Raw genomic sequence first — 57,671 nt, forward strand, 5'->3', positions numbered from 1 at the left:
GAAATTTCAATCTGCTCACGGTTTTCGAAAACCTCCTCCAGATTATCAGTGTAAGAGGCAAATTCCTGCAATTTTTTATTAAGCTCTTCCTTCATTTCAACCCCAATCTGATTAGCTCTCTTGCCAATAATCATGACGGTTTCATAAATATTACCAGTTTGGGAAGACATATCCTGTGTATCCCAGGTAACCGTACTCAGTGGGGCATTCGACTTCTTATAATCCATTGCAATGCTAGTTTTAATTGTATTTATTTAACATCGATGTTACATCTTCAAAAATCTCATTGGCATTCTTCATGTATGAGCTTTCCGGAAACTCATTAATGAATGCATAATACTCGTCCAGAGTCATTCTTAGTCGATCCTCTTCTTTTTCTTCAACACTGTTTACAGCCTGAATATACAATGAATCAAGGATCAAAAAAGACAATTCTTCTCTGTATTTAGTATCAGGAAACTCATCCAAACTATTTCGGGCTGTAATTACAGCGGACTTGTAATTATTTCCCATATAGGTACCAAGATGGTAATATAACTTGGCACTCAAATATGACTTATAAACCAACTTCTCACGAAGCTCATCCATCATGTCCAGGGCTTCATCAACTTTAGGACTGTTGGGATACAAACTTGTAAACAACTGAAAAGCTTCTATCCCGTTATTTGTATCGGTTTGATCAAGCCTGGCTTTCGGTGAAAGCTCGAAATATGAAGCCCCAATCATAAACTGGGCATCTTCAGCATAATCACTATTGGGATACTTATCAACAAATTCCCGAAAAAAATGCACCGAACTAATGTAATCACGCATATTGAAAAGAGAGTTGGCATACTTAATGTGTGCTTCCTCGGCGCGATCGGTCCCCATAAAAACAGAAATTAACTCCTGAAGTAATGTTGAAGCTCGCATATAATCGCCTTCTTCATAATACTCAAGAGCCTTTTCGTATTTCAGATCGTAATCGGTACTTTTTAAAATTTTTTGATATTCGCTACAGGAGGCCAGTAAAACTACTGCCAACAAAACAAGCAATTTCCTCATGATCAATATGCGCTTTTGTGCGTTCGCAAGATTTGCCCACTGTTACAAAACTAACCAAGGCAAAATTCCGTGCAAAGATACGTTTTTACTTTTGAATTATTCATTTTACAGGAGCGTATTTTTATATTGTGTGAAAAATCACCCCAATTTTTTCATCACCGAGAATAATCAAAAACCAGGCCACATCGCCAATAAAACAAGGATATTCTCAACAAGAATTTGAATTACTCTGTATGAACAGTTAAAATAAACAAAAAACATTACCTTTGCCCCTAAAATTTAAAAGCTATAGTAAAGTGGATATTTTTGATAGAATAAGCGAGAACATGGGGCCACTGGGCCAATACGGCAAGGATGCCCACGGTTATTTTTCCTTTCCAAAACTAGAAGGTGAAATTGCTCCCCGCATGAAATTTCGCGGCAAAGAAGTTCTTAACTGGAGCTTGAACAACTACCTGGGACTTGCCAATCACCCTGAAGTGCGAAAAACGGATGCAGAAGCTGCCAAAGAATGGGGCCTTGGTTATCCAATGGGTGCCCGCATGATGTCCGGACATACCAGTAAACACGAAGAGCTTGAATCAGCTTTGGCCGATTTTGTGGGTAAAGAAGATTCCTACCTGCTTAACTTCGGTTACCAGGGAATGGTTTCTATCATTGACACTCTGGCTCACCGAAATGATGTCATTGTTTACGATTCCGAATGCCATGCCTGCATTATGGATGGTATTTTCCTTCACAAAGCCAAAGGCGGTAAGAGTTTTGTATTTCCACATAACGATATCGAGAAATGCGAAAAGATGCTTTCCATGGCTACAAAACGCACCAACGAATCGGGAGGTGGTATTCTGGTAATTACCGAGGGTGTTTTTGGTATGGCAGGTGACTTGGGGCATCTGGATAAAATTTCCGCTCTTAAAGATAAATTTGATTTTCGATTACTGGTCGATGATGCTCATGGTTTTGGAACCATGGGAACCACCGGAGCAGGTGCTGCCGAGCATTACGGTGTAACGGACAAAGTGGATGTAATATTTGGCACATTTGCTAAGTCCATGGCAGGAATCGGCGCTTTTGTGGCAAGTCGCGAACACGTGATTCATCATTTGCGTTACAATCTGCGTTCACAGATTTTTGCCAAATCATTGCCCATGCCAATGGTTATTGGTGCTTTAAAAAGACTAGAACTGCTCAAGTCTCATCCCGAGTTAAAAGATAAACTCTGGACGGTTGTTAAGGCCTTGCAAAAAGGATTGCGCGCCCAGGGATTCAACCTCGGTGTTACCGAATCGCCTGTAACTCCGGTATTTTTGAACGGTACGATTCCCGAAGCAACCAACCTTATTATGGATTTGCGTGAAAACTACAACCTGTTTTGCTCAATCGTGGTTTACCCGGTTATTCCAAAAGGACAAATAATGTTGCGTCTCATACCTACAGCAGTGCATTCTCTCGAAGACGTTGAGTTTACGGTGAAAGCTTTCTCTGAAATTAAAGAGAAACTTGCAGCCGGTAAATATCAGGGAGATAAAATTGCCAGTCTGTCGTAAAGCATACCACAAAATACTTGAAAAGGGCACGCAAGTGCCTTTTTTTTGTGCAAAACTTTAGACCGTCACTCCCTACTTAGTTTTTGTCTATAAAGTCCAACTTCTGCGTTGTTGTTCAAAATCTAAATTCTCATCCCGATTGTGCTTTTTGTTGGTTTTTTGTTCAAAAAACCTTACAAAAGCTACTTCGGGACTGCGGTTTAGATTTTTCACACGCCTTGAATTTGAACTTTCTATCTCAAACACGTGAAAAATATATGTGTGTATTCAGAAAGTTTTATTTACAAAGCCTGCCCCGATTTTTCTTCGGGGGTGTGCGAAGCCCGAAAATACGCAGTCCCGATCCTTCGGGATGAGTAATTTTTGGGAAGGCGCAACCCAGTAAATGGGATTTTATGGACACGCACTACTTAACCTCCTTTTCATCCAAGACTAATGAAATAAACCTTAATTCGTCGAACTATAATTTTTGATGATATTTTTGTTTTTTCAATTCAAGCTTTACAGCCTTAGTGGACTTCGGCAAAAAAACTTAACGCAGAAAAAGTAAAACAGGACAAAAATCAGGTTGGGAAATCACTGGTCTTTGCACAAGGCTTTAGAACATTTTAGAGATTGAGAATTTACATAGTCTTTGCAAGCAAACACCAACTACTTCGTTATTGTCGTTTTTGAAACAGTCATTTACGAAAATTAAACTCCTTGATTTCAGGAACTTCGAAAGCCTCACATTTGACGCCTTCTTATCAAAGACCGGAAAAACCTTAGTTTTCTTGCTGGTACTATATACAACAGTCCGTTAAAGTTGGCTCTAGTTTATATTTGCGATGATAAAAACAATTAGGTTTTTCTTTTAAATACCTACATGATGCATAAAAGGCTAATCTATAAAGTCCCTGAAAAGGGGCAAACTTAGATAACCCCGGGCAGATAAGCCCGGGGGAGATGTCGGAGCTGCAGGGTCCCTGACGGGGGGGCAACTATTCCGTGTATTTTAATGATTTATGGAATGTTGGCCTCTTTCAGAGACCGATTATATCCTTATTTTGAACCCCGGGCAGGTGTACCCGGGGTTATTCAAATTTGCCCCCCGTTCGGGGACTTTGGAAAAATTGTTATTTTTAACTACAGCCTTAAAGTTTTATAATCGTCTGATTGTTAGCTACTTGCAAGCAATGCAATAATTACTCTAACAGTCATATTATCAGTGCCATGGGGTTTATCCTAAATCTTTTATCTAACCTGCCTGCCGGCAGGCAGGAAATCTAACGATCTATTGATATAAATACCCTGCAAGAGCCTTTCATTCTGCCATGGTCATCAGATAAACAAATAGCTCCAAAACAGGTTATAAAACTAAAAGAAACAAAACTAAGGTATCATGAGAGCAAATCATTTACTACCGTTTAAGTTAGTGACCGCGGTGCTTTTTTTAATAACCGGAATCACACATGCCCAGGAAGTTAAGAAAGATCAGTTTGAAACCTCTTCGGGAGCACTGAACATTTATCATGTGGGCCATGCATCCCTGTATTTTGAAATTGACAGTAAAGTAATCCACGTTGATCCCTTTGGAAAAATGGGGGATTATTCTTCCATGCCCAAAGCCGATTTAATTCTTATCACTCATGCCCATGGAGACCATCTTGATCCTGAAGCCATCAAGTTGATATCTAAAGAAAACACCAAAATATTTCTAAACCAGGCTTCTTACAACTCTTTGGAAAAGGGAAAAGTATTGGCAAATGGAGATAATACAGAATTTGCAGGCTTTCCGATAAAAGCAGTTCCGGCCTACAACATTGAACACACACGCGACAGTGGAGAACCGTTCCATCCCAAAGGTCGTGACAATGGTTATGTGATTGATTTTGGTGACACAAGCGTTTATGTGGCAGGTGACACAGAAAACATCCCGGAAATGAAAAACCTATACGATATAGACATTGCTTTTCTTCCTATGAACTTACCCTACACCATGGATGCAGAGATGTGCAAAAAAGCAGCCCTAATAGTACAACCAAAGGTTCTGTTTCCATATCACTACAAAATGGGTGAATCTGATCCTGAAAAACTGGCTCAACTTATGGAAAATGTTTCGGAAATTGAGTTGAGATTCAGGCAATAACCCTGTGATATAAAGCAGAAATTGGCAGAGAGTTTCTCCTAGTGTGACAATTACAAAATTCACTCACTAATTTCAAGCGCTTATTCCCTTTCTGCTTCGTTGGGGTTTTTAACCATAGCTAAGGCTATGCTTAGCAAACCCCGCCTTGCATAAAGAAAAAAATCACATAAAATTCAAGTAAACCAATTTAATAAATGTCACACTGGCACCATCTTCCATGCTCTCTGCTTCTTTTCTCTTGCCCTGGCCCCCAAAAAACTTATCTTTGCCAACATGATTCACATATATACAGGTAACGGTAAAGGCAAGACCACAGCAGCCATAGGATTGGCGGTCAGAGCTGCCGGTTCAGGCATGAATGTCTTTTTTGGGCAATTTGTAAAAGGAATGGCCTACAACGAAGTTAGCGTTTTTACCGAGCAAATGCCGCTAATAGACCATGAGCTTTTTGGTCGTAAATGCTTTATCAATCGAGACCCTGAACATGAAGATTATGAGGCCGCAAAGGCAGGTCTCAAAAAAGCAAATAACATTATCCACTCGGGAAAATACTCCCTGATTGTTTTGGATGAACTCAATATTGCTTTGTACTACAAACTGATAGCACTTCAAGATGTACTCAAACTAATAGATGAGCTCCCGGGACACATAGAGCTGGTAATTACCGGTCGCTATGCACCACAGGAACTCATTGACAAAGCTGATCTCGTCACTGAAATGAAAGAGGTCAAGCATTATTACAAGCAGGACATCAAGGCCCGGAAAGGCATTGAATTTTAAGACTCCGTCAAAACATTATCCTCTCCTTATTTATCCAGTACAATATAACTGGCAAAGTGATCGCTGTACCCACCGTGATACCAGCTCCCTACAAAGGTTCTGAACGGATAGCCGCTATAATCACCTTCCTGCTGTCTCAGGTACTGTTTGTCGTATATTTCCGTCTTAACAATGTGATATTTACCGGGTGATTTTTTTATCAGGTTAGGAGTCACAACTATCTGATCAAATAAATTCCAGAAGTCTCGGTAACAAAGGGTTCCACGCCCCTCAAAAAACAAAGGAGCAGTTGCATTAAACAGACTGTCACCACCCCCTGCCTGAGGCGTTACACCAGCCATCAAATACTTCTTTACGCTTTCATCGACAGGATCATCATTCAAGTCACCCATCACCACGATTTTTGCATCATCATTTTCTGCCCTGATAGAGTCAACCAGTGAACGCGTTAACTTTCCGGCGGCATTACGCAAGGGAATACTTCGCTCCTTCCCTCCATATCTTGAAGGCCAGTGGTTAACAATAAAATGGAGTCTTTCGCCATTCAATTCACCCGAAACAATCAATTGATCTCTGGTGTAAATCCGATTGCCTTCTTCATCACTGATAAGGAGCGGCACTGCCCGGTAATCGTCCGGTGTAAAAGATTCAGGGTGATAAATCAATGCCACATCAATGCCTCGTTTGTCGGGCGAATCTTCATGTATAATCTTATAATTGTAAGATTTCAGACGATCTGTAGCCACCAAATCTTCCAAAACTTTAATATTTTCCATCTCACATAATCCCATTACTGCCGGAGCGCCGACGTCCTCCACAGAGCCAATTCCTGCAATAACAGAGGCCATATTCTGCAATTTTCGTTGATAGCGGTTGGCATCCCATTGCTTTTCACTCCGAGGTGTAAACTCTTCATCTCTGACATCAGGTGCATCGATGGTATCAAACAAATTTTCAAGGTTATAAAAACCAACAACTTTTTTTTCTACAGGCGATTGACAAGATGGTGTGGCCAAAAGCGCCAAAACCAAGATAGTTATCAACCAAAAAGATAATTTGTTCATTATTTTTACGGTTTAAATTCTCTTCAAAAATATAAAATTGCTATATTAAATCTCGAATGCAGCCAACAGATTAAAAAAATTCATTTCTTTGCTGCATTAATAAAAATGGTATTTTCGAACCAAAACGCAAACAAAAAAATGGGTAAAGTTTTAATTATTGGCGCCGGGGGTGTCGGCACTGTAGTGGCCCACAAGATGGCCTCAATACCTGAAGTTTTTTCGGAAATTATGCTGGCTAGTCGCACAAAAAGTAAATGCGATGCCATTGCAGAAAAAATTGGTGGCAATCGCATAAAAACTGCACAGGTGGATGCCGACAATGTTCCTGAACTGGTTGATCTGATCAATGATTTTAAACCGGATTTGGTAGTAAACGTTGCTCTGCCTTATCAGGATCTAACTATTATGGATGCTTGTTTGGAAACAAGCGTTTCGTATCTTGACACGGCCAATTACGAACCCAAAGACGAAGCTAAATTCGAATACAAATGGCAATGGGCCTATAAAGAAAAATTCGAAGAAGCTGGAATCACAGCTATCCTTGGATGCGGATTTGACCCTGGTGTAACATCCATCTTCACAGCTTATGCTGCCAAGCATCATTTCGACGAGTTACAGTATCTTGATATTGTGGATTGTAACGCCGGAGATCATGGTAAACCCTTTGCCACCAACTTCAACCCCGAAATCAACATCCGGGAAGTTTCTCAAAAAGGTAAATACTGGGAAAACGGTGAATGGGTAACTACAGAGCCTCATGAAATTCATAAGCCTCTCAATTATCCTGAAATTGGTCCCAAAGAATCTTATGTCATCTATCACGAAGAACTGGAATCGCTGGTAAAAAATTACCCTACCATAAAAAGGGCCAGATTCTGGATGACATTCGGACAGGAATACCTGACACACCTTCGAGTTATTCAAAACATTGGAATGGCAGGCATCGAACCAGTTAAATTCAATGGGATGGACATTGTTCCGATTGAGTTTCTAAAAGCTGTATTGCCAAATCCCGGTGATTTGGGAGAAAACTACAAAGGACAAACCTCCATTGGTTGCCGTATCCGTGGATTGAAAGATGGAAAAGAGAAGACTTATTACATCTACAACAACTGCGACCATGAAAATGCTTACAAAGAAACCGGCACTCAGGCTGTAAGTTACACCACAGGTGTTCCGGCAACAATCGGAGCTATGATGTACCTCAAAGACCTCTGGAAAAAACCAGGTGTCTTTAACGTGGAAGAATTTGACCCCGATCCATTTTTGGAGGAACTCAATAAACGTGGACTTCCCTGGAACGAAAAGCACGATGTGGATCTTGAGTTATAGAAATTTCTCTAATAATACAGCGAGGGGCTGTCCATTGAATTGGACAGCCCCTCGCTTTTTAATATCCGGTCCGTAAAATTAGATTTTTATTTTATGCATATCCGGTTAATGGTATAATTCAACTTCTCAGCGCCTTTACCAGCCAGATGAATCTTTGAATCGGTGAAATAAAGATAGCCATCATAAATACTAAAAGTATCTGCCCATCCGACCTGGTCTCCCTGAGCCATGGTTTGGGTTTTACCGTTAGGCTTTAACACAATCACGGCGGTATTTTCAAGATCTGCCATGTAAAGGTTTCCCCGTTGGTCGAAAATCATACCATCGGGGGCAGGTGTTTTTGCCTCTCTTATGACAGATTGCTCTATCTCAGTTTTTGTACCATCACGCAATGCCTCTGCCGAAACAGAATACAACGTATAGCCGGTTAGGGCGTGATAATACAGACGATCATTATTGAGATGAAAAGCAATGCCATCAGAATGCACCTTATTACCACCCCATTTCCTGCCATTTATGGTTAATGAATTGAACTCTCCTCGTGTTGAGTAGTGATTATCCAGAGCCCGGCGGCTGGTTTTCTTTTCAAGGTCATAGACGATCAATCCCGGTTCATTGGAGTCGGTAATGTAGATAAATCCATTCTTCGTATCTATCCGCAAATCATTGGTATAGGTATTGGGTTTAAATGAATCATCCGACAGAATCAGAACATCTGACAACTCATCGGTTTTAAGATCAAAAACAAAAATGCGGGGATTATTGATCACCCCTTTCCAAAGGGGATTACAGGTATCCAATACATACAATTTGTCATTTACAGCCACTACCGATTGAACAGCTACAAACATGGAGTCAGGCACTGGCTTTCCTGTCTTCCAATTATTCCACTCCTTATTTGGGTAAGGTTGAGAGCTTCCATCTTCCCTCACCTCTAAAACTGAGTTTTCAACTGACTTGCGCCATCGGGGAAAGTTTACAAAGATTCTTCCTTCTTGTGTAACCGTTACACCGGTAACTTGTTGACCTTTAAAGGAGGCTATTTGCTCCAATTTTTCCGGTCCTGCAAACATGGCAAGGTTTCCAAAGGTAAACGCGAGAATAAGAAATACAACCTGTTTCATAACTTCTGTATCTTAGGTTTTATCTTTTTACATAATACTTTGTTAAACTTTTGCAAGGTGAAAATTCATCCGTTCGCAATCAAACACACATCTGAAATAAAGCTCAGGTCATCAGCATTTCATGAATCCTCATTTATCTAACATCTAAGAGTCTAACTATGTATTGCTAACACGAAGGTCTTTTAATTGTTCGACCTTAAAATGCGAAAAGGAAGTCAATTTTAAGAAGGTCGTCCCCATTTGCCAACAAACATTTCTAAGTTATATTTGTCCATTACAAAAAAAGACAAATATGAGCATTGATATAAATAAGGTTCCAACGCCAACCTATGTGATGGACGAATCTCTTTTGAGAAGAAATCTGGAAATTATAAAAAGTATCCGTGACAGAGCCGGTATAGAAATCATACTGGCTTTCAAGGCCTTTTCCTTGTGGCCTGCCTTTCCCATCGTGCGGGATTACATACCGGGTGCTACAGCCAGCTCCATTCACGAAGCCCGTCTGGCTTTTGAAGAGATGGGGAGTCCGGCACATACTTACAGTCCGGCTTATACCGAGAAGGATTTCCCGGGCATTATGAAATACAGCAGTCACATTACTTTTAATTCCATCTCACAGTATGAAAGATTCAGGCCAATGCTTGAAGCACAAGAAAAGCATATTTCTCCCGGCCTCCGCATCAACCCTGAATACTCTGAGGTTTCCACAGACCTTTACAACCCCTGTTCTCCCGGATCGCGTTTGGGAATTATTGCTGATCAAATGCCGGGGACTTTGCCTGAAGGTATTGAAGGACTCCATTTTCATGCCCTTTGTGAATCCTCAAGCACCGAACTAGAGAAGATATTACAAAATGTAGAAGAGAAATTTGGCAACCAGCTCAGACAGATAAAATGGCTCAATATGGGTGGCGGTCACTTAATAACCCGAAAAGATTATGATGTTGAACACCTTATAACTTTACTGAAAAACTTTAAAGAAAAGTGGGGACTTCACCTCATTCTGGAACCCGGAAGTGCCTTTGCCTGGGAAACAGGCCCCCTGGTTTCTGAAGTGGTTGATATTGTGGAAAATCATGGCATTAAAACCGCCATCCTTAATGTCAGTTTCACAGCTCATATGCCCGATTGTCTGGAGATGCCTTACAAACCACGAATCAGAGGTGCTCATCAAGAGCCGGTAAACGGTTTACCTACCTATCGCATGGGTGGCAACAGCTGTCTGGCCGGAGATTACATGGGCTACTGGTCGTTCGATAAGCCACTAAAGCCCGGTGACAGAATTGTTTTTGAAGATATGATTCATTATACCATTGTTAAAACCACCATGTTTAATGGTGTTCCGCATCCCTCTATTGCATTTTGGAGTGATAAAGAGGGATTGAAAAAGATTCGGCAATTTGAATATGAGGATTACAAATCGAGAATGGGGTAAGTCGAGGTTAGGTGTTAGAGGATAGAAGTTAGAAGAAATTTGAAACTTCTAACTTCCAGCTTCTAACATCTATGTCCTCTGAAGCCTATTTCGCTTTGGCCATTTCAGCCCCAATCTCGCGGAGTTTATATTTCTGAATCTTTCCACTGGCAGTTTTGGGAAAGTCATCCACAAAAAATACATGCTTGGGAATTTTGTAACGTGATATCTTACCACGGCAGAAATCCTGAACAGCCTCTTCAGTGAGCGAACAGCCTTCTTTCAACTTAACAAAGGCGCCCACAATTTCACCATATTTTTCATCGGCCAGACCAACCACTTCCACCATCTCCACTTCCGGCATGCGGTAGATGTAATTCTCAATTTCGCGTGGATAAATATTCTCGCCTCCGCGAATGATCATATCTTTGATTCGCCCGGTAATCTTGTAAAATCCATCAGACGTTTTCACAGCCAGGTCGCCGGAGTGCAGCCAGCCATCACTATCAATGGCTTTGTCAGTGGCCCCAGGGTTATTGTAATAACCTTTCATGATGTTGTATCCTCGACAGCAGATCTCTCCCTGTTGATCAGGTCCCAGCTCCACTCCTGTTTCAGGATCGACAATTTTCACTTCAACACCAGGCAGCTCTTTTCCAACAGTAGTGGCCCTTATTTCTGCCTCATCAAAGGTACGGGTTGAAGTCATACCCGGAGACGATTCTGTCAGCCCGTAAACAATGATGATGTCATCACAGTGCATTTTAGTCATAACCTGCTTCATGGTATCAATGGGACAGAGTGAACCTGCCATGATACCTGTTCTCAGAGAACTCAGATCGAACATATCAAACATGGGATGGTTCAACTCTGCGATAAACATGGTTGGAACCCCGTAAATTGACGTGCATTTTTCTTTTTGTACCGCGGCCAGCACTTTTAATGGGTCAAAGTCCTCGGTAACAACCATACTCACCCCATGTGTAATGACGGCACAAACACCCAAAACACAACCAAAGCAGTGGAATAATGGCACACAAAGCAACAAACGATCATCAGAGGTATATTTCATATTGCCCCCAATGGTGAGGCCATTATTGACAATATTGTAATGCGTCAGCATCACTCCCTTTGGAAAGCCAGTTGTACCTGAGGTATATTGCATATTAACCACATCGTAACAGCTCACCTGGCTTTTGCGCTCATTCAGCACCTCATCATCTACCTGGGCACCCAGCAACAGGAGTTCGGGAGTATTAAACATACCACGGTGCTTTTGAGGCCCGAGAAACATTACATTTCTAAGTTCAGGAAACTTTTCACTCTGGAGATGCCCCCTCTGTGAAGTTTTAAGTTCGGGCACAAGCTGAAAAACCATATCTACATAGTCGCTGTCGCGATAGCCGTCAATCAGACAAAGCGTATTTAGATCAGCATTTTTGATGAGATACTCCAGTTCAGCCAGTTTGTAGTTTGTATTAATGGTTACCAGAACAGCACCTATCTTGGCAGTGGCAAACATCATGGTCGTCCAGTCGGGCACATTATTGGCCCAGATGCCCACCTTATCGCCGGGTTTGATTCCAATGGCAATAAGCCCTTTGGCCATCTTGTCTACCCTTTGGTTGAATTCGTTGTAAGAAAACCGGAGGCCACGATCGGGATAGACCATGAAGTCATGGTCGGGCAATTCACCCGCCCACTTCTCAAGCAGGCTTCCCAGAGTTTCTTCTGTTAATTGAAAAGACATATTCGTATTTTTCAGGTAAGACTAAAATAGATTGTGAGATTTATAGATTACAGATTTAAGAATTTCCTATTAATCTCCACCTCTGCTTTAAGGCTATATGTCTGTAAGACGTCAAATGTTTTCAAACATTCCCGGATATTCGTCAATGTAAATCACAATGAACAATTATTCCCGAAGAAATATAAACTAAGCGTCATTCCATCTCTGCGTTAAAGCATTTACAACAAAACTGCATTAAACCGGCAAGTAAACAACAGCCAGCACAAGTGCTTTTTGGCCTTTGGTCACTTTAATATTGTGGTCAACAATAGAATCATAATAGATACTGTCACCGGCATTCAATTGATGGGTTTCTTTCCCGTAGGTCACTTCAACAGTGCCTTCCAATATATAGATGAATTCCTCTCCTTCATGGGCTGAGTATTTGGAAGCCGTTTCCTTTCCAGCTACTACTTCAATCAAAAAGGGATCCATATGGCGGTCGCTTTTCTGACGTGCCAAAGAAGCAAATACCAGATTTTCCTTCACTTGCGAACCTGCCACATTGATATTTTCGCTGTGCAGGTTATCTTCCTTACGACAAACAACCGCCCCTTTTTCTTTCTGGTCGTCGAGAAAAGTCCCAAGCCGTACTCCAAAGACCCGGGCCAGTTTAATGAGCGTGCCCAATGAAGGAGCTGCCTCATCTGATTCAATTTTTTGTAATAGCTCTTCACTGATCAGTGTTCTTTGGGCCACCTCGCCCAAACTCAGCTTTTTTTCTTCTCTTTGAAGTTTGATTTTTTCTCCGGGTTTCATAATTTATTAGATCATTAGATATTTAGATAATAAATAAAAGATGCTTTGGGATGGTTTGATAAATCACTTTGATACATTTGCCACATCAATAAAAAAACATACCAGAAACAAATTGACATCAAAAGAAGGATATTTTGAAAAAAAATACAAGATTTTTATGTTTTTTGTATTTAAAACAAACAAATACCAAAGCCCCATATAACAATATGTAACATGGAGGAATTTTTGGGTGTCTTGTATTTGAACCACGTGGCCACAGAAGGTAACATAAGGTTTTAGAACCATATCCGAAATATCAGACCATTTCAGGTTGTCAGAAAAATTGCAGTGTAAAAAGGTGCGGCAGATTCTTTTGCAGACAACCTTATAAGAAGGTTTCAAAGGGTGGGTTTAACCTCCCTTTGGTATGGTAGATTCCGGTCTGCAATTTTATAACGGCGGATCGGAATCCGCCGCACCTAATTGACCAAAATACTGAAGGTCAGCTAAGCAGAACTCAAGACCAGTGTCCTACTGCCCAAGGTATGGTGGATTTAATCCACCATTATATAGGACGGATGAAATTCGTCGTTCCCGGGAGCCACTATTGCTCACCACCGATTAAGAAAACCATCTCTCCCCAATAGCCCATGGTCCCTGTCCCAATCTTGGATTAGATCTATAGATCGTTAGATTTTTAGATAAAAGTAACCCAGCCGCCGAAGCGGCATATCCAAAAATCTAACGGGGGAACGGGTCTCGTCCTTTGGAAATTTATCTTTGTAAAAAAAGGTAATGTTCAGACCTTACTAGTCAATGGTGCTTTTGAGCCCAAATAAAAGTATAGGCCTATATGCTTTTAAATATCCAATTGGTGACTTCCGATCCCTCATAAAAGAATATTTAATTTTTATGCATATTGAACATTACCATAAAAAATATTTTTATGGCAAAGATAATTAATCCAAATGCAGCAGGCATAGATATTGCCTCAAATGTTCATTATGTAGCAGTGTCAGAAGATAAGTGTGAAAATCCTGTTCGAAGCTTTAAGGGCTTTACAAGAGATTTACACATTCTTTCAAAATGGTTGGTAGATCTTGGAATCAAAACTGTTGCTATGGAATCAACAGGAGCATATTGGTTTCAACTATACACCATCTTACTAGATTATGGGATGGAGGTATTTCTGGTAAATGCTGCTCATGTGAAAAATGTGCCAGGTAGAAAATCGGATGTCATTGATGCACAATGGCTACAGGAGCTGCATGAGAATGGTTATCTGACAGCATGTTTTCAACCTGATAATTTGACCAGAGAACTTAGAACTTATGTGCGTCTAAGAAAGCAGATTATAAAAGAGATGGCAACAGAGACACAGCGTATGCAAAAAGCCATGGTAAATATGAATATCAAATTACACGATGTAATCAGTGATATTAATGGACGTACCGGAAGAGCTATTGTTGATGCGATTATTGATGGAGAACGAGATCCTAAGCGTTTAGCATCATTTCGTAATAGGAGAATTAAATGTTCAGAAGAAAATTTGCTCAAATCACTAGAGGGAAATTGGAGGGATGAGCAAGTTTTTTGTTTGAAAATGGCACGTGACAAGTATGTCGAACTAGAACGTCATTTGCAAAAAACAGATCAGGAAAGTGAAAGAATTATCAAGCTTTTTACCAATACTGATATAGAAGAAAAGAAAGTGAAATCAAGGCCCCGGCAAAATAAACAGCCTAATTTTAATGTAGGCCAATATTTATACAATGTACACGGAGTCGATGTATTGGAAATTTTTGGTTTTAAGCAAACAGGTGCGCTTACGGTTTTATCGGAGACAGGCCCTAATTTAAAAGAAAACTTTCCATCGTTAAAACAATTTCATTCTTGGTTAAACTTGGTGCCTAATAATGAAATATCTGGCGGAAAAATATTGAAATCGAAAGTAAGAAAGAGGAAAAACCATGCCGGACAGGCTTTTAGAGAAGCGGCCAATGGCTTGTGGAATTCCCATAATCCTTTTGGGGACTATCTCAGGACAAAAAAGGCTAAATCAGGAGCAGGTCCTGCAGTCATTGCCACAGCAAAAAAAATCGCAACAATTTATTACAAGATGGTAACAGAGAAAGTTGAATTTGACCCGTACATTATTGATGGAAACAGGCAAGTTTATTTACAGAAAAGAGCCAAATCATTATCAAAAACACTCGAAAGCATAAACAAACAACTATCTGAAATTGAAAAACTTGCATCATGAGTTAGATAAAAGTAGCCCAGCCGCGCGGAAGCCGGAAGCTGGAGGCTGGAAGTTAGAAGTTAGAAGCTGGAAACTTTCGAAGTTAAGAAATTTTGATTCTTTTTGCGGCATATTTAAAAAACTAAGAAAATTATAAAAAACACGTTTTAAATGGTTTATGACTTTACTTAGATAAAAGGATAATACTTGATTTTTTTACTTCCCTCCAGGCTCTGACCCTACTATTTCTCCATTCCACCTTTCTCCCCTCTACCATCTCACCCTCTCCTCCTCCTTTAACATCTCTTAAACCAGCAACACCCCTCTCGCCGAAAAGGATTAACTATCTTTGCTGAGTATAAAGAAAAGGATTATGCAAAAAATTGAAATACAACCCGGCGTAAAAGGACTTATTTTTGATTTAGATGGAACCATTGCGGACACCATGCCTGCTCATTATATTGCATGGCGTAACACATTAAAAAATCATGGAATTGATTTTACCATTGATTTATTCCTGCAATTGGCGGGGATTCCACTTGAAGGGACCATTAAGCAGTTAAATGAAATTTTTGGTACCAGCATGGATCCTCTAAACACAGGGCTAGAAAAAGAGAATGCTTTTCTGGCTACCATTCACAAAACCAAGGTGGTGGAGCCGGTCGCTGAGATCATTCGTGAGTATCATGGCAAAATGCCTATGTCGGTGGGTACAGGCGGGCAAAGAAGCGTAGCCACGGAAACCCTCAAGGCCACGGGAATGGATAAGTATTTTGACATTGTTGTTACTTCTGATGATATCACCCACCCCAAGCCACATCCGGAAACCTTCCTGAAATGCGCAGAGCAAATGGGCATTGCACCTGAAGACTGCCAGGTATTTGAAGATGGCGTTTTGGGCAAAAATGCCGCAAAAGAAGCTGGTATGAAACTCGTTGATGTTACAGATTACTATGAAGTCACTATTGGGCACGAAGAGTAGTGGACATTAAAGAGCAACCCAATTTTATTACCCGGACGCAGCTCCGCAGCTTGGTTTTTCCCTTGTTCATCTATTTTCTCTACTACCACTCGAGCGCCGCTCTGCGGGTTTTGTGCTATAAATTCAAAATAGACAGCCGCAGAGCAACGGAAGAGAGTTAACAAAAGCCAACTTAGCATACCCCTCCACCCTCTGCAAAACCTATTAAACAGCGTCATTGGCAGCAAAGTGAAGCAATCATTTCTCAAAGGATAAATTTTCCGGGACACCCGTTGTTTTAAATTAATCAGTAATTCCAATAAGCGTAAGACCTTCTTCTGTCATCTATGATCTTATATTCCTTAAATAGTTCAAACATCCCGAAAACCGTGATAAAAATCAACCTGTAACGCCCGCTTTCCGTGACCTTACTCATCTTTTTTCCACTAATGGTTTGCTATGTTTATTCTTGAAAAATGAACTAATCAGCAACATCCAATTGCATTGGAAAAAATCTCAAAATCATGGAAAAACATTACGATTACAGTCCCAATCCGCTTGTCAAGTATATAAAAAAGGAGCCTTCACAATTCACACGGGAGGACATCATTTCTTTTATGACCGGCAATCAGATCCGGTTGCTTAATTTTCGCTACCCGGGAGAAGATGGCCGGTTGAAAACGCTTAACTTTGCCATTCACAGTCAGGATCACCTCAAAAGCATTCTTACGCACGGGGAGCGGGTTGATGGGTCCAGTCTGTTTTCGTTTATGGAAACCGGGAGCAGCGATCTATATGTGGTTCCCAGGTATCAGACAGCTTTTCTGAATCCTTTTTCTGAAATCCCGTCAATGGAAATTCTTTGTTCGTTCTTTAATCACAATGGGGAGTTACTGGATTTAGCCCCCGAGAATATCTTACGGAAAGCCGCCAACCAGTTCCGCCAATGTACAGGAATGGATATGCTGATGCTCGGAGAGCTGGAATATTATGTAAACAGTCCCACACAAAGCTTATTCCCGGCAACAGATCAAAGAGGCTACCATGAATCCCAACCATTTGCCAAATTTGAATGGATGCGGAAAGAGGCCCTCAGGCTAATGGCCGAATGTGGTGGACAAATCAAATACGGCCACTCCGAAGTAGGAAATTTCACAAAGGGAGAAGAAGCTTTTGAACAGCATGAGATTGAGTTTTTGCCCACCACACCCGAGACTGCTGCTGATCAAATCCTGATTGCCAAATGGATATTGCGCATGCTGGCCGAGGAGTCAAATGTAGAAATCAGTTTTGCCCCAAAAATAAGCACGGGCAAAGCAGGCAACGGTCTTCATTTCCACATGTTGCTCACAAAAGATGGTCAAAACATCGTGATGGAAAACAGAAAACTGTCTGATTCTTCCAAAAAAATCATAGCAGGCATACTTGACATGGCCGACGCCCTTACCGCTTTTGGCAATACACTGCCCACCTCCTATCTGCGACTGGTCCCAAATCAGGAAGCACCCACCTATATTTGCTGGGGAGAAAGAAACCGATCTGCGTTGGTAAGAATACCGCTGGGATGGACCTCTCAATCCAGCATGGCCGCTGCCGTTAATCCAGCTGATGGCAGTCTGAATAAAGACACCTCCAACGACCGTCAGACCTTTGAGTTCAGAGTACCGGACGGCAGTGCCGACATCCACTTAATAATGGCAGGTATCATAAATGCTGCAATCCATGGATTAAACATGAAAGATGCGCTTAAAAAAGCCGGCGATCTGTATGTCAATGGCAACATCTTTAATAACAACGATTACCAGAAGCTCAATCAATTACCGGCGTCCTGCTACGAGTCGGCTGAGAGACTGGAAAAAAAGAAACACCATTTTATTGATTCAGGAATATTTCCGGATGGAATCATAAACCACACTATTAATAAGTTAAGATCCTTCAATGACAAAAATTTAAGAGAAGAGATGGTGGAAGACAACGAAAAATCCAGAGATTTAGTTATCAAATACATACATTGCCAATAATAAATCAGAAAGCAAGAAAGCGAACATTTCATTCGCAAATTTATTTATAAGTTCATATATTAACAAAAGATCGTTGCATTATGAGATCTAAGTAATCAACAGGCATATGGTTGAGGGACAAAAGGCAGAAGAAAAAGAATTAAATATCTTATTTCTACCAATGCATCTTCGTTAGCATTGAAAGAATTAAGAATAATGCTTTTATGAGCACAACGAAATATTGTATATTGTACTTTCAGGTTTTTCCAGTATTGTTTGGCTAAATAATGTAACAAAAACCAGGAGGCATTCTTCCCGGACCTGTCTGAAAGTTTTATTCTAAAGAGTGTCTGTCCATATAGTACCATTTGCGTCGTTACACATGCCGCCAAAATACTCATCCCGAAGGATCGGGACTCTTTTTTTGGCGGCTTCGCAAGCCCCCGAAGAAAAACCGTGGCAGGCTTTGCAACTGGAACTTACTGACCAGGCACGTGACAACAAATACACTATCCCGACTTTATAGACGGGCACTAAAGAGAGTTGGTTATTGCAGGTATTCCCTGCTGAACGCATGGATTCACATTAAATCAAGATTTAGAAACAATCGCTTATTCAAAACTCGAAAAACTAATATATGGACGATCAAAAGCAATCCCACTCCGTTCACGAGGGAGAAGAACACCTTGTGAGCAAAAAAAAGTATTTCGATGTCGATGGGCCCGTATTCTGGCCGTCGGCCGTTCTTATAATTGCCTTTATAGTAGTTACCCTTGCCATAGGGGCGCCCATGAACAAAATCTTCTCCTCCATTCAGACAAGCATTTCTGACAATGGAGGATGGTTTTTTATCCTGTCTGTAAACATGTTCCTGTTTTTCATCCTGTTTATTGCTTTTAGTAAATATGGTAATATCAGATTGGGAGGCACCCATGCCAAACCTGAATTCTCGAAAGGGGGCTGGTTTGCCATGCTATTCAGTGCAGGAATGGGTATTGGTATCCTATTCTGGAGTGTGGGGGAACCCATCAGTCACTTTGTAAATCCTCCGAATGGAGATCCTCGCACGGTAGAGGCTGCCAAGCATGCCATGCAAACCAGCTTTTTGCACTGGGGCCTTCATGCATGGGGAATTTATGCCCTGGTGGGTATGTCACTCGCCTTTTTTACTTTTAATAAGAAATTACCGCTTACCATCAGCTCCATTTTTTATCCGCTCCTGGGTGAGAGGGTTAACGGACCTGCAGGAAAAGCCATTAATGTAATGGCTGTAGTGGCCACACTTTTTGGGTTGGCTACTTCTCTCGGCTTGGGGGTCCAGCAGGTAAGTGCCGGGCTGGCTCACCTTATCAATTTACCCGATAACGTAACCATTCAGGTTATTCTGATTACTGTTATCACATTAGGAGCTACAGCCTCTGTTATTGCGGGCTTAGATGCCGGAGTGAAAAGATTAAGTGAAATCAACATCGTTCTGGCCGCCATTTTTCTATTATTTATTATTGCTGTCGGTCCTACTTTGTTCATTCTCGATTCGTTTACACAGAACCTGGGGTATTACATTCAAAGCTTTTTTGAAATCAGCCTTTGGACCGAAACCTACCAGCAATCTGACTGGCAAAACAGCTGGACTGTTTTCTATTGGGCCTGGTGGATCAGCTGGTCCCCATTTGTTGGGATGTTTATTGCCCGTATTTCGCGGGGCCGCACCCTCAGGGAGTTTGTATTGGGTGTTTTAATTGTACCCACGCTATTGACTTTCCTATGGTTATCCGCTTTTGGTGGCAGTGCCATCTTCCTGGAATTAAATTCCCTGGCAGATATTGCCACAGCCGTAAAAGAGAATGTCGCCACTTCCCTTTATATCTTATTGGAAGAATATCCGATCTCTTCCATCACCAGCTTGGTTGGGGTGTTGCTGGTTACCAGCTTCTTTATCACCTCATCCGATTCCGGATCGCTGGTGGTTGACAGTCTGACTGCCGGAGGTAAGCTTGATGCTCCGGTTCCACAGCGCATCTTCTGGGCACTCACAGAAGGTGCTGTTGCGGCAGTATTGCTACTTGGAGGAGGTCTCGGTGCATTACAAACGGCCGCTATCATTACAGGGCTGCCTTTTGCAGCAATTTTAATAATCCTCATGTTTAGTCTTCTCAAAGGTCTGAAAGAAGAGCACGGAGCTCTGCAATCGGTGAAGAAGCAGAAAGAACGTGAAAACTATCAGAAGGTTATTGCAGACCTGGTACGTAAAAGAGAAGCTGCAAGACATGCAAAGACAAGCGCCCCTTCATCTGATAATAACAGGAAAAAAGACCAATAATCCTTTTACCACTTTAAACTTTCAAACATGAAAAGCCGATTCAATAATATACTTGTCTGTTTGGATTTATCCGAAATGGATGATTTCCTAATCCGCTACGCTAATTTCATTGTGGATACCTTTTCTCCCTCCGAAGTCACTTTTATGCATGTCATGCATCCAATGGACATTCCGGATGAAGTCAGGGCATCCTTCCCGGGTTTCAATGAACCTGTTGATCAAATCATAAGAGAAGAACTGGAGGAAAAAGTCAATAACTCTTTTTCTGCTAAAGTCAACTTTTCCATTGTTGTAAAACAAGGCCTAACCACCGAGACCATTGTCCATTATTCCAAAAACCAAAAAATAGACCTTACCCTCATGGGGAAAAAGATCGGTTATACAGGTGAAGGCGGGATTACCCGCAAGGTGACCAGCCTAACACCATCTTCGGTGTTACTTATAACGGAAACAGCCCCCTATTCCATTGGCCATATCTGGGTAAGAATGGATTTCTCCAAAATTTCGGTTGAAGCTCTTAAAATGGCCCGGGTCATCCAATCACATACCGGGGCCAAAGTTACTTGTCACAATGTTTTCAAGCTACCATTGAGTTACTTCCCTCAACAAACCGAAAAGCAGGAAAAGAAATTGATTGAACAAATGACCCGGCACGGGAAGAAGGAATATCAAAAGGTACTCAAAAAGCTGAATGTTTCTGAGGAACAATTCCCCTGCAAGTACAGTCTGGCCAAAGAAAACAACGAGGCCCAGGTACTTTACCATGCAGCTATTGAGAATCAGGCCGATTTAATTCTGGTAGGTTCCAAAATGAAATCCGGCCTCACCCACGTCATTTTGGACAACACCTCCGAAAAGCTTGCCGGAGGAGGCAAAACACTGCCGGTATTAATCGTAAAAGACAAGAAACTTTCAACGGGTATTCTTGAAAATATTTTTGATTAAAGCATATTGCGAAAAACACGGTTTCGATCATATTAATCCCTATGTGGAACACAAAATATTAAAACCATGAAATCAAATAACCCCATAGTACTATTAATGATACCAGCCATTTTGATGGCATTTATTAATGCCTGCAATTTCTCTCAATCGACGGATGAGGAAGAAAAGAGAGTGGTTAAGTTAAATTACACCGACTGGACAGAGAGTGTTGCCATCACCATGCTGGCAAGTGCGGTGCTTCAAGAAAAGATGGGTTACAAAGTGGAATTAAAACTCACCGATGTAGAATCCGTTTACAATGAATTAGCAAACCGTCAGGCCGATTTTTTTGCCGATGCCTGGCTTCCGTACACACACGAGAAGTATTTTAAAAAACATCAAGGCTCGATTGACAGCATCAGCACTATTTTCCGTAATCCTCAAACGGGAATGGTGGTGCCAGAGTACAGCTCCCTTAAAAGCATTTCCGATCTTAAAGGCACCAATCTTAACATTATTGGCATTGATAAGGGAGCAGGAATAATGACCAGTACAAGGGAAGCCATTGCCCATTACGGACTTTCAAACAAACTAATTTCAGGATCAGACGATCAGATGACTTTTCAGATGGTAGACAGCATCCGCAGAAGAAAAGAAGTTGTTGTAACAGGCTGGGAACCACACTGGATTTTCAGCAGGCACGAAGTTCGTTTCCTTGAGGATCCGGATCAGATTTTCCCAAAAGGTGAACACATTTATGCCGTTGGCAATAAAGCCAGTATAAAAGAACACCCGCATGCAACTGAGCTATTTCGCCGTATGCAACTGACCGATCAGCAGTTTAATTCCCTTATTGATCAGGTAAAAATGGCCACTGATCCTCTTAATGGCATTCATCAGTGGATGGAGAAGAATCAATACATCGTAAACAAATGGGTTAAGGACTTACAACCGGAAAGGCTTAAGGTGATGTAGTTCTAACCATGCATCCGGAAACAAATCAAACTATTATTTTTTACCTAGAAATAACATGAAGATTAACAACTTAAAAGGAACAGTAGAACTTTCAAATGGCGTTCAGATGCCATATTTGGGACTGGGTGTATTCCAAACGCCAAATGACCAGATAGAAGAGGCCGTTCATGCCGCTCTTGACTATGGATACAGGCACATTGACACCGCCGCTTTTTACAGGAACGAAGACGGTTTGGGTAAAGCCATTCACTCCCATTCTCTTCCGAGAAAGAAAATTTTCATCACCACCAAAGTCTGGAATTCTGATCAGGGTTACGACTCCACCATCGATGCTTTTAATGCATCTTTGGAGAAACTGCGGACAGATTACCTTGATCTTTATCTGGTACATTGGCCGGTAAAAGGGAAGTATCAAGAAACATGGAAGGCCCTGGAAGACCTGTATGAAGAAGGAAGAATCAGGGCCATTGGCGTCAGTAATTTTATGCAGCACCATCTTGAAGATCTTATGGAGTCGGCCAAAGTGCCCCCCATGATAAATCAGGTGGAATTCCACCCCCATTTGAGGCAGCAGGACCTGGTTGATTTTTGCAAAAAGAACAAGATCCAGTATGAAGCATGGAGTCCTTTGATGCAGGGTAAAGTATTTGAAATAGATCTATTTCGTGAACTATCTGAAAAATACAAAAAATCCATTGCCCAAATTGTCATCCGATGGGATCTTCAAAAAGGGGTAGTCACTATTCCAAAGAGTGTTCACAAAGAGAGAATTGAGGCCAATGCCAATATATTTGACTTTGAAATTTCTGATGAAGACATGGCGCGCATTGACCAATTGGACTGTGATGGGCGTATCGGACCTCACCCCAATGATTTTTAAAACCATTTGGCTCGAATTAAATATTTATTTTTGCCCGGTATTTTTTACAATAGATCGTTAGACTTTTAGATATAAGATTTAAGATAAATCATATAACGCTGATAATATGGGCTTTAAGACGAAAACCCATTCCCTCGCAGGAGCTTGATCTTTAGATTTTTATAAAAGTTTAACGGAGTATTGTCTTAGAAACTGTTTAAATTTTGTTTTTGGAAGATGTTTTTGAAGAATTGAATTCTTAGACAAATCAAAATTGACATGAATAGCAACGCTATTTAAGGAAATTTTGACGAAGTATAAGAGCTCAAGGCCAGAAAACATCCACAAGGATAAAACTTAAACAGTTTCTTAATATTACCGGGTATTTTTTTAACCTGATTTTTCACAAACTATCTAACGAATGTCTGATAATCCCTTTTTCAATTCCGCCATACTTACTGAGTTGGTTACAACCCGAATGCCATATGGCCGATATAAAGGATTAAAAATCTGCGACATCCCCGAGCCCTACCTGGTATGGATGTCACAAAAGGGATTCCCCAAAGGCAAATTAGGAATGCTCCTGGGAACCATGTATGAAATAAAACTGAATGGGCTGGAGTATTTGCTTAAACCTTTGAAAAGAAATTACTAGTGTGACAATTACTAAATTCATTCACTAATTTCAGGCGCTTTTTTCCTTTCTGCTTCGTTGGGGCTTTTAACCATAGCTAAGGCTATGCTTAGCAAACCCCGCCTTGCATAAAAAAAAAAATCACATAAAATTCAAGTAACCCAATTTAATAAATATCACACTAGAAAAATATTTCAACTTCAATAAGGGTATTTTTCTCATTTGGTGTCTTTATTATGAAAGGATGAAAAAAACGAAATTCATTCGCTGTCAACATCGATTTGAATAGCATCCTTCTTAAGTTTTTTTGAACAACAAAAAAAGATGCCATGAAAACCAATAAATTAAACCTCCGGACAATGGTTCTTAGCATGGTTGCCATTTTTGCCATGCTAACGACCGCCTCACCTGCTTTTGCCATTTCGCCAGAAGAAGAAGAGCAGCAGATTGACACTTTAAATTATGTATTACTGCGTGGTTCTGTTGAAGACCAGGACAATGGAGACCCTCTCGCATTTGCCACCGTTGCCATCGAAGGCAGCAACATAGCCACCGTGAGCAATTCAAAAGGAAACTTTTCTTTAAAAGTTCCAAAGGACATGACCAATGAGAAAATTCGAATTTCCTTTATTGGATATGAGAAACAATACGTTCCGGTATCAGCTTTCAGGAATGGACGTCATACTGTGGAATTAAAGATGATTACAGTACCATTGGTTGAAGTATCGGTATTTCCTTCAGATCCTAACTTGCTTATCAGGGCAGTTCTCAACAGAAGGGATGAGAATTATCTGACTGAACCTACCAAAATGACAGCTTTTTATCGTGAAACAATCAAAAAAGGCTGGTCTTATGTATCACTTTCTGAAGCAGTTGTTGAAGTTTACAAACACTCCTACGAAAACCCAAGGGAAGACCGTGTTAAGCTTGAGATTGGCCGGAAAAGTACGGATTATGACAAACTGGATACTTTGGCCTTCAAACTGCAAGGTGGACCTTATACCGCTACTATGCTGGACATAATGAAGGATCCTTATTTACTTTTCGATCATGAAATGATTGATTATTACAATTTTAAAATCAGCAACATCACCCGCATTGAAGACCGCACGATCTACATACTAAGTTTTGAACAGAAGCCAAATGTGAGAATTCCTTTATTCTATGGAAAATTGTACATTGACACCCAAAACCTGGCGGTTACAAGGGCTATATTCAACATGAATACCGAAGACAGAGACGAGGTAGCCAGAATGTTTATTCGCAAAAAACCATTTGGAGCCAGGGTTTTCCCCACCGAAGCTTCTTATATTGTCAATTACCGACAAAATGAAGACGGTAAATGGTACTTTGGTTACAGCCGTGGCCAAGCCTCTTTCAGGGTAAAATGGAGAAGAAAACTCTTTAACACCAATTACCACACAACTCTTGAAATGGCAGTAACAGATTGGGACGTAACTGAAGACAAGCCTTTCAGAGGCTCTGACAGACTAAAAATAAACGCCATCATGGAAGATGAAGTTTCAGGTTTTTCAGATCCCGACTTCTGGGGTGATTACAACGTAATTGAACCCGAGCAGCCCATTGAATCCATTATAAAAAAGATTAACAGAACGCTTTCTAAGGTTGAAGATTAAACAAAACGTCAATGTTAACTAATAAAAAAAAAGCCGGTCAGAGAATTCTCCGACTGGCTTTTTTATGCTTAAATAACATTCAAATTAGCCTGATTAATAAATCATTAATCAGTTTAAATATCATCATCCTCTAAATATCTATCTAAACTTATTTCCTGATCTCTCCCGACAGGTTCATTTAAAACCTTTTCCAGATCTGCACCTTCCAAATCATTTTGATCCCACTCAAAGTCGTTTTCTTCAATGAAATCCTCTTTTTGCAAATCAATGTCTTCAAAGCCTAAAGCTACCGGATCAACTTTTAATATATTCTTTCCCATAACTGCTAAAAAAAAATCCAACAACGTGTCAAAAATAAATAAAGGCATTCTAACACGATAATTTTTAGTCAAAAAAATTTGAAGGTTTAGCAACAGTTATTCTTCAGGCCAGATGAATTCTTCTTCATCCTCGTCCCAATAAGGTCCCCATTGAATTTCGGAAAGCACACCATTGTCAAACCACAGATTGAGACTAACATCCAGAAGGGTTGCTATTTGCTGGCTGTTTTCTTCATCATCAGATACTTCTTCAATAGAGACATCTCCCAGCCCCATTATTTCCAACTGATCCATCACCTCTTGCTGACTCAGTCCAATCAAATCAATTCCCTCAAAGGAGTATTCATTTGAACTTACAGCAAGCGAGGTCAGTCTCCAATCTTCCAACTTATCGAATGAAGCTGACAATTCAACTTCATCGTAATGCCAGGCTTCAGATAAATCCTCTGGCATTTCTTCATTTTCCATTGTTTCCACTTCATCCGGGTCACCCATTATTTTTTTAAATTCATCACGGGTCATACCAAAAATTAAGCTATCGAGACCTTTACCAAGTTCTATTTTTTTCATGTTCATTCTTTTTAAAATAGGATTGTTCACATAATCAAATGTAAGGAATAAAAGCAATTGACCATTCAATTAATGATTTTTTTTCCTTTCATTGTTTGATTGTAATATAATAATAAAATTTTGCCGGGCGTTTTATGAGTTACCATTCGTGCATCTCTTTTTCTTTTGCTTCACAATTGGTTAGCTATTTTATACTTCTTTCCAGGTAAGCAAACCACACGCAAAGCCTCCCTATTTGGTATTATCCACAAATCCAATTTAGGGATTCACTCACAATAATTAACTGGACAATTGAATTCTGCTAATTGGTTGTGCAGACTCATGGCTTATCCGGATATTGCCTCTACCTCCGTATACCTCCTTTAACAGATCAATCAGCCCCACCCCTTTGTCAACGAAAGCGATCTATACCAAAATCACATTCTATCTAAAGCCCCCCCTACAACATACCCTTTATTCAAAAATAAAACAAAAAAACAGAATCTAACCTCCAAAAAAGAGGGGTCAATTCATAAAAAATGCAAAAATTTTAATTTTACCCCCATTAGAATTAGGGTGTAACTTCAAAAGTACATATATTTGCATCGAAGACATACGAAAAAATGGGGGTCAAAACCAAAACAAACCAAATATCAAACCAACTACCCCCTTTTTGAAGGGTCTAATTTTAAACTATTTTTTTATTAACCATTTTTTTAAAAGCTAACCGCTATGAGAAACTTTGGAAAACTATTTTTGGTAATGACCCTGATGGGTCTGTTTACAAGCAGCTTTAAATCGTCTGCACAGGTAGATGTAAGTGTAGGTGCAGATTTCATGAGCCGCTATGTATGGAGGGGTACTGACTTTGGAGGTTCCCCAAGTATTCAACCTTACCTTGAAATGAGTGCCGGAGATTTTGTTCTTGGTGCATGGGGTGCTTACACTACCAATATGCCGGGAGCTCAGGAAGCCGACCTTTACGCCGGATATTCCTTTGGTGAAGTTTTCGGATTAACCCTTACTGACTACTATTTCCCCATGGATGACATGTCAGATGATTACTTCGATTTTGACGCTAACCATTCAATGGAGATCAGTGGTACATTGACTTTAGACAAATTCAGCCTGTTGGCAGGAAAATTCTTCGCCGGAGCTGATGACAAGTCACTTTACGTTGAAGCAGGTTATGACTTTGGTCTTGTAAATGCCTTTATTGGCGCAGGAGACGAAGTTTATACTACTGATGGTGACTTTGGAGTAGTGAATGTTGGTGTAAGTGCATCCAAAGAAATTAAAATCACGGACTACTTCTCACTTCCTCTTTCAGGTTCTGTTATCCTCAACCCGGAAAGCGAAAGCCTCTTCATGGTTGTAGGAGTATCATTCTAAACCTTTAAGACATATTATTAATACCGGAGTTCAGGTACACAACCTGGCTCCTGTATTTCCAAAAGTCAACAACCTAAAAATAAGACAGATGAAAAAAGTTGAAGCCATTATACGTAAAACAAAATTCGATGAAGTAAAAGAGGCTTTAAAAGAAGCTGGAATCGAATTTATTACCTTCTGGAATGTACGCGGCGTGGGAAAAGATTCTCAAAAAAGAGTTTATCGCGGTGTAATGTACGACACCAGCACCATCGAAAGAGTTATGATAAACTTTATTTGTCGGGAACAATACCTTGAGCCGGCGATTAAAGCCCTCCTCAGTTCAGCCAAAACGGGAGAAATTGGCGATGGTAAAATATTCGTTTCAGAAATCTCTGATGGATTCCGCATACGCACAGGTGAACATGGAGATGTGTCGGTATTTTTGGAAGAAAACAACGTATAGAGTCAAACTCAACTAATAATTAAATTATGGAAGAAACAGTTGCAAAAGTTCCGGAAGTTGCAGAAGCTGCAATAGGACTAGATATATCAATAAACACAATATGGTTATTACTGGCTACCGTGCTGGTAATGTTCATGCAGCCTGGCTTTGCCATGGTTGAATCAGGGTTTACACGAGCCAAAAATACCGCCAATATTCTAATGAAAAACCTTATGGATTTTTCATCAGGATCGTTCTTTTACTGGTTAATTGGCTACTCTATTATGTATGGCACAGGTAATGCATTCATTGGAGACTTCAGCCTTTTTGCATTTAGCCCGGAAACCGACAGTTACGCAGCAGGGTATTCAGATTATGCCGATTTAATGTTTCAAACGGTATTTGCAGCGACAGCTGCCACCATCGTTTCAGGGGCTATGGCTGAACGAACCAAATTTAGTGCCTACCTGATATTTACAATTGTTATTACACTCATCATTTATCCTGTCTCCGGTCACTGGACATGGGGTGGCGGATGGCTAAGTGAGCTAGGATTCATCGACTTTGCCGGTTCCACTATTGTGCATTCAGTTGGAGCATGGGTAGGACTTGCCGGAGCAATAATTATTGGTCCACGTATTGGTAAATATGACAAAGATGGCAAAGCTAAAGCAATTCCCGGCCACAACATCGGTTTTGGAGCATTGGGGGTTTTCATCTTGTGGTTCGGATGGTTTGGTTTTAATGCCGGATCTGAACTGGCTGCAACCGGAGAAAGTACAAGTGCCATTGCAAGAATTGCTTTAACAACCAATCTATCGGCAGCAGCAGGTGCAATCATGGCAATGTTTGTCTCATGGATCCGCTACAAACGCCCTACCTTGTCGCTTTCATTAAACGGAGCTTTGGCAGGTCTGGTGGCCATAACTGCAGGTACTGCAGCAGTATCACCACTAGGTGCGTTAGTCATTGGTGCAATAGCAGGGGTTGTTTTGGTCTTTTCTGTTGAATTCATTGACCAGAAACTTAAAGTTGATGACCCAGTGGGAGCTATTTCAGTACATGGTGTTTGCGGTGCATTGGGAACTTTACTCGTTGGAGTATTTGCTATAGATGGCGGATTACTTTATGGCGGAGGTTTAGGTCTTTTGGGAATCCAGGCCATAGGAGTATTGGCAATTGCCGCCTGGTCATTTATCGCAGGTCTTATTTTATTCGCCATTATTAAGGCAACCAATGGCTTAAGAGTGGAGAAAAAGATAGAAGAAGAAGGATTGGATGTTTATGAGCATGGAGAATCAGCCTACGATACCTTTTAATTAAGCACAAAAGTTCACCTGCATATTTAATTGTGCAGGTGACCATATTTATTCAAAAAACTTCTCACTTAATAACCGTAAAAAAACAAGACAGCCCTGAAGGAGATAAAATTAAAAAAATGCCATAACGATGGCTATCTGGTTCAATTTATCCAGTTCTATTAATTGTCCTGTTTTTAAAGCCTGCTTTTGCAGGCTTTTTTAGTTATACCCCATTAATTAATTATCAGGTCTTCACGGCATAAAAACGAACCCCAAATAGTGTCCGAAATTTTTGACAGGAATCAAAAAGTCCGGAAAATATCATTTTCATGCGGGACATTTAGACTAATCTTGTTTATTCCACTTAAGGGGCAGGACAAAAAGCCTGCCTGATCGATAGATTCATAGCTCTTAGTAATCAACAGACAGGACTCTGAGAGCGGAAGTCAGAAGGATGGGTGAAGGGAATGTTTGCCCGACAATCAAACAACTGATAATTCTGAGTTAAAAAAATGAAATACAAAAATCACAAATCCTGAGTTAGATGAAAGATAAATCATTTAGTATTGGAAACAAACCTTTTACTACAACAAACACTGCCGGAACAAACATCTAAATTTGAAAGTCTTGCAAAAACTCAATGAAGTATTGTCATTAATTATAAACAAAAAAAGCGACTGTATCAACAGACGCTCTTTTTCAATATATTTTAATTATTCTTTTCTTAAGCATTAATCATCATCGGCATCAATAACATCAATTCATCTTCATTCTCTGATTTATCGTGTGGAACAAATATTCCCGCTCTTGCCGGATCTGATAACTCTACTACAATATCTGAAGAGGAAATATTATCAAGGATATCTGCCAGAAAACCAGACTTGAATCCAATCTCCATTTCATCGCCATCATACTGACAACTGAGTTTTTCATGGGCAGAAATAGAAAAGTCAATATCCTGAGCAGAGACAACCATTTCATTGTTTGAAAGGTGCAATTTAACCAGGTTACTGGCCTGACTGGCAAACAATGAAACACGCCCGAGAGTGTTGAACAAATCAACACGGTCTACAATCACTTTATTAGGATTGTCTTGAGGAATAACTGCATTATAACTTGGGTAATTACCTTCTACCAGACGACAGACTAGCTGGTAATTCTGCATTGTGAAATAAGCATTCTGATCATCAAATGAAACGGCTACTTCACCATCTTCCTTAGGCAAAACATTTTTCAGAAGACTTGCAGGTTTTTTGGGAAGGATAAACGAAGCTTCATAGTCTGTTTTCACATCCAGGCGCTGATAGCGAACCAATTTATGTGAATCAGAAGCCACAAACGTCATATTATCCGGGGTAAATTCAAAAAGAATTCCGTTCATAACAGGACGAAGCTCATCTTCAGCTGTGGCAAACAAAGTTTTCACAATGCCTGTAAGCAATGTGTCGGCAGACAACTGAACATTACTGGCTTTATCTTCATCAATTTGAGGCAATGCCGGAAAATCCTCACCGTTTTGACCAACAACACTAAACTTACCCTTTTCCGTCACAATATCCACAGCCAAAGTCTCTTCATCGATCTCAAAATTCAGGGGCTGCTCCGGAAATTTCTTCAAAGTCTCCAATAATATTCTTGAAGGCATCGCTATCACTCCCTCTCCCTCGGTTGTTTCAAGATCAAGAGTAGTGATCATAGTCACTTCTGTATCTGAAGCAGTTATGGTAAGCTTTTGCCCTTCAAGACTGAACAAAAAATTATCTAGAATGGGCATGGGGCTTTTTGAAGCAATGGCCCGGCTAATGGCCTGTAAATGGGACAAAAGCCCTGAACTGGAGACAACAAACTTCATTGTTTTCTATTTTTTATAGTTTTTACCAAATATAATTAATTAGTCGGAAAATGAGTGCCGAATATACGAAAATTTGAAGCTTTAAAAAAGCATTCGGACAGTTCAAAAAATTCATATTTTACCAAAACGTCTTCTTCTCAGAAACGGTACAGTGATCCCAATAAGAAGAACTATCAGTAATGGAATTCCAAGATTTAAAGCTTTCCACTTCCCGCTCTCATTGGCTACTTTGTCCCTGTCAAGCATTCGTAGCTGGTAGTTTCTGGTTCTTAAATCCATCCAGCCCTCATCATCTGTAAGGTAATTGATGGCATTCAAAATAAAGTCTTTATTTCCATAGATCTGATTAGTTGCTTCATCAAATCCAAGAGGGATGATGCGCGGGTTTCCTGTTTCACTTCTTCGTACACCATTTCTTATAATATCACCATCTCCAACAACAATCATTCTGGTGGGAACGCTTTCATTTCGCCTTTTATCTATCGAAAAACTAACTTCGGGCGGCACAGGTCGGTTCTTAAAGACGGAGGGAAAAACCCCCTCCGAAGCATAGGCGACAGATATATAAGATTCCGGGAAATTTTCGCGCCTGGGTTGCTCCTGCACATGTGCCAGAGAAATAAAAACAGGACTATGCATCTCCCGGGAATGTCTGCTGGTACGTAAAAGAGGCGTAACCGTTGTTTGAAGATCAGCCCCTACCGTATCTACGCTACTGACGAACTCTCCTTTAACCATATTAACATTACGTGTAACAGGATGTTGACTATTGGTATTTAACAATGGGTTAAAAATCCAGGGCATGGGAACAAATCTTGAAGACTCCCCGGGAGGAGCCACATTTACAGGAATAACTCCGGCCTGAACATCCTGAACAAGTGTAGGATTTATACGAAATCCGTACCGGAACAACTGATCATTTAAGTTTATTTCCATTGGCAAGCCTACAGTCTGCATCGTATTTCGCAAACTATCGAGTGAAGCCTTGATAGCTTCAACCATCCACAATACGCGACCTCCATTCATAATATACTGATCAATGGAAAATTTTTCCGGTTCTGTAAATTCTTCCTGAGGACTCGCAATTATTAATGCTTCGTATGGTTGAAGCATCTCAGGGTTATTGCCCGGATTGCCTCTGTCAACCTGGTAGTAGCGTGAGAGGGCATCTGTTATGTCAATAACTTCCAGCTCATCCAACTCTCCATGTCCTTCCAAAAAGGCGATTTTTCTTTTTTCTTTCATTAACAAGCGACGCAAGGCATCTGAGAACTTATATTCCAGTCCCTCAATCGAAGCATTCAGGTTTTCAGCACCCGAACGTCCTGGCATATTTTCCAAAAGATTCACAGCAAGCTTCTTATCGCCACTTTGAAACAATATAAAGGGATAAACCAGTGTCCTTTTGCGTGACCCGTCTTCATTAACCTCAAAGACCGGGACCGGCTCGAGACCTAATTCCTGAAGATGTTTTTTTGCTCTTTTGGCATCATTGCTGTTTTCCGCGAGATCATAATACTGATAGTCAAGCTTATTTCCCGCATACACCTGAAATTCATTCAGTTTTTCTTCAACAGATCGGGACAATCGCTCAAACCCTACATTCAAATCACCTTCCAGATAAACTTTTGCTATGACCGGTTTATCCATACCGGAAAGAAAATCTTTGGTGATTTCTGCCAGCGTGAAGCGCTTTTCAGCAGTAAGATCAAGTCTGAAAACCCATGATGAGACCATGTAATTAGCCACAAAAACGGCAATCAGCAAAGCAAGAAAACGAAAAACATCTTTATTTCTTTTATGCTTGGGAGTCATAATATTATATTGAATTTTCCTATTCTATTTAGATGAGTTTATTGGTCCAGCAACCCGCTTACCACTTGCGACTACTAAGAACCAATCTGCTAAGCCCAAGAAACACAACCATTAATCCTGCAAAGTAAAAAACATCCCGCAGATCGACAACGCCACGGCTGATTGACTCATAGTGAGAAGCAATTCCCACCTGTACTAAAAAAGAATCGGCATTGGAAAGCAATGGAACAGAGGCCAGAGCTTCAAATCCACTGTAAAAAACAAAAGCCAACAAGGCTGCCAAAACAAAAGCCACAATCTGGTTGTCTGTAATGGCGGAAGTAAATACACCAATGGAAACATAAGCTCCTGCCAGCAAAACCAAACCAATATAGCTGCCCCAAATTGCTCCTGTATCTACACTTCCAACGGGTTGAGCCAATTGCGACACAGAGTAAAAATAGATCAGGGTAGGCAGCAAACTCAGAATTACAAGGGAAAATCCTGCCATGAATTTCCCCATCACAACCTGAAAATCGGTTAAAGGACGAGTCAGTAGCAACTCTATGGTTGCTGTTTTCTTTTCATCGGCAAACAAGCGCATGGTAACAGCCGGAACAAGAAACAGATAAAGCCAGGGTGCCAAATAAAACAAGCCATCCAGATTGGCATACCCCCCGTAAAGAATATTTAGATTTCCGGGAATGAACCAGAGAAAGAGACCATTTAAAACAAGAAATACAGCGATCACTAATGCACCGGTGAGTGAACTAAAAAATGTGATTAATTCCTTTTTCCACAAAGCTATCATAAACTGGATCGTTTGTCCCCTCAAAACGGGATTCAACATTTATCTATTCAGGAAAAACTACATATTAAAACATTCATCGGGTCAATGGATCAATCCTACTCATGCAAACTCTCCCACATCAAATTAGCGGTCTTACGGCTGCTTCCGGGACCACCCATAATTTCACGTAATTCTTCATAATCAGCAAACATATGCTGACGCACCGAACCATCAAACAGGATTTTTTGCAACTCACTTTTAAGGTTTTCAGTATTCATTTCTTTCTGGAACAGTTCTGTCACCACCTCCCTGTTCATAATCAGATTTACCAAAGAAATGAAAGGGACCTGAATAATGACCTCCTTTGCCATAAAATGGGTAAAGCCACCGCCCCACATTTTATAACAAACAACTTGTGGACAATTCAACAAAGCTGCCTCTAAAGTAGCGGTACCTGAAGTCACCATCGCAGCACGAGCCTGCTGCAGAATGGCATAAGTCTCCTCAAATATTACCTTCACATTCCCATTTTCCGGAAGATAGGATTCATAATCTTCTGCTGAAAAAGAAGGTGCTCCGGCAATTAAGAACTGATGATCGGGAAAAGAAACTGTCATGGCCATCATCTCAGGCAAAAGACGGTCAATTTCCTGTGACCGGCTGCCTGCCAAAACTGCTATAATCGGCCGGTCGGGAAGTCTGTGACGCTCCAAAAATGTTTGTCGCAGCTCATCCTTATATTTTCTGGTATCAATGGCATCCAGGAGAGGATTTCCGGAATAAGCTACCGGCACGTTGTATTTGGCAAAGAATTCGGTTTCAAATGGCAAAATGGTAAACATTTTATCCACCCACTTCTGAATGCGTTTTACACGTCCCTGATTCCATGCCCATATTTTGGGTGATATGTAATAAAAAACGCGAAATCCATGATTGTGGGCAAACCTTGCAATACGCAAATTAAAACCGGGATAATCCACTAGAATCACCACATCAGGAAGATATCTGAGAATATCCTCCCGACATTCATCCAGGTTCTTAAATATGGACTTCAGATTAATTAAAACCTCCCAAAGCCCCATATATGCAGTGTCGCGGTAATGACGTACGAGCGTCCCCCCCTGCTCTGCCATTAAATCGCCTCCCCAATAACGGAATTCAGCCTCGCTATCCAGCTTTTTTAATTCGCGCATTAAGTTAGAGGCGTGCAAATCTCCGGAGGCCTCGCCTGCAATAATGTAATACTTCATCAGGTTACAAATTGTTATTTTTTAAAGATTCAGTAATGGAAAAAAGAAAATTTTCTACTTCCAATCACTTCTGGTGTTAATTGTATCAGATGACCCCTATCTAAGAAAATACAAAATAATGGTTACAACCGTATATAATAACGTTGCCATCACGATACCCCTCGCAGCCAGTAGCCTTTCAGTCCAAATAGCCAGGAAAAACACCAATAGATTTGGTAAAACACTAACGCTCACCAACTTTCCAAGGCTTTGCAATTTAAACATTGTGAGTACAAAATTCCAGAAATCCAGATTTCCTTCATACCTTCCCTGAAATAACAAATATCCAAAGGCAATGGGCAGGATTAATCCTATAATCAAGCCTATCAATTGCTTGTTACACCAACAGTTCATAACAATAGATCATTAGTCCCGAATGCATCGGGATAGATATTAGATTTAAGATATAATCGTATGTGATTGATATTTTTTTTTAACGAACAACACCCAGTAACAACAAGCACCTGTACTACAAATTCATCAAAGAAGCTTTACGAACTATTATCATAAATACTAAGATTAATTCATCTCTACTTCTGAATGAGAAAAATTCCTGGTTTTGAACCCTCAAAGTTGTAGAATCTATGAAAAAGAACAATAATAATTAAACTCCACAGTCTATAATATAACCTTGGCAACCATCTCATACGATTGATCTTTCAACTGATCAATGGCTTCATGATTCGTTATGTCTACCCGACACGGAACCACTGAAACAAAGTTATTTTTCAGGACATACTCATCGGTATCTTCGGAATTAGGTTCAAGGTTCTGAAAAAAACCAGTAAGCCAATAATACTTTTGTTTTCTGGGATCTTCTCTTTCAACAAATTCCTCCACCCATCTGCCACGGGCCTGTCGACAAACCTTAATCCCTTTAAGACTATTCCCTTTGGGTATATTGACATTCAAAAATGTATAATCGGGCAACTTGTTTTGAATAACCTGGTTGATAATTTGTCTAACAAAGGGTTTAGCTGCATCAAATCTGGCATCATGCCTGTAATCAAGCAATGAAAAACCAATAGAAAGCACCTCATTAACGGCTCCTTCCCTTGCTCCTCCAAGAGTTCCGCTGTAATGAACACTAGAAGAACTGTTGCTCCCATGATTTATCCCTGACAAAATAAGATCAGGTTTTCGTGGCAGTAATGCATTAAAAGCCAATTTAACACAATCAACGGGCGTTCCGTTGGTTTTATATACAAAAAGGCCATGGTCCTCAGAAACTTTTTTTAAAGTTAGCGGCACTTTTACTGTAATGGCATTTGACATACCAGATTGAGCTGCATCAGGTGCAACCACAACAACATTTCCAAACTCCTTCGCAACTTCCGTCAAAACCGAAATTCCACCTGCATCAACTCCGTCATCATTCGTCACCAATATTAATGGTCGATGGTTTTTTTCAAATTCTATCATATCTGAAATGTAATTTTTTATGCCCCAAAATAAGTACTGCCCTAAATACTCATGAGCATGTCAAAGATATTGAAATAAGAGGAATTCACAATACAATTAAGAGCTTTACAGTGGATTGTTATTAGTGAATTGCTGTAGCCTTTATGAGATTGTGAGTTATTCCATAATTCTGAACTCTAATTACAGGACACGGAACATCAAATCTTACTCCCTGAACCAAAAACCCTGCACTCAGAACCTTTCCAAAAGATATTCTCCCATTTTTTAGTTGTTTGAGACATATTTATTTATTTTTGCTGGTCGTAAATTTTCATTTGACCATGCAAAAAAATTTAATGAAGCATTCCTGAGTCATCAAAAAAATTGAAAATTTACAGCTCAAAGCAAATAACATTGCAAAACACATCATACTCATGAACATCTCATACAATTGGCTAAAAAATTATATCAAAACTGATCTTCCCGTAGAAGAAATCTCCAAAATTTTGACTGATCTGGGATTGGAAGTTGGCTCGGTTGAGACTGTAGATACTGTAAAAGGAGGCCTTCGCGGACTGATAGTAGGTGAAGTGCTCACTTGCGAGAAGCATCCAAACGCAGATAAACTTAGTGTAACTACTGTAGATATTGGCGAGGAAGAACCTCTGCCCATTGTTTGCGGAGCACCTAATGTAGCAGCCGGACAAAAAGTAGTTGTGGCAACAGTTGGCACAACTCTCTATCCAGATGAGGAAGGATTTGAAATCAAAAAAGCCAAAATCCGAGGTGAAGTCTCCAGAGGTATGATTTGTGCTGAAGATGAAATTGGTCTGGGTACCGCTCACGATGGAATAATGGAGTTGGAGCCTGAAACCAAAATCGGCACTCCAGCTTCGGAATATTTCAATATCGAATCTGACATTCTTATAGAAATAGATCTTACCCCCAACAGAATTGACGGAGCCTCACACATTGGGGTTGCCAGAGATCTGGGTGCTTTTCTTAAGCAAAATGATCCCAATATAAAAGTGAAATGGCCATCCGTTGAGGACTTCAAGAGTGATAACAACAACTGGCCGGTAGACGTTAAGGTTGAAACCCCCGAAGCTTGCACAAGATATAGTGGACTTACCATTAGCGGATTGGAAGTAAAAGAGTCGCCCGACTGGTTAAAAAACAAACTTCTGGCAATTGGACAAACGCCCATCAACAATGTGGTAGACATCACCAACTTCATCTTGCACGAAATGGGACAACCATTGCATGCTTTTGATGGCGACAAAATTAAGGGAGACAAGATTTTGGTAAAAACCCTGGATCAAGGTACTCTTTTTACAACTCTGGATGAGAAAGAACGCGAGTTGAATGAAAAAGACCTGATGATTTGCAATGCTGAAGAGGGAATGTGTATCGCCGGAGTTTTTGGAGGCATTGACAGTGGGGTAAAAGAAAGCACCACCAAAATATTTCTGGAAAGTGCATGTTTTAACCCTGTTTTTGTAAGAAAAACTGCCAGAAGACATACACTCAATACCGATGCTTCATTCCGTTTTGAAAGAGGTACCGATCCAAACATTACCATTTATGCTTTAAAAAGAGCTGCTTTGCTCATTAAAGAACTGGCAGGCGGAACCATTTCATCAGAAATCATGGACATCTACCCAGAGCCGGTAAAAGATTTTGAAGTAGAGCTTTCCCTAAAGCATGTTGAACGATTAATTGGCAAAAGTATTACCCCCGATCGCATCAAAACCATTCTGGAAGCACTGGACATTAAAATATTATCAGAAACATCCGGAAATGTATGGCAATTGGCAGTTCCCCCATACAGAGTAGACGTTCAGCGTGAAGCCGATGTCATCGAAGAGATACTGAGAGTTTACGGTTACAACAATGTTGAAGCACCAGGTAAATTGAATTCAACCATTGTTTATGCCGAAAAACCTGACATTGGTGATCTACGCAATAAAATTGCAGGACAACTTATTGGCGCCGGCTTTGATGAAATCATGAGCAACTCATTGACGAAAGCCGCTTACTATGAAGGCTCAGAGAGTTTTCCTGAAGCAGAAGTTGTGAAGTTAGCCAATCCGCTGAGTACAGATCTTAACGGAATGCGTCAGACTTTACTATTTGGTGCACTTGAGGCAGTACGTCACAATAGAAACAGACAAAATTCTGACATTCGTCTTTTTGAATTTGGAAATTGCTACAAACTCAATCCCAATAAACCGGCAGGAGAAGTATCAGGATACAAAGAAGACGAAAAACTTGCTTTAATTGCAACCGGCAACAAAACATCAGGCGATTGGAATAATCCGGATTCAAAAGTTTCTTTCTTCGATGTAAAAGCATGGGCCTTTAACATTCTTGAGCGACTGGGTATAAACCCTGCCAACTGCAAAGAAATACCAAATGAAAACGATCTGATTTCGGAAGGATTAACTTTTGCAACCAATAATGGAGCAGAGCTGTTTTACATGGGAATGATTCACCCAAAACTATTGAAAGACTTTGACATTGATGAACCGGTTTACTTTGCCGAGATCAACTGGAAAACACTTGTTAAGCAATCTGCCCAAAAAGAGGTTACTTTTGAAGAGCTTTCCAAGTTCCCTGAAGTAAAACGTGACCTTGCATTGCTAATCAACAAGGATGTAATGTTCAAACAAATCAAAGACCTTGCGTTTAAGTCTGAAAAGAAAATTCTTAAGGAAGTATCGCTCTTCGACGTGTTTGAAGGTGAAAAGCTGGGTGCCGGTAAAAAGTCGTACGCTGTAACCTTCACACTTCAGGACACAGCAAAGACACTTAAAGATAAGCAGATTGAAAAGACGATGAATAACCTGACAAGAGTTTTTGAAAAGGAGCTGGGGGCAAAACTCAGATAAGTGATATCTCAAATAATTTAAAACCAAAAAGCCGGTTCCGAAGATTTCGAAACCGGCTTTTTTTATCCGTAAAGAGATATGTTAGCTTTATCCCTGACAGGTTTCTGAAGCCTGTCAGGGACTATTTCTAGCATTATCTTACTCCAATTATGAAAAAGATGTCTTCCCCCTGTGCTACTCCGGGTTCTCTGTTGTATTCAATAAAACCGACAGGGCAGGTATTTATTACAAAAATCGTTGAGGACAGGTATCAGAAAAGAGATGGTGGATTTTAAGAGCTCATAGTAAAGAGATGGGCATTTATATTAAACGGGGGAATTAACAAAGTTATAAACCCATAGGCAGACTCAAATTTTAACATTGGTGGGGCTATTATAAAAACAGAAACGGGTGTTACCTCGTTTGGTAACTCCCGTTTCTAACCTTAACCCTAACCCAAAATTATGAAAATCTATATACTTAAACAGTTAATCATCTAAAAGGTTTAAAGAAAGAGATAAAAATTTTCACTTTTTTTTCTTAAGCATTGATTAAGAGAAACTTTTATCTCTTTCTTTTCAATTTACCTAACCTAAACCCTTACTTATGAAGAAAACTTCATCCTTTATAACGAGCGTGGGCTGTTAGAAGTTTCAAAAAAAGAGGTAAACTTTTACCTCTTTTTTTGAAATTAACTTTTCTTGGCAGTAATTCAGATTTAAGCACACTTACTTAATGTTCATCTTATCACTCAAGTCCCTGGAAACAACCTCCTTATTAATCATTACAGAAATAGTTTTGTACTTCACAAAATTTTCAGAAGCATAAAGATATCCATCATATTTATTATCGGTATTCCATGAATTTTTGACTTTGTAATAGATGGTACCATCCTGATCTTTCACCATCCCAACTATATGCATTCCATGATCATCGGTGGTTTTGTAATTATCAAAACCTTTTTGACGTAATTCCTGGGTAATATCTTTTTCTTTTACCGGCTTGTTAAAGGAATACAATTGTTGCTGGCGTTCAGCCTCACTCATCTTTTCCCAACGCGATCGTTCGGTATCATCCATTTCTTCAATATCTTCTTCAGGAGCAATGGCAACTCCGTTACGGTGTGAAAACCCTTTTTCACTTACATCGGTAGCCCACCCAACAGTATATCCTTCTTTCAGAGAGTTGTTGATAATTTCCATCATCTCCTCAAGTTTTACATTGTAAACCTCCCCCCAAAGCCAATTATCAGGAACTTCCATGATAAAAGTTTCATAGAACGGGTGATGGGTAAATGAAGAAACCTGAATATAATCATCGGCATTCAAACCAATCACTTCATCGGCAAATTCATGAGGAGAATACTCCTTTCCTTCATATTCAAATTTTTTAGGTTCATCACCAAGGTAAGCATTCAGAATGCCCTCAAAGCCATCATGCCAGGCGGTACTAACTTTCCGGTTTTTATTTTCAATCACCGCGTCTACGTAGCTTTTCAAAACATTGTCAATTTCCCCATGTACATGTTTCTCTTCACCATAGTTAAGACCTTCATAAGCTTCTTCGGGAACTGCACCATAGTTTTTCAAAACATACAAAACGTCATGGAAAGCTCCGCCTGCTCCGAAATTTAAATTACCATGTAACCTGACATATTTTTCAGCTTTATCAGAATAGCAATGACGAACAATGAACATTTCAGAAAAATTCACCGGGTCTTTTCCTAAGCGCATCATTTCGGACTCCAAAAATGAAACTCCGGAGAAACTCCAGCAAGTTCCGGACCTATGCTGATCTTTTACCGATGTGGTTGCTAAATCAACAATGGTTTCGAACTTATATCCTTCCTTCTCCTCTTTATTTTCATCCTGAGCAAAAACAGAAAGACCAATTGAAAAAATTAATACAAACAATAGAGATATTCTTCTCATGAGATTAAATTTGTGTGTTAATAAATACGTTTTTGTTTTCTCTTTGATTACAATACTTCATTAAACTTTTTCAAAAAATTTAAAAATCGGTTGTTTGAAATCAAAGAAAATTTCCGGTTTTCACCGAAAGAAGCACAAAATTCCAAAATAAAAATATGATTTTTTTCAATCTCTAAAAAAGAGGCCCCGAATTAAACCTATGCGCATTTTTTGCGTAAGGGTTTAAATCCGCATTGTATATGATTAATTCATAATAGAATCCATGACAAAAAGTAATTTCATCACAAGACTCCCTCTCCTGTTAATCATTGCCATATTCATAGGTTGCGTACTATCAGGTTGCGCATCCAAACGCTACATGAATAAGGCTCTGGAACTGGAGAAAGCAGGCCTGATTACTGAAGCCGCAGATCTTTATCTCCGATCACTTCAGGCCAACGATGATAATATCGACTCCAAACTGGGACTTAAAAGAACAGGTCAGGTGGTATTAGACCAAAAAAGCGATGAATTCATGGCTTTTTACCGCAACAAACAATACAAAGAAGCGGTTTACGCATTTCTGGATGTTGAAAAATACCATGGACAAGTTAAAAGTTTTGGTATAAACCTGGATATCTCAGAGAATGTGTACAGCTATTATCAGGAAGTAAAAGACACCTACTTGAACGAACAGTACGGTAAGGCAATCAATGCATTAAACACAGATAATTTTGAAAATGCACTCAGCCTTTTTGATGAAATCCTCAAAATTGCCCCAAATTACCGGGATGCAACAAAGCACAGGACTACTGCACGGTATGAACCTGTCTACCGGGAGGGGTTAAATTTCCTGAAAACAGAAAAAAATCGCAAAGCTTACTATGCTTTTGATGAAATCCTCAAAAACAACGGAGAATACAAAGAAGCCTCTACATTTCAGAGCGAAGCCCGCGAAAAAGCTCTGATAAGAATTGGGATTATTCCTTTTTCATCCTATCGACTATCCCAAAAGAATATAGCAGATGAAATCCGCACCTATATCACGTCTCAAATAAGCAGACTTAATTCACCTTTTTACGAAGTGGTTAAATCCACGACAATGAATAATTCAGACCTGAATTACAATTTGCTTCGTAAATTGCTATTAAATAAATATGAAAGTGCCCCCAGGATACCTTCCAATATTGATGCTGTTCTTTCGGGAAAGATCAAGGATTACTCATCAGCCACAACTCCACTAAAAAAGACACGGCGAAAAGCCTGGCTAAAAGAATCCAAAACCCTAAAAAAAGAGGATGGAACAGAAGAAAAAGTAACAGAATACAGAAAGGTTTATTATTACGAGTACACCAGAAAAAGTAACTTCAATTTGAGCCTTAGTTATACTTTAACCCATGCACAAAACAAATCAGTAATGGTTTCAGATGTTGTTGATAAGAAGCTTGAAGATCAGGTTAAATATGCTGAGTTTGATGGTGATCATCGTAAACTTGTGCCAGGAATCTGGTATTCACTCACAAAAAAGAGCCAGCTCGACAAGGTTTACGACACCCCCCAAGCTGTCAAAGAGCTTCACGCTACTTTTGAGAGCAGAAAAGAACTGAATGATTCAGGTACACTCAAAAAACAAGCATTAGCAGAATTATCCGATGAGATTTCACAAAAAATCATCAACTACAATCCTGAGATTTAAAAATATGAACAAAGTCATTCTAGTCACAGGCATTGTATCATTCCTGTTTTCAGGAATCTGGGGTTGCAAGGCCAAAAAAGAGGCAGTCAAAGATTACTCCCAGCCTCCTTCATGGGTTTCTGAAAGACCTGTTAACCAGGGCTATTACTATGGCATTGGATCAGCTCCTAAAAGAGGTTCTGCACAAATTTACCGCCAAAGAGCTGCTGAAAAAGCTTTGTCTGACATTGCAGCTCAAATAGCCACTCATGTAAAGAGCAAAGCCTCAATGTACCGTGTGGAGGATAAATATGGAATACGGGAAATATATGAAAGCCAGATTAAAACTCAAAGTGAAGATTTCCTGGAAGGCCAGGAAGTGATTGATGAATATCAGAATGAGGATTACTATTATGTCCTTTACCGCTTATCTGCACAAACCTATGAGCAAAAAAGAAATGCAAGGAAACAAGGAGCTTTTGATGCTGCTGAGCAATTTTATTTGTCAGGAATCAAAAAAGCAGAAGAAGGCGAATATCAACTTTCAGTCCATTATCTCTTAAAAGCCATTGAAATAATTTACCCTTTCAGAGGAGAAGAAACCTTAGTTACAAACAACCAAGATACCCTTGATTTATTTGCCGGGCCCTTGGAGAAAATAAAATCCATAGCCCACCAATTAGAAATATCTGCATCAGCCGCTCAGGTAAAAGTTTCAGGAGACTATTTTGATGGAGCTGAAATAACTTATATGGTTCACGATAATTTGAAGAGAGCAGTTTCTGAAGCTCCCATTCTTTTCTCTGTTGATGGCGGCTATTTAATTAGCAACCGAGCTAAAACTGATTCGTCCGGAAAATGCACGGCTCCATCCATTCAAATTTCAGATAAAAGAAATCACACTCAGCTATCTGCATCGATTGACCTCTCTCAATGGGTAAATCAAGGGACTGAAATAATGGAGATCCGGAATCTTATTAAACAATGGACTGAATCATCATGTGAAGTAAAACTGGTGAATTAGTTATGCCTTCGTCCGTCGACCAGATATATTAATTCAAGTCAGCTGCTCTTTATAGATATCCCATTCATAATCTTTGGTTTTTGGAATTATCTTAATACTATCATCGCCTCTAACCACAGTAGATTTTGATGGAATTTCGCCGGATACAACACAGCCTGCGCCTACAGTCACCTCATCCCCAATTTTTGCCCCGGGAAGAATAACGCAATTGGCCCCAATCCAAACATTACTTCCAATAGTAACGCCTTTTGTTTTAGAAGTTTTTCTTTGATCATATTTATAGTGATTGGTAGTTACGATTGTGGTATTGGGAGCAATTTCAACATTATCCCCCATTTTTAGTCCTCCATGGGCATTAATATAAACTCCTGGACTATCGCCAGGATCACACATCACCCCTTTTTCTATAAGCCGCCAACCTCTTAATTTACTCCTAAAGTCAACCGGCCATGGAACCATGCGGTTAAACCCCATTACTTTTTGCATAAAAGCAAAGTCATATAAAACTCGGTAGTGTTTCTCATATCCTCTTCTTGGTCGCTTGTATTGAGGATAAATTACCTTTACTATAAATCGAAAAAAGTTTTGATCCAGCCAATCAATAATATGTGATGTTTCCTTTTTCATGCATGCAAATATAGTCTAAGTTATGAATTCCCGATCCTTCAGGGAAATTCAAGATCAATTTTCCAATTTCTTCGGGACGAACTTTATAAAAGTTACCATTTCGAAATTCTTGTTCGTTTCATCGAACCCAATTGCAGTTTTTATTAAGCCAAAATATTTATTTCAAAAAACAAATTAAACTATCATCCTTGTATTCAAAAAGAACTCAAACCAGACTCATAAGACCTAATTTGCTCAACAAATTCTTTAAAATATAGTATATAGTGAATAATTCCGGAAACAACGAAGATAGCCAGCAGAAAAAAAAGGTCTATATCAAACAATAAATATGGAAGAATAAAAAGTAAAACAATTCGAACAAAAAAGCTTATAAGATAAAAACCAAAAACTCGTTTTTGAAAATGCAGAACTGTATATAAAATAGTAACAGGCATCAAGATATTTTGAACAATAATCAGAGGGAGAATTATCCTGCTTATTATTCCTGCATCTCGCCATTCCTCTCCAAAAAAACTATCGAAAAACAAAGGTGCCAACAAAAAACTAACTACACCAAATGGAATAGCAATAATAGAAACTTTAAAAATAGTAGAAAAGAAGTATTTTGAAATGTGTTGTAATGTGTTGTAATATTCAACGGTTTGTATTCCAAAAACCGTTGCAATACTATTTCCCAAAACACTTACAGGTGTAGAGAAAATGCGCTGAGCCATACCGTAAAATGCCACAACACTATCACCATAAAACGCAGAAAGAAGAACTGTTGGCAAATGACTATTCAACTCAGAAACAACGGATAAGGACGAATTAAAAACCAAAATATCCTTGTATTTGAGAATAAAAAAATTCAATTTTCTTTTTGAAAACCTGATTACTCTCCAGGTTACCCTTGAAATATTAATCTGGTAAACAACTGCAGACAATTGCCCAAATAGAAAAGCAATTACAATTGAAAAAACGGAGGGAGCAAAGACACCAAACAATAAGGTTAGAACCAGGGTAATAAAAGACTTAATTAGTTTTGCATATCCAATGCAAATATATCTTTTTTGAAAATTCAAAAAATTCTCAAAAGAAATAAATAAACTCATAAGAAAAACAAAAACAGGAAGAAGATATCCGGCACCAATTTTCTCACCAATGTCCAATATCGAAAACAAGGATAAAAAATAAAGTAATCCTCCAAAAAGAAAGGAAGTTACTCCTCCTAGAACTATTGAAATACCTAAATTAAATTCTGCCAGATTTTTGGAATCACTTATAAGGATGGCATTAAAACTTCTAAAAGACACCAAAGGCCCAATTAAGAGCCCCAACGCTGAAAAAACAAAAAATTGCCCGATTGTTTGTGTAGAGTAAAAAAACGGAAGAATAAATAAAATCAGAAAATTAATCCCCTGTGCAAAAAATGATGCCGAAAACAAAGGAAATGAAGCCTGTAATATATTGTCACTTTTTCTTTTCACAAATCAATTAATTTTCCGCAAAAACCATTTTTGCACCAAATTCAATATCAAAAAAACTATTAATAATACATTTTTGCGATAATTCAGCATTATTATTCTTAACAAAGTGCCTGGTAGTTATGTCAACAAAAACGCACATCCCTCAAAGATATTGCAGAAGCTATTAACACTTCTGTTTCCTCAGTTTTAATGGCCCTCAAAGACCACCCCGACATCAGCCCGGTTTTAAAGAAACAACAACCAATCCGCAAATCCAATTAAAACATGATTACTTATTTTTTTCAGCTGTCATCAGTTGAATAGATAATCAAGCCAAGGAGCGAGGTTACTTTGTTATGATCACCAACTCTTGCGTCCGGGCCAACAAAGAAGAGTTCCGATAAAAGTCAAGAGATACCTGCATCCAAATTAAAATAGGCCTTAAGAGTGGAGTCTCCGGCGGGTTTTCCGAAATAAGTGCCAACCCTTTATTTGTGCATTTTCTTATTTTCTCGTGGCGCAAGGCAGAACAACTGTCCTTGCAGAAGTACCCGAGATGTTTGGTGCTGAAACTTTTTTAATGAATCGAGCCAAGACCAAGGAAGTATTTGAAAAAACTGTGCACCTGATCAATGATTTCAATGGCTATTTCCTTGAAAACAAGCAGCCCATTTACGAAAATCCCTCACCGGAAAACAAAGCTGGTGGCCTCTCAACACTTGAAGAAAAATCACTTGGTGGTACTCAAAAATGTGGAACAGACAAAGTAAAAGATGTTTTGAAGTATGGTGAACAACTCACCACAAAAGGCCTGAATCTACTCAGTGCCCCGGGGAATGACCTTGTGGCTTCTACAGCCCTGGGAGCGGCAGGTTGCCATATGGTTCCGTTCACCACTGGTCGTGGCACACCTTTTGAGAATAAAATAGACAATCCGGGCCAATCTTGTTTTCTTGCAAATTAAAGGACCGTGAAAGTTCTTCCCATTATATGGCTATAAAAATCTTGCCCGGACCTGTCTCCTTAAATTGCTCGTCAAGTAACCTAAAACTTTCTTCAACAGAAAATTCCGTCATAAAATTTTTCTGGCGAATCATCTGTATCCGTATGCTAATCTCTGTTCGTTTGGCTCGCTGCCAGTTAAATAAGAATAATACCCTATCTTCCGGGATTAATATTTTTTGATAATAAAGAATTTACAGTACCCTTAGAGTCTATTGTTACGATTTAGACTAAGTGTTACAAAATATAAAACCTTCTGTCTCCTCTGCTCAAGAAAGGTTTACTGAAGATTAAAGTGATAAGTAATGGTCCCTTTCTGATATGCCGGGGCATCGCCATCGCTGTTAAATCGGGCTTTTAAAGCTGCCTGACGTGCCATGCGCCACAAGTAAGAATTTTGAGTCGTGGTACCTTTAAGTATAGGTTCAGCACTCACCACATTTCCATTGCGATCGACCGTTATTTCAACTACCACAATTCCCTCTTCCTGAATATTGTATTCCGGTTTCGGCAATTCGCCACTCAAGGTACGACCACTCAGGTCAAATCCGGTACCACTGTCACCTTTGCCGGAGCCATTGTAATTACCAACATTGGGCTCACCGCCAAGTGCACCCTGATTCCCGGAGCCACCAGCCTCGCCTTGAGAAGAATTGCTTCCATCAGACTTACTAAAAGCATTAGACACGTTGTTTCGGGCTTCCTGAGCCTGACGCTCCTGTTCCTCTTGTTTACGTCTCTCCTCCTCCAATTTTCTCTGTCGCTCCAACTCCTCCTGGCGTTGACGCTCTTCTTCTATTTTTTTCTGACGCTCTATTTCTTCCTGTCTTTTTCTTTCCTCTTCCAGTCTCTTTTTTTCGGCTTCCTGTTTGGCTTTTTCTTCTTCACTTATAGTCGGGGCCTCTTCAAATTCCTGAGTATTGACAGCTTCCTCTGATGTTTCAGGTGTTGTTGCCGGAGGCGGACTGACCTGCTCGGGCTTACTAACGGGGGGAGGTGTGTTTTTTTGCCCGGTAGGTTCATTCCGTACCGGTTCACTTGCCCCCATTCCTGATTGGGAGTCACCGAAATCGACCAATATCCCCTCTTCTTCCTGTGGCATACTGGAAAGTCCCAAAATCATGAGTAATATCAAAATCAAACCATGAAAAATGGTACTTCCTATTACTCCGGCACGTTTATCCTTTTTTGATCGATCCTCCATTAAAAACAGATCATTAGATTTCTAGATATAATATTATCAGACAAAAATCACTTTGCCCGTGTAGCCAAAATAAGTTTATACTTATTCCGTTTGGCAATATTCATTACCCTTACCACCTCTTTCATAGGCACGTTTTCATCCACATGAAGTGAAATATAAGTTTCCGGGTTCTGGCCCACCTTTTCTCTTAAAAGAGGCTCTATTTGATTAAAACTGACCCGCTGATCTTCAACGTAAAAATTCAAATTACGGGTAATCGAAACAGTTGTCAATGGCTTGGCAGCTGTTTGATTTTTGCTCTGAGGCAACAATAATTTCAGAGCCGTTGGATGCACCAATGTGGATGTGATCATAAAAAAGATCAACAAAAGAAAAACCACATCAGTCATGGACGACATGCTGAATGTTGCATTTATTTTACTTCTTGACTTTAAAGCCATAATGTTGTTTTGTTTCCATTAATCACCAAGCTGAAATTGCCCTTACCCTCATTTCTTAACCTGCCGGTTCATTCAGCAAATCCATGAATTCCATGGTACGGGCCTCCATCTTAAACACAACGTTCTCAACCCTTGCTACCAGCCAGTTGTATGCAAAATAAGCAATAATACCTACAATCAACCCGGTAACTGTGGTTACCAGTGCAGTATAAATTCCTCCGGCCAGCATATCCACTTCGATGTTACTTCCGGCATTGGCCATTTCCCAGAACGATTTAATCATTCCAATAACCGTGCCGGTAAACCCTATCATAGGTGCTCCTCCTGCAACAGTGGCCAAAACGGGCAAGCCTTTTTCAAGACGGCTTACTTCAAGATTTCCAACATTCTCAATGGCTGTGTTTACATCCTGTAAGGGGCGTCCAATGCGAGTGATTCCTTTTTCAATCATTCGCGAAACAGGATTGTTGTTTGATTGGCACAAAGCCAGGGCAGAATCAATTTTACCGTCGTGGATGTAATCTTTGATGCGGTTCATAAAGCTTTTATCCTCACGAGATGCCCTCTTGATAGCAAGATAACGTTCAATGAAGATATAAATGGCAACAAAAGAAAGCAGGAAAAGCGGAATCATAATCCAACCTCCCTGCATTACAAGTTCAATAAGATCAATGGTGACTTTTTCTTCTCCCTCGGCTAGTTCTGCTCCCTGGGCCGCAGCCTCACCGGCAGCCTGCATCATCATGAATAGGTTCATATCTGTATTGGTTGATTTATTCGACTCACTAAAATTTGCAGGCCAAATTAGTGATTTTTTACCAACACAGAAAAACTAAAATACCATTTCCTTTATCTGTACGCCTTCAACCTTTTTCAGGGCACTGACCAAAACACCGGCTTTTTCATTGTCAGGAATAAGCTGAAGCAGAATAATGCCCACCTCGGAACAATTATTTCCATTGGTGTTATGCAATCCAAGCCGCGTTCTGATTGAGCAACCATAACGGGTGAGAATTTCCTGTACCTGTTGGGCTTCGTCGTACCGATCATCTACATGAATACCGATAATGTGTTCTTGTGGAACTGACATGATGAGTGGTTTTGGAGTTATACAAAAAACAGCAGAAAAACCATCAAGGATTTGTCTGTTCCTTTAAATTTAGTTATCCTTTCTCAGAAAGTCAAAAGCAATTTTCACCCAACGGTATATCATTAAATATCTCTGTTAAGAATAATATAATTTCAATTTATCGATCTTACAGCAACTAAGCTTTCATATTAACTTTTCTTAAACTTAAAAACATGAAAAAAATAAGGTTAACTTTATTTTTACTAGTGGCGGTAGTGTTTTGTTCCTTCGCCCAAAACAGTATTTCCATAGCAGGGCTGGGAGACATACCGTACATTAAAAACGAAAATAAGTTTACCCTTGACCTAAAGAGTTACGGGAAGTTCGATTTCACCGGAACGATTCAACCCCTGAGCCTCTCGACAGAAGCTTCTATAGAGCAGCTAACAAACTTTCCCGGTTACAATATGATGTCAAAACTGGGTTTGGACAGCATAATGCTGGAGGCCTCTATGGAAGGACTTCAAGTAAAATCTAAGGTGGATACCAAAAGAAACCTGAGACCTCTTTTTGATGCTTTAAGAATATCGGCTCCAACAATGGAAGTCGTAACAAAAATCGGAAAAGGAACATTTGAGCTGGAAGGAGAACTTGCATTTCCTGATCCCATTGAACTGGTACATATCGATAACCCGGGAACCGTTTTTAAGTTTTCGTCTATCGCTTTGGGCACCGCTGCCGAAGCAGGTTCGCTGGACCTTCAGGTGACCACAGGTCTCATGATCAAACCCTCTGATGTTGATCCCGAACTGGAAACCTACTTTACCTTCGGATATAACCTGATTACCCAGGAACTAAAGGGTGCCGGTTCTTACATGACAGAATGGATCGATCCCTTTGGAATTAATACTTTCGTAAAGGATAACTCCATCATTCTTAACGGGGGTGCTTTGGAAATTGGATACATCCCCGGAAGCCCCACTCCAACCAAGATTGGGATTGCAATTAACGATGCCATTCTTTTCGACAACCAATTTACCGCTTACATATCCGTAGCCCCGGCCGATAAACAAATTGGACTTTACGCCACTCGTGTGGATAAAATGACCGCCAACGACATGGCTAAAATTCTGAGGGAAGGATTTGGGCTAAAGGTTCCCAATATTTTTCCCGAATGTTATTCACTCACCAACTCTGTCATTCAGTTTTCTCCAACCAAACTGGAAGTGGGAGAATATGACATGGAAAAAGGATTTGAGCTGTCAGGCGATGCAGAAGTCTGCGACCTTTTAACAGGTGGCTTTCAATACCATTTCGACATGGAAGATCAATTTGTTCTTCATGCCGACTTTGATGTGGATGCCAAAAAGTTTTTGATGAACGAAGCCCACAAAGTTGGATTTTTGGCCTCTGCCGTTGAGAAAGTATTTGAAGATGCTGAGATTAAACGCCTTTACATTGACATGTCAGGAAGCTTGCAAAGCATGGAAATGGGAGGGGAAACCCACGTCGAAATGCGGGTAATGGATCAGAACTATAATTTTAAATTCGAAGCAACGCTTGATCCTGAAGCTATCGCCCACGGGGTTTTTAATAAATTAAGAGATAAATTCCCGGGGGTATTTAATGCTGTTGGTGAGATAAGCAAAAGAGTAAAAAGCGTTGCCGGTCCTGCTGTTAGCGCATCTATTCACATTGCCCAGAAAGGCTTCAACGAGCTTGGAAATTTCGCAGGACATGTTGCCGAATTTAGCAGTCATGCAAGGCACGGAACTATTTTATCTGACCATCCCGATTGTTTTTCAAGTTGTGTTCCCAACAGGGCCAACGATTTAAGAGAACCGATTTTTCACGCTTCAAACAGGGCAGTATTAGAATTCTACAGTCAGGTTAATCCGGCAATCATAAAACTTATTGGCACATCACCTGCAGAATCCAGTATCCTGAGGGCCAATGCCATTAAAGAAGATTGGTACAGACTGATCAATGATCTTGAATACAAATGGGATGCTATATTTTACGATGATCTCTACAAAGGCTTTGACAAAGATCCCGGCGATGTTACCCGTTATGGGAATGAATACCGGAGATTAGTCAATGAAAAATATCAGCAACATGTTGATCTGAGAAACGAGCTATGGAAAAGGCTTATGACCAATGGCAGCAGTCCTGTTCAAATATATAATAGATGGAAACCGGATCAGGCTCTCCACCATGAAAACCCGAATATTGCCAGCGGTAACATCCAACAGGAATGGATAAGTGCCCGATGGGAGATAGAACCTGTGATTGGATCACCTGAATACATCAAGATAAAAAATGCCAATAAGGGCACTTACCTGCATATAGAGAATGGCAAAGTTGAGGCCGGTGAGATCGCCCCCGGATGGCATAGTGCACAATGGAAAATGGAGAGTGTACCGGGTACCGAATTTGTACGATTGCGCAACAGGTGGAAAGGAACTTTACTAAATATTGAAACAGGAGCCCTCATTTGTAGCGAAATGGGTGACGGAGCATTTAGTGCCATGTGGGACATAAAACCAGTTAACATGCTTAATAAAGCATGGAATTTAAATGGTGACAGAACATGGAAGCCCGGAGAAACCGTTTTGCAATCCACGAATGGCGTCTATTCCATGATTTTTCAAACCGATGGCAACCTGGTACTTTACCGCAACGGGAATGAAGTAAAGTGGACTTCAAATACCGCAAACAAAGAGGCAACAGGATTGAGATTCCAGCAGGATGGCAATCTTTTGGTATTTAATGATGAGGGCGTTTTATGGGCAGCCAACTGCCATGGTAAAGGTGGTGAGGCCCTGTCACTTGAAAACTCAGGAGAAGTTGTAATTCACGCACCTGGGTCAAAAGTTATATGGTCAACCGTAGGAGAAAGAGCCTGGAGCAATATCAGCACAAAAACCTGGATGCCCGGTGAAACGGTGTTGCGCTCAAAAAATGGACAATACAGGTTAGATTTCCAAAAAGACGGAAATATGGTAATCATCCAGAATGGAAACGGAATCTGGTACTCAGGTTCACATTGGAGGGGAGCCATGGAACTGCGCTTCCAAAAGGATGGCAACTTTTTCATACGCACTTCACCTGACCATGCAGAATGGTCTGCCAATTCGCACGGACAGGGTGGCGAAACCCTGTTTTTACAAGATGATGGCAACCTGGTTATTCATGCGCCGGGGGCAAGAGCTATATGGGCAAGCGATTCACAGGGAACTGCGGTAGCATACAATACTCTGGTTCGCTTAAAAAACCGTCATAAAAACGGGTATATTCATATTGAGAACGGACCAGTTCGCTCATCAAATATCGGTCTTGGCGCACATAGTTGTCAATGGATTATTGAACCATCAGGCGAAGGCAATTACGTAAGAATCAAAAACCGTTGGAAAGGAACCTATTTAAACACAGAAAACGACGGCCTTCAATGTACTGCCATAGATCCTGGCTGGGATAGTGCCAAATGGGAATTATATGAAGTAGACGGCAAATACGTCAAAATAAGGAATAAATGGAAGTCGGATCGTTACATTCATCACGAATGGGAAATATTAGAATGCCAAACCATAGAGCAAGGCTGGTTTAGTGCTCAATGGGAATTGGAATATGTAGAATAGACGATAGAGGAATTATTAATAGCGGAAGCTTTATCTTCCGTTATTAATCAGAGCAAAATATTTTTCCATAAACGGGAAACTGGCTACCGATCACACAAATGCCAGGTTCCCGTTTTTTATTAATTTGGGCTTAAATTTACAATTGCATGTTTGATTTTTTATGAAAAGAACAATAAGACGCTCATTCAAAACTTTAATTAGTGCGTGTCCATAAATTCCCATTTACTGTGTTACGCTTGTTCCTATTTCTTTGGATTTATTGAAATTAACAACACAAAATTAAACTACAGCCTTAGATTTTTCAGAAAAATCATCTGTAGGATTACTCAAAAGAGCATGGTTAGGCAACAAGATCCCTATTGCAGGGGATATGAAAAGTAGTGTATGACGGAAGATCCGGTAAATATCAAAAAAGGTTTTGAAGCCTATTTAAAAGCGGTTTTTCTAAAAAACCTCACTTCCATTCTTGTAACAGGCTTTATTATTTTGGCCTATTACATGTATGCCGATTGGTTTGTGAGAGAAAATCTAAAAGCTGCTTCCATGCGGATTTTACCGCTAACCCTCATTCTGGTCATTCTTATCATTCATCTGATAAACAAAAAAAATCGCTACAAATTAAAATCGGTTTTATACCAAATTAATTATGTAGCGCTTCAATTCATGATGTTTGGTAAAATTCTCATTCATTTACACCAGGATGCCCTGGCACCAAGCGTCACAGGCACCATTCTGATTATTTTTGTTATTTCGCTGGACAATAAACTTAATACAAGGACTACATCTTTTATTTATGCACTGCCGGTAATTTTATTTACCAGTGTCCTTTTTGTATTTGGAAAGCCCTCGAGTAAGGAGTTTTTTACCCTCGTTGACATATATCCTATTCTGATTCTGGGCTTCATCATCAACAGAATTCAATACAATCTCAGATTCAGACTTTTTAAATCAAATCACTTGCTAAAACAGGAACAGGAGAAAACCCAATCTTTATACAATGAAACCTTAAAAATAAACAAAGAGCTGGATGAAAAAGCCAGGGAAGCCCTTCGGAATAAAGAAGAGATTCAAAAGAAAAATGAAGATCTCAATAAAAGTAATGCTACAAAGGACCGCTTTCTGGGCATAATTGCCCATGACCTCAAAAACCCTATAAGTGTTGTTTGGGGAATATCAGACGCATTAATAACTCATGATGAATTAGGAGAGGAAGAAAGAAAATCCTTCCTGATTTCCATTAACAATTCCATTAAACATACTTATAAGCTTTTGGAGAACCTGCTGAGCTGGGCCAGGGCGCAAAACAAGACCATTCAATACACCCCACTTAAGCACAATGCTTTTACTATCGTAAAAAAAGAGCTGGATATCCTTAAAGCACAGGCCGATAATAAGTCTATCCAAATCAGCTGTAATATCTCTTCAGATTTACATCTATATGCTGACCTTCAAATGGTTCAAACCATTATCAGAAATCTGATTACAAACGCTATTAAGTACACCTTTATCAATGGCCAGATAGAAATAAAAGCCCGGCAAGTTACAATTGAAAACAAAGACTACACCGAAGTTGCCATTGTGGACAACGGAGTAGGAATGACAAAAGAACAAATTGATAACCTGTTTGCCATAAAGAAGAACTCCTCCATCAAAGGCACCAATGATGAAGAGGGTTCCGGCCTGGGGCTATTATTGTGTAAAGAGTTTATTGATATTCATGAAGGAATCCTCAGGGTGGAAAGTACCCCAAATAGAGGAAGTTGCTTCAAATGTCTGTTTCCGGTGATGAAAGTCTGAGACTTTTTTCAAAAAATCGAAACGGGTTAATCCCTCCCAAATATTGTAATGTTAACTCCCAACAGCCACTTTTAGGGTCGTATATATTATTGCCATAGTACACCTGTTCAATAGATCGTTAGACTTTTAGATATAAGATTTAAGATAAATCATATAATGCTGATAATTTGAGCTTTAAGACGAAAGCTCATTCACTCGCAAGAGTTTGAACTTTAGACTTTTATAAAAGTTTAACGGAGTATTCCCTGTAAATGACCTCATTGAAAAAAGTCTTTAACTGCATCAGTCCTCTCTCAAGAATTTTTTAAACCATTTTCCGGAAGCTTTCACTGTGCGCTTTTGTGTTTTAAAATCGTTGTAAACCAACCCAAACCTTGGCTTAAAGCCTTCCCGCCATTCAAAATTATCCACAAGCGTCCATACAAAGTAACCGCCCACAGGGATATCTCTTTTAATCGCTTTTTTAACCTGCTTCAGCATTTTCTGATGGTATTTTTTGCGCCGGGCATCATTAACCTTGTCGCCACGCAAAAAATCGGGATAGCAAACGCCACTCTCTGTTAGAATAATCTTCCTGATGCTATCGTATTTTGAGTAAAAATTGAGCAAAGAAGAGAGTCCTTTGGGATAGACATCCAGTCCCATGCTGTTTAGTTTAGTTTTTCTGCTCCATGGAGGAACTTCTGTGGCAAACAACACGGGAGGAAAGAGACTAAATTTGGCCACTACACGAAAATAATATTGCAACCCAATGAAGTCGAAATCAAAAGCAAGACGCTCCTCATCGCCCGGCTGGAAATTACTTTTAATAATGTTCAGTGCCGGTATTATATCGGTTGGATAGCCCAGACCCAATAGCGGTTCAATAAAAAAGCGATTTAGCAATCCCTCCACTCGCCTGGCTGCTCTTCGATTGAAGAGAATCTTATTAACAGGTCTTACATAAGAACAGGAGAGTGCCACTCCTACCTCTGCATCCCCGACATTTCTTTTTACGATTCTTCCCCCTTCAGCCATGCACAAAGTTGCATGATGGGCTGCCTTCATGAAATTACCAATTCCGTTGCGGCCGGGTGCATGGTATCCGGTAAAATATCCCAGGCCCACAAAGGTCATAGGTTCGTTCATCACAATCCAGTGCTTCACACGATCGCCAAATGCAGAAGTCACCACTTCTACATAATTCGAAAACCATTGAAGAATTTCCCGGTTGGTCCATCCACCTTCATCTTCCAAAACCTGTGGCAAATCCCAGTGATAGATGGTTACCCAGGGCTCAAGACTTTGTTTCAGACAAGTATCTATTACCCGGTTGTAAAAGTCAATGCCCAATGGATTTGGCTCCCCTTTTCCATCAGGGATGATGCGGGGCCAGGAGAGAGAGAAACGAAAGACTTTAAAACCAAGTTTACGGGCCCGTTTAATATCCTTCTTATAATTGTGGTAGAAATCTGAAGTACTTCCCGGAGATTCTCCATCATTGACATTCTCTGAGTCCGATGTAAAAGTGTCCCATATACTGGCCGACTTGCCGTCCTCAAAAGCGGCACCCTCATTCTGAAAGGCACTAATGGTGACACCCCATTTAAAATCTTTTCCGAAATCCTTCTTTTTGAGCATACCCGGGTTTTAACAAAATTGCAAAATTACAGGGTTAAAACCGGGAATAGGTTAAATGAAGGTTAAGAGTGGTAGCAGGCAGAAGTTTAGAAGAGAGAAGGCAGATGATAAAGGGGTAATCTCAAAATTTCTAATTTTATATGTTTCTGAACTTATCGAAGAATCTGAGCGTTTGAAAACAGATTCTTCGATTAAGCCCATCATGACACGTATTTAGTATTACTACTTTTTGAACACGCCCATTTTGTATCCTGGCTATTTGGAGTTTTGAAGTATATGCGAATATTTTTGATCCACTTCCCCATCAAATTGAGCCCCTTCAAAACCCACATCGCCCGAATATTTGGTGTATTTAAAATCAACCTCTTCGTGAAAATGCACATTGCTAAACATGGCACCATTATGAAATTTTGTGTATTTGAAACTGGCTTCATCCATAAACTGACCTTCATGAAAATTTACAAATCCGGAGAATTCAGTGTATTTAAAATTGGCTTCATCCTCAAAATGGCATCCTAAGAAACTTGTTTCACTTCTGAATTTTGAATACTTAAAATTGGCTTCGTGAGTAAAGGTATTGTTATTAAAAACAACCTCTTCCGAGAATTCTGAGTACTTGAATGAAGTCTCGTCCTGGAAGTTGCAGCCAATAAAAGTTACAGACTCCTTAAAATCAGCCCGATAACATTCATCGGAAAAATCTTCACAATAAAAAGCCAAAAC

At 40.0% G+C, this 57,671-nt stretch carries 46 protein-coding genes (2 of these 46 cut by a window edge); 23 read left to right on the forward strand and 23 right to left on the reverse strand.

What is annotated here, in order from left to right; translation table 11 throughout:
- Both DDZ16_RS04205 and DDZ16_RS04210 read right to left on the reverse strand, forming a co-directional pair.
- Positions 1 to 227: the 5' portion of a DNA-directed RNA polymerase subunit omega gene (locus DDZ16_RS04205; RefSeq protein WP_109263175.1), read on the reverse strand. The gene continues 112 nt to the left of window position 1, outside the view; the window shows 227 of its 339 coding nt (coding positions 1-227); it begins with the start codon at positions 225 to 227; its stop codon lies beyond the left edge, outside the window.
- 13 nt (positions 228 to 240) lie between these two features.
- Positions 241 to 1,044, reverse strand: coding sequence for an outer membrane protein assembly factor BamD (locus tag DDZ16_RS04210; protein WP_109263176.1), 804 nt, complete (start codon positions 1,042 to 1,044; stop codon positions 241 to 243).
- Between the two features lie 266 nt (positions 1,045 to 1,310).
- Here DDZ16_RS04210 and DDZ16_RS04215 point away from each other — a divergent pair, with 266 nt between their 5' ends.
- The 3 genes from DDZ16_RS04215 to DDZ16_RS04230 all read left to right on the forward strand — a co-directional run bounded on the left by DDZ16_RS04215 (position 1,311) and on the right by DDZ16_RS04230 (position 5,502).
- The gene (locus DDZ16_RS04215) at positions 1,311 to 2,594 is read left to right on the forward strand and encodes an aminotransferase class I/II-fold pyridoxal phosphate-dependent enzyme (protein ID WP_232526549.1); all 1,284 of its coding nucleotides are present in this window, start codon (positions 1,311 to 1,313) and stop codon (positions 2,592 to 2,594) included.
- 1,381 nt (positions 2,595 to 3,975) lie between these two features.
- Positions 3,976 to 4,722, forward strand: a complete 747-nt coding sequence (locus tag DDZ16_RS04225; protein ID WP_109263179.1) for an MBL fold metallo-hydrolase — start codon at positions 3,976 to 3,978, stop codon at positions 4,720 to 4,722.
- Between the two features lie 273 nt (positions 4,723 to 4,995).
- Positions 4,996 to 5,502 (forward strand): cob(I)yrinic acid a,c-diamide adenosyltransferase, encoded by a 507-nt coding sequence (locus DDZ16_RS04230; RefSeq protein ID WP_109263180.1) that lies wholly within the window; start codon positions 4,996 to 4,998, stop codon positions 5,500 to 5,502.
- Positions 5,503 to 5,528: 26 nt separating this feature from the next.
- On the opposite strand, the gene DDZ16_RS04235 is transcribed toward DDZ16_RS04230, so the two are convergent.
- Complete coding sequence (locus DDZ16_RS04235; protein ID WP_109263181.1) at positions 5,529 to 6,566, reverse strand: endonuclease/exonuclease/phosphatase family protein; 1,038 nt, start codon at positions 6,564 to 6,566, stop codon at positions 5,529 to 5,531.
- A gap of 138 nt (positions 6,567 to 6,704) precedes the next feature.
- Between DDZ16_RS04235 and DDZ16_RS04240 the strand changes: the two genes are divergently transcribed.
- Entirely contained in the window at positions 6,705 to 7,898 is a 1,194-nt protein-coding gene (locus tag DDZ16_RS04240; protein ID WP_109263274.1) for a saccharopine dehydrogenase family protein, read from the forward strand.
- An 86-nt stretch (positions 7,899 to 7,984) separates the two neighbouring features.
- Here the strand turns inward: DDZ16_RS04240 and DDZ16_RS04245 are convergent, their stop codons facing one another.
- On the reverse strand, positions 7,985 to 9,022 hold the full coding sequence (locus DDZ16_RS04245) for an L-dopachrome tautomerase-related protein (RefSeq protein WP_109263182.1): 1,038 nt from the start codon (positions 9,020 to 9,022) through the stop codon (positions 7,985 to 7,987).
- A gap of 292 nt (positions 9,023 to 9,314) precedes the next feature.
- Here DDZ16_RS04245 and nspC point away from each other — a divergent pair, with 292 nt between their 5' ends.
- Complete coding sequence (nspC, locus tag DDZ16_RS04250; RefSeq protein ID WP_109263183.1) at positions 9,315 to 10,457, forward strand: carboxynorspermidine decarboxylase; 1,143 nt, start codon at positions 9,315 to 9,317, stop codon at positions 10,455 to 10,457.
- An 85-nt stretch (positions 10,458 to 10,542) separates the two neighbouring features.
- Here the strand turns inward: nspC and DDZ16_RS04255 are convergent, their stop codons facing one another.
- Both DDZ16_RS04255 and DDZ16_RS04260 read right to left on the reverse strand, forming a co-directional pair.
- Positions 10,543 to 12,186, reverse strand: coding sequence for an AMP-binding protein (locus DDZ16_RS04255; protein ID WP_109263184.1), 1,644 nt, complete (start codon positions 12,184 to 12,186; stop codon positions 10,543 to 10,545).
- Positions 12,187 to 12,420: 234 nt separating this feature from the next.
- Positions 12,421 to 12,984 carry a cupin domain-containing protein gene (locus DDZ16_RS04260; protein WP_109263185.1) on the reverse strand — a complete coding sequence of 188 codons (564 nt, stop codon included), beginning with the start codon at positions 12,982 to 12,984 and terminating at the stop codon, positions 12,421 to 12,423.
- A gap of 925 nt (positions 12,985 to 13,909) precedes the next feature.
- On the opposite strand from DDZ16_RS04260, the gene DDZ16_RS04265 reads away from it, so the two are divergent.
- The 9 genes from DDZ16_RS04265 (at position 13,910) to DDZ16_RS04305 (ending at position 25,515) form a co-directional block, all read left to right on the forward strand.
- Positions 13,910 to 15,226 (forward strand): IS110 family RNA-guided transposase, encoded by a 1,317-nt coding sequence (locus DDZ16_RS04265; RefSeq protein WP_109263186.1) that lies wholly within the window; start codon positions 13,910 to 13,912, stop codon positions 15,224 to 15,226.
- A gap of 352 nt (positions 15,227 to 15,578) precedes the next feature.
- Positions 15,579 to 16,187 (forward strand): HAD family hydrolase, encoded by a 609-nt coding sequence (locus DDZ16_RS04270; protein ID WP_109263187.1) that lies wholly within the window; start codon positions 15,579 to 15,581, stop codon positions 16,185 to 16,187.
- Positions 16,188 to 16,690: 503 nt separating this feature from the next.
- The gene (locus tag DDZ16_RS04275; protein WP_109263188.1) at positions 16,691 to 18,187 is read left to right on the forward strand and encodes a glutamine synthetase family protein; all 1,497 of its coding nucleotides are present in this window, start codon (positions 16,691 to 16,693) and stop codon (positions 18,185 to 18,187) included.
- A 616-nt stretch (positions 18,188 to 18,803) separates the two neighbouring features.
- Entirely contained in the window at positions 18,804 to 20,486 is a 1,683-nt protein-coding gene (locus DDZ16_RS04280) for a BCCT family transporter (protein WP_109263189.1), read from the forward strand.
- Positions 20,487 to 20,513: 27 nt separating this feature from the next.
- Positions 20,514 to 21,431: a universal stress protein gene (locus DDZ16_RS04285; RefSeq protein ID WP_109263190.1), complete on the forward strand. Its 918-nt coding sequence runs from the start codon at positions 20,514 to 20,516 to the stop codon at positions 21,429 to 21,431.
- A gap of 66 nt (positions 21,432 to 21,497) precedes the next feature.
- Positions 21,498 to 22,385 carry a glycine betaine ABC transporter substrate-binding protein gene (locus DDZ16_RS04290; protein ID WP_109263191.1) on the forward strand — a complete coding sequence of 296 codons (888 nt, stop codon included), beginning with the start codon at positions 21,498 to 21,500 and terminating at the stop codon, positions 22,383 to 22,385.
- A gap of 55 nt (positions 22,386 to 22,440) precedes the next feature.
- Positions 22,441 to 23,265, forward strand: a complete 825-nt coding sequence (locus DDZ16_RS04295) for an aldo/keto reductase (protein ID WP_109263192.1) — start codon at positions 22,441 to 22,443, stop codon at positions 23,263 to 23,265.
- A gap of 400 nt (positions 23,266 to 23,665) precedes the next feature.
- A complete protein-coding gene (locus tag DDZ16_RS04300) occupies positions 23,666 to 23,899 on the forward strand; it encodes a DUF3820 family protein (RefSeq protein ID WP_109263193.1) in 234 nt (77 codons plus the stop codon).
- A gap of 308 nt (positions 23,900 to 24,207) precedes the next feature.
- Complete coding sequence (locus DDZ16_RS04305) at positions 24,208 to 25,515, forward strand: carboxypeptidase-like regulatory domain-containing protein (protein ID WP_109263194.1); 1,308 nt, start codon at positions 24,208 to 24,210, stop codon at positions 25,513 to 25,515.
- Positions 25,516 to 25,628: 113 nt separating this feature from the next.
- Here DDZ16_RS04305 and DDZ16_RS04310 read toward each other — a convergent pair whose 3' ends face one another.
- Complete coding sequence (locus DDZ16_RS04310) at positions 25,629 to 25,907, reverse strand: hypothetical protein (protein ID WP_146192194.1); 279 nt, start codon at positions 25,905 to 25,907, stop codon at positions 25,629 to 25,631.
- A 24-nt stretch (positions 25,908 to 25,931) separates the two neighbouring features.
- Positions 25,932 to 26,405 carry a hypothetical protein gene (locus DDZ16_RS04315; RefSeq protein WP_109263275.1) on the reverse strand — a complete coding sequence of 158 codons (474 nt, stop codon included), beginning with the start codon at positions 26,403 to 26,405 and terminating at the stop codon, positions 25,932 to 25,934.
- A 711-nt stretch (positions 26,406 to 27,116) separates the two neighbouring features.
- Between DDZ16_RS04315 and DDZ16_RS04320 the strand changes: the two genes are divergently transcribed.
- The 3 genes from DDZ16_RS04320 (at position 27,117) to DDZ16_RS04330 (ending at position 29,519) form a co-directional block, all read left to right on the forward strand.
- On the forward strand, positions 27,117 to 27,776 hold the full coding sequence (locus tag DDZ16_RS04320) for a TorF family putative porin (protein ID WP_109263196.1): 660 nt from the start codon (positions 27,117 to 27,119) through the stop codon (positions 27,774 to 27,776).
- An 88-nt stretch (positions 27,777 to 27,864) separates the two neighbouring features.
- Complete coding sequence (locus tag DDZ16_RS04325) at positions 27,865 to 28,221, forward strand: P-II family nitrogen regulator (protein ID WP_109263197.1); 357 nt, start codon at positions 27,865 to 27,867, stop codon at positions 28,219 to 28,221.
- 26 nt (positions 28,222 to 28,247) lie between these two features.
- Complete coding sequence (locus DDZ16_RS04330) at positions 28,248 to 29,519, forward strand: ammonium transporter (protein ID WP_109263198.1); 1,272 nt, start codon at positions 28,248 to 28,250, stop codon at positions 29,517 to 29,519.
- Between the two features lie 706 nt (positions 29,520 to 30,225).
- Here DDZ16_RS04330 and dnaN read toward each other — a convergent pair.
- From dnaN to surE, 6 genes are all read right to left on the reverse strand, one after another.
- Positions 30,226 to 31,353, reverse strand: a complete 1,128-nt coding sequence (gene dnaN, locus DDZ16_RS04335) for a DNA polymerase III subunit beta (protein WP_109263199.1) — start codon at positions 31,351 to 31,353, stop codon at positions 30,226 to 30,228.
- Positions 31,354 to 31,464: 111 nt separating this feature from the next.
- Complete coding sequence (gene gldG / locus DDZ16_RS04340) at positions 31,465 to 33,168, reverse strand: gliding motility-associated ABC transporter substrate-binding protein GldG (RefSeq protein ID WP_109263200.1); 1,704 nt, start codon at positions 33,166 to 33,168, stop codon at positions 31,465 to 31,467.
- Between the two features lie 58 nt (positions 33,169 to 33,226).
- Entirely contained in the window at positions 33,227 to 33,958 is a 732-nt protein-coding gene (gene gldF / locus DDZ16_RS04345) for a gliding motility-associated ABC transporter permease subunit GldF (RefSeq protein WP_109263201.1), read from the reverse strand.
- 95 nt (positions 33,959 to 34,053) lie between these two features.
- The gene (gene lpxB, locus DDZ16_RS04350; RefSeq protein ID WP_109263202.1) at positions 34,054 to 35,187 is read right to left on the reverse strand and encodes a lipid-A-disaccharide synthase; all 1,134 of its coding nucleotides are present in this window, start codon (positions 35,185 to 35,187) and stop codon (positions 34,054 to 34,056) included.
- A 96-nt stretch (positions 35,188 to 35,283) separates the two neighbouring features.
- A complete protein-coding gene (locus DDZ16_RS04355; protein ID WP_109263203.1) occupies positions 35,284 to 35,580 on the reverse strand; it encodes a hypothetical protein in 297 nt (98 codons plus the stop codon).
- Positions 35,581 to 35,844: 264 nt separating this feature from the next.
- Positions 35,845 to 36,648: a 5'/3'-nucleotidase SurE gene (gene surE, locus DDZ16_RS04360; protein ID WP_109263204.1), complete on the reverse strand. Its 804-nt coding sequence runs from the start codon at positions 36,646 to 36,648 to the stop codon at positions 35,845 to 35,847.
- Between the two features lie 413 nt (positions 36,649 to 37,061).
- Here surE and pheT point away from each other — a divergent pair, with 413 nt between their 5' ends.
- Positions 37,062 to 39,518, forward strand: coding sequence for a phenylalanine--tRNA ligase subunit beta (gene pheT, locus DDZ16_RS04365; RefSeq protein WP_109263205.1), 2,457 nt, complete (start codon positions 37,062 to 37,064; stop codon positions 39,516 to 39,518).
- A gap of 707 nt (positions 39,519 to 40,225) precedes the next feature.
- Here pheT and DDZ16_RS04370 read toward each other — a convergent pair.
- A complete protein-coding gene (locus DDZ16_RS04370; RefSeq protein WP_109263206.1) occupies positions 40,226 to 41,428 on the reverse strand; it encodes a C1 family peptidase in 1,203 nt (400 codons plus the stop codon).
- A gap of 262 nt (positions 41,429 to 41,690) precedes the next feature.
- Between DDZ16_RS04370 and DDZ16_RS04375 the strand changes: the two genes are divergently transcribed.
- Complete coding sequence (locus DDZ16_RS04375) at positions 41,691 to 43,103, forward strand: hypothetical protein (protein WP_146192195.1); 1,413 nt, start codon at positions 41,691 to 41,693, stop codon at positions 43,101 to 43,103.
- Between the two features lie 4 nt (positions 43,104 to 43,107).
- On the forward strand, positions 43,108 to 44,106 hold the full coding sequence (locus tag DDZ16_RS04380) for an LPP20 family lipoprotein (RefSeq protein WP_158275604.1): 999 nt from the start codon (positions 43,108 to 43,110) through the stop codon (positions 44,104 to 44,106).
- A 33-nt stretch (positions 44,107 to 44,139) separates the two neighbouring features.
- Here the strand turns inward: DDZ16_RS04380 and DDZ16_RS04385 are convergent, their stop codons facing one another.
- Both DDZ16_RS04385 and DDZ16_RS04390 read right to left on the reverse strand, forming a co-directional pair.
- Positions 44,140 to 44,733 carry an acyltransferase gene (locus DDZ16_RS04385; RefSeq protein ID WP_109263209.1) on the reverse strand — a complete coding sequence of 198 codons (594 nt, stop codon included), beginning with the start codon at positions 44,731 to 44,733 and terminating at the stop codon, positions 44,140 to 44,142.
- Between the two features lie 194 nt (positions 44,734 to 44,927).
- Positions 44,928 to 46,199, reverse strand: coding sequence for a lipopolysaccharide biosynthesis protein (locus DDZ16_RS04390; protein WP_109263210.1), 1,272 nt, complete (start codon positions 46,197 to 46,199; stop codon positions 44,928 to 44,930).
- 493 nt (positions 46,200 to 46,692) lie between these two features.
- Here DDZ16_RS04390 and DDZ16_RS04395 point away from each other — a divergent pair, with 493 nt between their 5' ends.
- Positions 46,693 to 47,142, forward strand: coding sequence for a UxaA family hydrolase (locus DDZ16_RS04395; RefSeq protein ID WP_317046363.1), 450 nt, complete (start codon positions 46,693 to 46,695; stop codon positions 47,140 to 47,142).
- Between the two features lie 318 nt (positions 47,143 to 47,460).
- Here the strand turns inward: DDZ16_RS04395 and DDZ16_RS04400 are convergent, their stop codons facing one another.
- The 4 genes from DDZ16_RS04400 to DDZ16_RS04415 all read right to left on the reverse strand — a co-directional run bounded on the left by DDZ16_RS04400 (position 47,461) and on the right by DDZ16_RS04415 (position 49,914).
- Complete coding sequence (locus tag DDZ16_RS04400; protein WP_109263211.1) at positions 47,461 to 48,384, reverse strand: energy transducer TonB family protein; 924 nt, start codon at positions 48,382 to 48,384, stop codon at positions 47,461 to 47,463.
- A 47-nt stretch (positions 48,385 to 48,431) separates the two neighbouring features.
- Positions 48,432 to 48,824: an ExbD/TolR family protein gene (locus DDZ16_RS04405; RefSeq protein WP_109263212.1), complete on the reverse strand. Its 393-nt coding sequence runs from the start codon at positions 48,822 to 48,824 to the stop codon at positions 48,432 to 48,434.
- 55 nt (positions 48,825 to 48,879) lie between these two features.
- Positions 48,880 to 49,581 carry a MotA/TolQ/ExbB proton channel family protein gene (locus DDZ16_RS04410; protein ID WP_109263213.1) on the reverse strand — a complete coding sequence of 234 codons (702 nt, stop codon included), beginning with the start codon at positions 49,579 to 49,581 and terminating at the stop codon, positions 48,880 to 48,882.
- Positions 49,582 to 49,656: 75 nt separating this feature from the next.
- A complete protein-coding gene (locus tag DDZ16_RS04415) occupies positions 49,657 to 49,914 on the reverse strand; it encodes a hypothetical protein (RefSeq protein WP_109263214.1) in 258 nt (85 codons plus the stop codon).
- 212 nt (positions 49,915 to 50,126) lie between these two features.
- Here DDZ16_RS04415 and DDZ16_RS04420 point away from each other — a divergent pair, with 212 nt between their 5' ends.
- Together DDZ16_RS04420 and DDZ16_RS04425 are read left to right on the forward strand one after the other, a co-directional pair.
- On the forward strand, positions 50,127 to 53,531 hold the full coding sequence (locus DDZ16_RS04420; protein ID WP_109263215.1) for an RICIN domain-containing protein: 3,405 nt from the start codon (positions 50,127 to 50,129) through the stop codon (positions 53,529 to 53,531).
- A 384-nt stretch (positions 53,532 to 53,915) separates the two neighbouring features.
- Positions 53,916 to 55,328: a sensor histidine kinase gene (locus DDZ16_RS04425; protein WP_109263216.1), complete on the forward strand. Its 1,413-nt coding sequence runs from the start codon at positions 53,916 to 53,918 to the stop codon at positions 55,326 to 55,328.
- Positions 55,329 to 55,610: 282 nt separating this feature from the next.
- Here DDZ16_RS04425 and DDZ16_RS04430 read toward each other — a convergent pair whose 3' ends face one another.
- Positions 55,611 to 56,948 (reverse strand): glycoside hydrolase family 1 protein, encoded by a 1,338-nt coding sequence (locus tag DDZ16_RS04430; RefSeq protein ID WP_109263217.1) that lies wholly within the window; start codon positions 56,946 to 56,948, stop codon positions 55,611 to 55,613.
- 255 nt (positions 56,949 to 57,203) lie between these two features.
- Positions 57,204 to 57,671, reverse strand: the 3' portion of a protein-coding gene (locus DDZ16_RS04435; RefSeq protein WP_109263218.1) for a pentapeptide repeat-containing protein. Its footprint extends 252 nt past the window's final position; the window shows 468 of its 720 coding nt (coding positions 253-720); its start codon lies beyond the right edge, outside the window — the gene reads right to left on this strand; it ends in the stop codon at positions 57,204 to 57,206.

Origin of the sequence: Marinilabilia rubra, assembly GCF_003121985.1 — a bacterium.
Taxonomy (GTDB): domain Bacteria; phylum Bacteroidota; class Bacteroidia; order Bacteroidales; family Marinilabiliaceae; genus Marinilabilia; species Marinilabilia rubra.

Bases quoted from the DNA above. Each gene is read 5' to 3' on its own strand.
- DDZ16_RS04230 (WP_109263180.1), top strand. From the start codon at position 4,996: ATGATTCACATATATACAGGTAACGGTAAAGGCAAGACCACAGCAGCC.
- gldF (WP_109263201.1), bottom strand. From the start codon at position 33,958: ATGATAGCTTTGTGGAAAAAGGAATTAATCACATTTTTTAGTTCACTC.
- DDZ16_RS04410 (WP_109263213.1), bottom strand. From the start codon at position 49,581: ATGAACCTATTCATGATGATGCAGGCTGCCGGTGAGGCTGCGGCCCAG.
- DDZ16_RS04400 (WP_109263211.1), bottom strand. From the start codon at position 48,384: ATGGAGGATCGATCAAAAAAGGATAAACGTGCCGGAGTAATAGGAAGT.
- DDZ16_RS04425 (WP_109263216.1), top strand. From the start codon at position 53,916: ATGACGGAAGATCCGGTAAATATCAAAAAAGGTTTTGAAGCCTATTTA.
- DDZ16_RS04295 (WP_109263192.1), top strand. From the start codon at position 22,441: ATGAAGATTAACAACTTAAAAGGAACAGTAGAACTTTCAAATGGCGTT.
- DDZ16_RS04240 (WP_109263274.1), top strand. From the start codon at position 6,705: ATGGGTAAAGTTTTAATTATTGGCGCCGGGGGTGTCGGCACTGTAGTG.
- lpxB (WP_109263202.1), bottom strand. From the start codon at position 35,187: ATGAAGTATTACATTATTGCAGGCGAGGCCTCCGGAGATTTGCACGCC.
- DDZ16_RS04330 (WP_109263198.1), top strand. From the start codon at position 28,248: ATGGAAGAAACAGTTGCAAAAGTTCCGGAAGTTGCAGAAGCTGCAATA.
- DDZ16_RS04305 (WP_109263194.1), top strand. From the start codon at position 24,208: ATGAAAACCAATAAATTAAACCTCCGGACAATGGTTCTTAGCATGGTT.
- DDZ16_RS04265 (WP_109263186.1), top strand. From the start codon at position 13,910: ATGGCAAAGATAATTAATCCAAATGCAGCAGGCATAGATATTGCCTCA.
- DDZ16_RS04275 (WP_109263188.1), top strand. From the start codon at position 16,691: ATGGAAAAACATTACGATTACAGTCCCAATCCGCTTGTCAAGTATATA.
- pheT (WP_109263205.1), top strand. From the start codon at position 37,062: ATGAACATCTCATACAATTGGCTAAAAAATTATATCAAAACTGATCTT.
- DDZ16_RS04370 (WP_109263206.1), bottom strand. From the start codon at position 41,428: ATGAGAAGAATATCTCTATTGTTTGTATTAATTTTTTCAATTGGTCTT.
- DDZ16_RS04315 (WP_109263275.1), bottom strand. From the start codon at position 26,405: ATGAAAAAAATAGAACTTGGTAAAGGTCTCGATAGCTTAATTTTTGGT.
- DDZ16_RS04385 (WP_109263209.1), bottom strand. From the start codon at position 44,733: ATGAAAAAGGAAACATCACATATTATTGATTGGCTGGATCAAAACTTT.
- DDZ16_RS04245 (WP_109263182.1), bottom strand. From the start codon at position 9,022: ATGAAACAGGTTGTATTTCTTATTCTCGCGTTTACCTTTGGAAACCTT.
- DDZ16_RS04270 (WP_109263187.1), top strand. From the start codon at position 15,579: ATGCAAAAAATTGAAATACAACCCGGCGTAAAAGGACTTATTTTTGAT.
- DDZ16_RS04415 (WP_109263214.1), bottom strand. From the start codon at position 49,914: ATGTCAGTTCCACAAGAACACATTATCGGTATTCATGTAGATGATCGG.
- DDZ16_RS04325 (WP_109263197.1), top strand. From the start codon at position 27,865: ATGAAAAAAGTTGAAGCCATTATACGTAAAACAAAATTCGATGAAGTA.
- DDZ16_RS04380 (WP_158275604.1), top strand. From the start codon at position 43,108: ATGAACAAAGTCATTCTAGTCACAGGCATTGTATCATTCCTGTTTTCA.
- DDZ16_RS04355 (WP_109263203.1), bottom strand. From the start codon at position 35,580: ATGAACTGTTGGTGTAACAAGCAATTGATAGGCTTGATTATAGGATTA.
- DDZ16_RS04320 (WP_109263196.1), top strand. From the start codon at position 27,117: ATGAGAAACTTTGGAAAACTATTTTTGGTAATGACCCTGATGGGTCTG.
- DDZ16_RS04235 (WP_109263181.1), bottom strand. From the start codon at position 6,566: ATGAACAAATTATCTTTTTGGTTGATAACTATCTTGGTTTTGGCGCTT.
- DDZ16_RS04255 (WP_109263184.1), bottom strand. From the start codon at position 12,186: ATGTCTTTTCAATTAACAGAAGAAACTCTGGGAAGCCTGCTTGAGAAG.
- DDZ16_RS04285 (WP_109263190.1), top strand. From the start codon at position 20,514: ATGAAAAGCCGATTCAATAATATACTTGTCTGTTTGGATTTATCCGAA.
- DDZ16_RS04300 (WP_109263193.1), top strand. From the start codon at position 23,666: ATGTCTGATAATCCCTTTTTCAATTCCGCCATACTTACTGAGTTGGTT.
- surE (WP_109263204.1), bottom strand. From the start codon at position 36,648: ATGATAGAATTTGAAAAAAACCATCGACCATTAATATTGGTGACGAAT.
- DDZ16_RS04290 (WP_109263191.1), top strand. From the start codon at position 21,498: ATGAAATCAAATAACCCCATAGTACTATTAATGATACCAGCCATTTTG.
- DDZ16_RS04375 (WP_146192195.1), top strand. From the start codon at position 41,691: ATGACAAAAAGTAATTTCATCACAAGACTCCCTCTCCTGTTAATCATT.
- DDZ16_RS04225 (WP_109263179.1), top strand. From the start codon at position 3,976: ATGAGAGCAAATCATTTACTACCGTTTAAGTTAGTGACCGCGGTGCTT.
- DDZ16_RS04430 (WP_109263217.1), bottom strand. From the start codon at position 56,948: ATGCTCAAAAAGAAGGATTTCGGAAAAGATTTTAAATGGGGTGTCACC.
- DDZ16_RS04280 (WP_109263189.1), top strand. From the start codon at position 18,804: ATGGACGATCAAAAGCAATCCCACTCCGTTCACGAGGGAGAAGAACAC.
- dnaN (WP_109263199.1), bottom strand. From the start codon at position 31,353: ATGAAGTTTGTTGTCTCCAGTTCAGGGCTTTTGTCCCATTTACAGGCC.
- DDZ16_RS04405 (WP_109263212.1), bottom strand. From the start codon at position 48,824: ATGGCTTTAAAGTCAAGAAGTAAAATAAATGCAACATTCAGCATGTCG.
- DDZ16_RS04210 (WP_109263176.1), bottom strand. From the start codon at position 1,044: ATGAGGAAATTGCTTGTTTTGTTGGCAGTAGTTTTACTGGCCTCCTGT.
- DDZ16_RS04420 (WP_109263215.1), top strand. From the start codon at position 50,127: ATGAAAAAAATAAGGTTAACTTTATTTTTACTAGTGGCGGTAGTGTTT.
- nspC (WP_109263183.1), top strand. From the start codon at position 9,315: ATGAGCATTGATATAAATAAGGTTCCAACGCCAACCTATGTGATGGAC.
- gldG (WP_109263200.1), bottom strand. From the start codon at position 33,168: ATGACTCCCAAGCATAAAAGAAATAAAGATGTTTTTCGTTTTCTTGCT.
- DDZ16_RS04260 (WP_109263185.1), bottom strand. From the start codon at position 12,984: ATGAAACCCGGAGAAAAAATCAAACTTCAAAGAGAAGAAAAAAAGCTG.